Consider the following 57,026-nt stretch of genomic DNA (forward strand, 5'->3'; position numbering starts at 1 on the left):
GCCCTGTGCCCTGTGCCCTGTGCCCTGTGCCCTGTGCCCTGTGCCCTGTGCCCTGTGCCCTGTGCCCTGTGCCCTGTGCCCTGTGCCCTGTGCCCTGTGCCCGGAGTCCGGTGCCCGGAGTCCGGTGCCCGGTGCCCGGAGTCCGGAGCCCAGACCGGCCGCCTCCTCAGTCAGGGCCGCTCCAGTCGAACGGGAAGTGCTTGCTCGACTTGCCGGAGCGTTCCCAGGTGAAGCCGAACGCGTCGGCGCGGTCGACGGTGGCCCGGCCCCACGTGGCGACCTGGCCCGGCCCCACCTCGGCGCCCGGGGCGTTGTGGACCTGGACGCGAGCGCCGTCCGGCGTGGTCGGGCCGGTGAGAGCCTCGGCGCTCGCCGTGACGCGGCCCGGGATCTCGGCTCGCCAGGTGGCAAGGTCCTCGTCGATCTCCACGACGATGGGCGCGATGTCCATGCCACGCATCTCGGGGTGGAACATCTCCCCGAACTGGGCCGGCCATCCTCCTGCCTCACCGCCGAAGACGGCCCCGAGTGCGGCCCGCTGCTCGTCGTCGGCGCGTTCGTCGAGGAAGACGGCGGCGTACGGAGCGGTGTGCGTGCCGGTCCACGGGTTGCCCTCGAAGGAGCCGAGCATCAGGACGTTGAGACCGTCGAGCCGTACGTCGCCGAAGGTGCCTTCCCGGATGTGCCAGACCAGTACGCCCTCGCAGTCGCCGTAGGTCGGGGGCTGCGCGAACGTGCAGGGGCAGGGTATGGCGCACTTGCACACATCGAACCAGTCGCCGGCCAGGTGCCAGCGTGTACCGGTGGTGGCCTGTTCTGTCATCTCGCTTCCCTCCCGCCGAGCCCGAAAGGGCTCACTCGGAGTGCGAGACCGCGTATCCCGAGCCCGCTCCCGGGTCCGGGAGGGTGGCCTCCCTTCCAGCTTGCACCTCGCGTCCCGGGTGGGAAACCGTTCCACGTCGGCAATCGCGCGCGTGGCGCCTCGGTGACGGTGCGAGAGGGGCGGGACACGGGATCACATGCCGTCCATGGACGGCATCGAGCCCTGCAGCCCCGGCAGCAGCCAGTCCTGGAACGGTGCGAGCACGGCCAGGACGACGAAGGCGACGCCCACGACGCCGGAGAGAAGCCAGCCGCGGGACCACAGCTTCTCCGCGAAGATCACCAAGGCCAGTCCGGCCATCGCCGCCACGTTCATCACGCCGAGGGGTACGAGGACGACCATCAGCCCGGCGCAGCAGCCGACGCAGTAGGCGCCGTGGTGGACGCCCACCCGCAGGTCGCGGGCCGGTCGCCGGAAGCCGGCGTAGCGCACCAGATGGCCCAGCGGGTCGCGGCAGTGCCGCAGGCAGACGTGCTTGAGCGGCCCGAGCTGGTACAGGCCCGCGAGCAGGAAGGCGATCGAGCCGATCCAGCGTCCGGCGGTCGGATGGTCGTCCACCAGGTCGCCGGTGAGGGCCAGGGCACCGTAGGCGAGCAGTCCGAAGGCCGTCCACACCAGCAGATATCCGCTCACGAACTCGATGGTGCGGGCGGCCCGAATCCAGCCGGAGGACTGCCGTCCGATGCCTCGCACCCAGGTGATGGCCACCGGTGCCATGGACGGCAGCATCATGGCCGCCATCATCGTCACCCAGAGCAGCAGGAAGAGGGGCAGTGCCATCCCCATGGTGCCGGGTTCGACCCCCATGTCCCGGGCCTGCCCGATGGTCAGCGCCCAGGCGGGGACCGCGATCAGGACGACGAGGATCCAGCCGGCCGCGAGATCCCGCGCGGGCAGCAACGTCCCGCCCGCTCCGGTCGGTGCGGGCGACCGAGAGGGTACGAACGCAGTAGCCCAGCTGCGATGCATCGGAGTCGCCTCCTGCTGCTGCTTCCAGAACAGCACAGCTGCACCTGAGACGCGACCCGCCCGGACCGCACTGAGTATAAAGGCGGTGTCCTGGAGGTGAGCGAGCCCGTTAGAAGAATGGCTCAGCGAATTCATACGCCGGCGACAAATGTAGACGGTGCCCTTGCGTGTCCGGAGGACCGGCGGGATGGCCACCAGCGGTGCCAGATGATCGAGGATGCCGTCGGCCGGCGGACTTCGAGATCCCGCCAGCGGTGCCACCTGTCGCAACGTGATATCGGTTCGCCAGTACGTCGCTGCCGACAACACACGGTCGGCCTGGAGCCGTCGCCAGGGATGGTCGCTGGAAGTCGCCGCCCCGCCGACGCCACCAGCGTGGCGAACTGTAACTCGGTCAGCCAGGATCCACTCTGGATCATCCGCTGAGATACCAGCCAACGCGCCCCCTGAGGTTCCCCCGGCGTGCGGGAGGTGCTGATCAGCTGGTCAGGGCGGGTTTACGGGGTTTCAGATTCGTTCGTTCGGCCGTTGCCTGGTTGGCGTAGTGCTTCTCCTCGAACTCGACCGGACTGAGGTAGCCGAGCCGCTTCTGGATGCGCCGGGAGTTATAGAAGCCGTCGATGTACTCGAACAGAGCGAGGTTCGCCTCGGCCCGGGTGGCGTAGACGCGGCCGCGGATGCACTCCGTCTTGATGATCATCCACAGGTTCTCCGCGAGAGCGTTGTCGTAGCTGTCCCCGACCGAGCCCATGGATGCTTCAACGCCCGCTCGCAGCAGTCGGGTTGTGAGCTTCACGGATGTGTATTGACAGCCGTGATCCGCATGGTGGATCAGCTTGCCCGGTTCGACTTCCCGGCTCGCGAGCGCGTACTCGAGGGTGGTCAGGACCAGGTCGGCGTCCGCGCGGGCGGAGGTCTCCCCGGTCCGGGTGATGGCCGTGTTCCAGGTAGAAGCGCCCCGCGTCAGTGATCTCCGCCTGCCACTTCCCATCCTGCTTGGGCATGGTGATCAGGCGCCGCTCCTTGAGCGCGCGGGGCGGTGAGAGCGAACTCGGGGCTGTCCGACGTGACGGGGTCGGATCAGCCTCTGATGCGGGTGAGGAGTGCGAGCTGCCGGTCATTTGACGGAGACCATCGGTGCATGTCGATCGTCGTACCGTCTGGTGTCTCCTCGGCACAAGCCGTGGGGTGACTCTTGCGGAGCGCACGGCGCACTCGAAGGCGGAACATCTCGCTGGGGAGCCGCTCCCCGAAGTCGGCTCCCAAAATGTGTCCGCAACGCAAATCAGGGCCGTTGCTGATCTCTCAGCACCGGCCCTGACCTGGTGTTTCAGCTGTCGGGGTGGCGGGATTTGAACCCACGACCTCTTCGTCCCGAACGAAGCGCGCTGCCAAGCTGCGCTACACCCCGATGTCGCTGCTGTCGCGGCGACGACGTTTACTTTAGCCCACCGGTGGCTAGAGACGAAATCCGGTTTTGCCGCGCTGGCGGACGGGGTTCGGGCGGGCGTGGTCGAGGCCCACGAGGAGCACGGCCAGGGCGTAGAAGGAGAGGCCCAGGAGGAGGGCGTTGCCGAGAACGCGCTTGAAGCCGTCCTGGCCGACGTCCAGGAAGGGGTAGAGGTAGCGGTCGGGGGTGCCCGGGAGGAGCAGCTCGCCCCGGGTGAGGCAGAAGGCCAGGTAGGCCATGGGGTAGAGGAGCCACGTGCTGGCCTGGCGGAGGCGCATGCGGCCGGGGGACGTGAGCAGGAGCCAGTCCAGTGCGGCCGCGATCGGGGTCACCGTGTTCAGCACCGCGTCGGAGAGGGCCTGCCGGCCCGTCGGGGTGGCGGCCTCGCCCGTGAGGGAGAACGGGCTCGCCGCGTTCGCCAGGAGCAGGTGGTGCACCAGGGCCGCGATGACGACGTAGAGCAGCGTCGCGCCCAGTAGGGCACCCGGCAGGGGCCGGCTCGCCGTCCATGCGCGGCGGGCCGAGAGTGCCATGACCAGCGCCAGCAGCATGTTGCTCTGGATCGCGAAGGAGCTCAGGACCCGGGACGGGTCACCGAGGAGCAGTTCGACGGTGACACCCGCGACCGCCGCGAGGGCGATCAGCAGGCGGAAGGCCGCGGCCGCGGGGCGGCGGACCGGGGAGACGACGGCTGTGGCCGGCACCGGGGCGGGCTTCAGTGCCGGCGGGGACGGTATCGCTGGGAGGTCCGGGATGTCCCGGGGGATCGGGGCGGGCATGCCCCCACGCTGGCAGAAACGGACATAGGGGGCGATGTGGGCGGGGCTGTGCGGGTTACGCACCTGGTCAGACCGACGCAGGTGGGCGGCCCGGTCGGCCCCCTCGCGTTACCTCCCCCGGACCCCGCGCCCCACCAACGTCAGCAACGTCGCCTCCGGCGGGCAGGCGAACCGTACCGGTGTGTAGCGGTTCGTGCCGCAGCCCGCCGACACGTGGAGGTACGACGTGTTGCCCTCGGCCGTGTGCGTGGACAGGCCCTTCACCCGTTTCGTGTCCAGGTCGCAGTTGGTGACCAGGGCGCCGTAGAAGGGGATGCACAGCTGGCCGCCGTGGGTGTGGCCGGCCAGGATCAGGGGGTAGGCGTCAGCCGTGAAGGCGTCCAGGGTGCGCAGGTACGGGGCGTGCACGACGCCCATCGAGAAGTCCGCCGCCTCGGACGGGCCGCCCGCCACCTGCGCGTAGCGGTCCCGCTTGATGTGCGGGTCGTCCAGGCCCGTGAGCTCCACCGAGCCGCCCTCGAGCTTGAGCTCGCCGCGCGTGTTGGTCAGGTTGAGCCAGCCCGCCGCGTCGAAACCGTCCCGCAGGTCCTCCCACGGGTTGTGCACCACGCCCTCGGCCGGCGCGTTGCCGTTGAGCCCGTGGCGGCCCTGGGCCTTCTCGAGCAGGTAGCGGGCGGGGTTGCGCAGCTTGGGGCCGTAGTAGTCGTTGGAGCCGAAGACGTACGCGCCGGGGAAGTCCATCAGGGGGCCGAGCGTGTCCAGGACCTCCGGGACGCCCTCCGGGTCGGAGAGGTTGTCGCCCGTGTTGATCACGAAGTCGGGGCGCAGGCCCGCCAGGGACCGCAGCCAGCGTTGCTTCTTGCGCTGGCCGCCGACCATGTGGATGTCGGAGACCTGGAGCACGCGCAGGGGACGCATCCCCGGGGGCAGGACCGGGACGGTGACCCGGCGCAGGCGGAACGAGCGAGCCTCGAAGCCGGCCGAGTACAGCAGTCCGGCGGCGCCAGCCGCCGCGATTCCCAGGGGTATTCCGTATCGCGCGCGCATAAGACCATCGTGTCAGACCCGGGAATGCCCGTACCGGGGCGGTGCCCCGGAATCCCCTGACGGCACCGGGCATCAGACGGCCTCCCCACAAATCGAGGGGCGCCGCTCCTCCCGCACCTGCGACAATCGACCCCATGACCACGCTCAAGTCGAAGCTGCAGGAAGACCTCAACGTTGCGATCAAGGAGCGCGACGAGCTGCGTTCCTCGACGCTCCGGCTGACGCTCGCCGCGATCACCAAGGAGGAGGTCGCGGGCAAGGAGAAGCGCGAGCTCTCCGACGACGAGGTGCAGAAGGTGATCACCCGGGAGGCGAAGAAGCGGCGCGAGGCGGCCGACGCCTTCGCGCAGGGCGGTCGTGCCGAGCAGGCCGAGCGGGAGAAGGCGGAGGGCGAGGTCCTCGCCACGTACCTGCCGCAGCAGCTGTCGGACGAGCAGCTCCAGGAGATCGTCGCCCAGGCCGTCGAGGAGGCGAAGGCGGCCGGTGCGGAGGGTCCGCGGGCCATGGGTGCGGTCATGAAGATCGTGAACCCGAAGGTGGCCGGTCAGGCCGAGGGCGGCCGCGTCGCCGCCGCGGTGAAGAAGCTGCTGGCCGGCTGATCCTCCAGCACATCTCGGTCGGACGTCGGCTGATCTTTCGCTCAGGCGATCTTTCGGTCAGGCGATCTTTCGGTCAGGTGACCTTTCGGTCAGGTGACCTTTCGGTCAGGTGACCTTTCGGTCAGGCGACCTTACAGCCAGGCGCGGGCCGACGTCTCGGTCGGACGAAACGGCCCCCTCCCACCCACGCGGGTGAGAGGGGGCCGTTTCGTCGCGTGAGGTCACGCCGCCGGCTCAGCCGAACCGGCCGCCGTTGCCGTTCCCGCCGTTGCCCTGCCCCCGGATGAAGCCCTCCGGGATGGAGAACGAGGGCGTGGGCTCGTCGCCGCCTCCGCCGTTGTTGCCCCCGACCAGACCGCCGATGAAGCCGTCGTTGCCACCGTTGCCGTTGTCGCCGTTGCCCCCGTCGTCACGGCCGCCGTCCCCGTCGCCGTCACCGCGGTCCCGGGGCTTGCTGTCGGGGATGTGGACGGAGTTGAAGTTCTCGACGGGCTTGCCCTCCAGCGCGCCGGACATCATGTCGCGCCAGATCGGACCGGGGACCTCGCCACCGAAGACCTTGCCGTACGACCGGCCGCCGATGGTGATGCCGGACATCTTCCGCTTGTGCGCCGGGTCGCCGACCCAGACCGCACCGGCCATGTTCGGCGTGTATCCCACGAACCAGGCCGCGTAGCGCTCGTCCGTCGTACCGGTCTTGCCGGCGCTGGGACGGCTGCCGAGGCCCGCCTTCGTGCCCGTACCGTCCTCGACGACGCCCTTCAGCAGCGTGTTGATCGTGTCGGCGGTGTTCTCCGACATCGCGCGCGAGCAGGTCGACTTCGGGACCTCCAGCGACGTGGTCTTGTCACCGACCCGCCGGTTGACCGACTCGATGGCGATCGGCGTGCAGTACATACCGCGCGAGGCGAAGGTCGCGTACGCGTTCGCCATGGTCAGCGGGGACATCTCCTGGGTGCCGAGGGCGATGGAGGGCACCTGCGGCATCTTGTCGCCGTCGGCCCGCACGACCCCCATCTTCTTGGCCATCGTCGTCACCGGGCAGATGCCGATGTCGCTGATCATCTGCACGTAGTAGGTGTTGACCGACTTGGCGGTTGCCTCCCGCATGTCGTACGGGCCGACCTCGGAGGAATTCTCGTTCTGGAGCTTCGCCGGGCTGTTGGGGTCGTTCATCCACCGCTTGCCGTCACAGGCCGAGACCGGGCTCGGGTACGCCATCCGGTACGGCGACGAGTACACCTTGTTCGCCGGCATGCCGTCCTCGAGGGCCGCTGCGGCCACGATCGGCTTGAACGTCGAACCGGGCTGGTAGCCCATGCCGCCGCCCATCGACTGGTCGACGGAGAGGTTGATCTGCGTCTCGTTCTTCTTGAAGCCGTACGGACGCGACTGGCCCATGGCGAGGATCTTGCCGGTGCCGGGCTGGACGATGGAGGCGGCGGTGGCCACCTCGTCGCTCTTGTAGACGTGGTCCTTGATGGAGCGCTGCGCCGCGTTCTGGGACTGCGGGTCCATCGTTGTGCGGATGGTGAGGCCGCCCTGGTTCCAGATCTTCGCGCGCTGCTCCTTGGTCTTGCCGAAGACCGGGTCGGTCAGGAAGACCTCGCGCACGTAGTCACAGAAGAAGCCCGCGCCCTTGACCGCCGTGATGCAGCCGTTCTTGGGCTTGCTGACCTTCAGGCCGAGCGGCGCCTTCATCGCGTCGGCGGCCTGCGCCCGGGAGATGTCACCGACGGCCGCCATGCGCTGCAGCACGGTGTTGCGGCGCTTGGTGGCCTCCGCCTCGTCGTTGACCGGGTCATACCGGCTGGGCGACTGGACGATGCCGGCGAGCAGGGCCGCCTGCTCCAGGCTGAGGTCCTCGGCGGACTCGGAGAAGTAGCGCTGGGCGGCGGCCTCGACGCCGTAGGCCTGCTGGCCGAAGAACGTGATGTTCAGGTAGTTCTCGAGGATCTTCTTCTTGCCCAGCTCCTCCTCGACCTGGATCGCGTACTTGAGCTCGCGGATCTTGCGGCCGATGGTCTGCTGGGTGGCCTGCGCGACCTTAGTCGGGTCGTCGCCCGCCTCCTCGATGAAGACGTTCTTCACGTACTGCTGCGTCAGCGTGGAGGCGCCCTCGGAGACTCCGCCGGTCTGCGCGTTCTTGTTGAGGGCGCGCAGGACGCCCTTCAGGTCGACCGCGCCGTGCTGGTAGAAGCGCGAGTCCTCGATCGCGACGATCGCCTTCTGCATGTACGGCGAGATGTCCTTGAGGGGGACCACCGTGCGGTCGCGCGAGTAGACCGTGGCGATCTGGCCGCCGTCGGCGTCGAGGATCGTGGTGCGCTGACTCAGCGGCGGGGTCTTCATGTTGGCCGGGAGCTCGTCGAAGCTCTCGACCGATCCCTTGGCCGCCAGTCCCAGTGCGCCCACCGCGGGCAGCGCGATGCCGGCCAGCACGGCTCCCGCGAGGACACTGACACCGAGGAACTTGGCGGCCTGCTGCGTGGGAGACAGACCACCGCCCGAGCGCTTGTTTGGCATGAGGGCAGCCTACGTTCTCATTCGCCGGACAGGCGTATAGGCCTTGGCCTAAGCTGCTCTCAACTGTCACAGCAGTGAGGTCACGTATCAATACGTCCGACGACCCCGAATCGTTCCGGGTGTTCCCCAACTTTTTTGATGGGGCCGTGTCCGAATCCGCCTTGTGTGTCATACGGCGTCCCATGTGACGCAACTGAACTGTTCCGGTTTGCCGGGAAGGTTACGTATGTCGCCAGCTCACTCCCCCGGGTGATCTGCCGCTTACCCATAGTCCGTTCGGGCCATTCAAGATTGGGCCCGAAGGGGGTGTTGCGCTGTGCCCACCTTCCGTAACGTCCTCAACTGGCGGCGGTGAATATGCCGCTGCCGCCGTGGGGGAGCCTCGATTCGGGAGAGGACGGCGCCGGTATGGGCTGGGTAGTCGACTGGAGTGCGCAGGCGGCCTGCCGCACTACCGATCCGGACGAACTGTTCGTTCAAGGAGCAGCGCAGAACAGGGCCAAGGCGGTGTGCACCGGATGCCCGGTGCGCACGGAGTGCCTGGCCGACGCGCTCGACAACCGCGTCGAGTTCGGCGTGTGGGGAGGCATGACGGAGCGGGAGCGCCGCGCACTGCTGCGCAGGCGTCCCACTGTGACCTCCTGGCGCCGGCTGCTGGAGACGGCGCGCACGGAGTACGAGCGGGGGTGCGGTGTTCTGCCCCTCGACGACGACGAGATCTACGAGAACTACGCGGCGGTGAGCTGAGGAGCCCCTCCCTCCGGGGAGCCTCCCAGGTCCAGGTTCGAGGGCCCTCTCCGGGCCCTTCGCCATCACCTACGGGTTCTTCGCCCTTCGTCACGAGCCCTGCGCCCTCGCCGGGTTGCCCTCCGGGCACGCGCCTCAGGCACGCGCCTCAGGCGGCTCCGGCTGGTCGGCAGGGCCGGGCAGCTCGCGTTCGTCGGCCGCGAGGCGGTCGCCGATGTCGCGCAGTCCCGCGAGGTCGTGCACGTCGCCGGGCAGCGCGGCCACTTCCGTCACGGCCACCTCGGGGTGGAGCGCGGTGAAGCGGTCACGCGTGCGCTGCTCACGGGAGAGCAACTGCATGCGATCGGCGTGCAGCCTCAGCAGGCCTGCGGTGAGCTGGTCGACGGACCGCTCGGGGTCGTCGGCGTGCTCAGAGTCCGTGGTGTGCTCGGTGTCCTCGGCATGCTCGGCGTCTTCGGTGGGGGAGCCACCCTCGGGAGCCGATGCCAGGGCCTGATCTGGTGTTCCGGACGTGGGAGAGTCTGAACTGTCGTGTGCGTCGGGAGAGTTACGAAGACTTGCTTTCCCGCCCTCCTGATCCACAATGCGGGGCTCTTCAAGATTTTCCGCGGCGGCGAGCGCCCGCTCGGCCGACAGCCGGTCGGCGCCGCTGCCGTGCACCCGGTTGAGCACGAGACCGGCGAGCGGCATGTCCTCCGCGGCCAGCCGCTCCACGAAGTACGCGGCCTCGCGCAGCGCGTCCCGCTCCGGGGCCGCCACCACGAGGAACGCCGTGCCCGGCGCCTGGAGCAGCTTGTACGTCGCGTCGGCGCGCGTGCGGAAACCGCCGAAGGTGGTGTCCATCGCGGACACGAACGTCTGGACGTCCTTGAGGAGCTGACCGCCGAGCAGCTTGCCGAGGGTGCCGGTCATCATCGACATCCCGGCGTTCAGGAACTTCATCCCGGCGCGGCCGCCCAGCTTCGCCGGTGCCGTCAGCAGCCGGATCAGCCGGCCGTCCAGGAACGACCCGAGCCGCTTGGGCGCGTCCAGGAAGTCCAGCGCCGAACGGGAGGGCGGGGTGTCGACGACGATCAGGTCCCACTCGTCCCGGGCGCGCAGCTGCCCGAGCTTCTCCATCGCCATGTACTCCTGCGTGCCCGCGAAGCCCGCAGAGAGCGACTGGTAGAAGGGGTTGCCCAGGATGGCGGCCGCCCGCTCGCCGTCCGCGTGCGCCTCGACGATCTCGTCGAAGGTGCGCTTCATGTCGAGCATCATCGCGTGCAGCTCGCCGCCCGCGGAGTCGTCGATGCCCTTCACCCGGCGCGGAGTGTTGTCGAGGGAGTCGATGCCCATGGACTGGGCCAGCCGGCGGGCCGGGTCGATGGTCAGGACGACCACCTTGCGGCCCCGCTCGGCCGCGCGCAGGCCCAGGGCCGCCGCGGTGGTGGTCTTGCCGACCCCGCCCGAGCCGCAGCAGACCACGATCCGGGTCTTCGGGTTCTCCAGCAGCGGATCGACGTCGAGCAGGCGCGCGGGGGCGAGGTGCCGGCGGGCCGGGTCGTGGGTGTGGGCCGGGTCCGAGCGACTCATGACATCCCCTGCTTCCGACTCATGACGGGCCTTGCCTGTCTGTCGCGGCTCGTGACGCGTGCTGCTCGCGTGCCGTGTCCGTGTCGGCTCGTGACGCGTGCCGCGCGCGTGCCGTGTCCGTGTCGGCTCGTGACGCGTGCTGCTCGCGTGCCGTGTCCGTGTCGGCTCGTGACGCGTGCTGCTCGCGTGCCCTGTCCGCTCCGGCTCATGACACGCCCTGCTCGCGCAGCTCACGGGCCAGCTCGTACAGCCCCGCCAGATCCATGCCCTCTGCGAACAGCGGCAGTTCGTGCAGCGGCAGGCCCAGTTCGGTCAGGACCGCCCGCTGCTCGTGCTCCAGCGTGTACCGCTCGGCGTACTCCTCGGCCTGCGTGAGCAGCGGGTCCACCAGCCGCTCGGCGTGCCCTCCGCGCCGCGCCCCGCCGAGCCCCGCGGACGACAGGGACCGCGCGACCGTGGAACGCGCGACCGTCCGTACGAGTTCCAGGTCCGTCTCGTCCAACACCTCCGGCCGGACCATGTTCACGATGATCCGCCCCACCGGCAGCCGCGCCGAACGCAGCTCGGCGATGCCGTCCACGGTCTCCTGGACGGGCATTTCCTCCAGCAGCGTCACCAGGTGCACGGCCGTCTCCGGCGACTTCAGCACCCGCATCACGGCCTGCGCCTGATTGTGTATCGGGCCGATCTTGGCGAGGCCCGCGACCTCGTCGTTCACGTTCAGGAAGCGGGTGATCCGCCCGGTCGGCGGGGCGTCCATGACGACGTAGTCGTACGCGAACCGCCCGCTGCGCTCCTTGCGGCGCACCGCCTCGCACGCCTTGCCGGTCAGGAGGACGTCCCTGAGGCCGGGCGCGATGGTGGTGGCGAAGTCGATCGCGCCGAGCTTCTTCAGGGCCCGTCCGGCGCTGCCCAGCTTGTAGAACATCTGGAGGTAGTCCAGAAGGGCCAGTTCGGGGTCGATGGCGAGGGCATACACCTCCCCGCCCCCGGGTGCTATCGCGATCTTCCGTTCCTCATAAGGCAGCGCTTCCGTTTCGAAGAGCTGCGCGATGCCCTGACGGCCCTCGACCTCGACGAGAAGCGTCCGCTTCCCCTCCGTGGCCAGGGCCAGCGCTAGGGCCGCGGCCACCGTGGTCTTGCCGGTACCGCCCTTGCCGCTGACGACCTGGAGCCTGCTCACGTATTCGAGCCTAACCAGTCCGGGCCCGTGCTACGCGGGAGGCTGTGGATAACCGGTGCGGTGGTGGGCCGCGTGGCCCCCGCCCGCCAGGGGCTAGAGTCGGCCGCATGACCAAGTGGGAATACTCGACTGTGCCGCTGCTCGTCCACGCCACGAAGCAGATTCTGGACACCTGGGGCGAGGACGGCTGGGAGCTCGTCCAGGTCGTGCCCGGGCCGAACAACCCCGAGCAGCTCGTGGCCTACCTGAAGCGGGAGAAGCAGTAGTGGGCGCCGTCGAGGCGAAGCTGGCCGAGCTCGGCCTGAGCCTGCCCGCGGTGGTCCCGCCGCTCGCCGCGTACCAGCCGGCCGTGCAGTCCGGACCGTACGTCTACACCGCCGGGCAGCTCCCGATGGTGGACGGCAAGCTTCCGGTCACCGGCAAGGTCGGCGCGGAGGTCACCCCGGAGGAGGCCAAGGAGCTGGCACGCACGTGTGCGCTGAACGCCCTGGCCGCCGTGAAGTCCGTCGCCGGTGACCTGGACCGCATCGCGCGCGTGGTGAAGGTCGTCGGCTTCGTCGCCTCGGCCTCCGACTTCACGGGCCAGCCCGCGGTGCTGAACGGCGCGAGTGAGCTGCTCGGCGAGGTCCTCGGCGACAAGGGCGTGCACGCGCGCAGCGCCGTGGGCGTCGCGGTGCTGCCGCTGGACGCCCCGGTCGAGGTCGAGATCCAGGTGGAGCTCGCGTAGCACCCGGCCGCGCACCCCGTACCCCGCCCTCTTCGGTGGCCCCAGCTGCGGATTCGTCCCCGGGGCCACTCGAACATCCGCCCGTCACGGGATAGCCTCGCGCCCATGGCGAACGGTCAGTGGTACCCCCCGGAGTGGCCGGACCGCATCCGCGCACTCGCGGCCGGCACCCTCACCCCGGTGACCCCGAAGCGCGCGGCCACCGTCATGCTCCTGAAGGACACGGGCAGCGGCCCCGCCGTCCACATGCTGCGCAGACGCGCCTCCATGGCCTTCGCCGGAGGCGCGTACGCGTATCCGGGCGGCGGTGTCGACCCGCGCGACGACGACCATCACGTCCGCTGGGCGGGCCCCACGCGCGCGTGGTGGGCCGATCGGCTCGGCGTCGACGAGACGGCGGCCCAGGCGATCGTCTGCGCGGCCGTGCGGGAGACGTACGAGGAGGCGGGCGTGCTGCTCGCCGGACCGGCGGCCGACTCGGTCGTCGGTGACACCACGGGCGCCGACTGGGAGGCCGACCGGGCCGCCCTGGTCGCCCGGGACCTGTCCTTCGCGGAGTTCCTGGACCGGCGCGGCCTCGTCCTGCGCTCCGACCTGCTCGGCGCCTGGACCCGCTGGATCACCCCGGAGTTCGAGGCCCGCCGCTACGACACCTGGTTCTTCGTGGCCGCGCTCCCCGAGGGGCAGCGCACCCGCAACGCCTCCACGGAGGCCGACCGCACGGTGTGGATCACGCCGGGCGAGGCGGCAGCCGGGTACGACAAGGGCGAGATGCTGATGATGCCGCCGACGATCGCGACCCTGCGCCAGCTGACGGCGTACGAGACGGCCGCCGGGGCGCTCGACGCCGCCCCGGGGCGTGACCTCACGCCCGTCCTGGCCACCGCCCGTCTGGTGGACGGGGAGCTCGTGCTCTCCTGGCCGGGCCACGACGAGTTCACCAAGCACATCCCGACCGGTGGAGCCACCGCATGACGGACGCAAGCGCCCTTCCCGGCCAGCCCCGCGGCGGGGTCCTCTCGGGGCCCGCCACCGCGCGGGCCGTCAACGTCCTGGCCCCCAACGCGTCGGCGATGACCCTGGACGGCACGAACACCTGGATCGTCTCCGAGCCCGACTCGGACCTGGCCGTGGTGATCGACCCGGGGCCGCTGGACGACGAGCACCTGCGCCGGGTTATCGCCACCGCCGAACAGGCCGGCCGGCGCGTCGCCCTCACCCTGCTGACCCACGGCCACCCCGACCACGCGGAGGGCGCCGCCCGCTTCGCCGAGCTGACCGGCACACGCGTGCGTGCCCTCGACCCGGCACTGCGGCTGGGCGACGAGGGCCTGGCCGCCGGAGACGTGATCACGACCGGCGGGCTGGAACTGCGCGTCGTGCCCACCCCCGGCCACACCGCCGACTCCCTCTCCTTCCACCTCCCGGCCGACCGTGCGGTCCTCACCGGCGACACGATCCTCGGTCGCGGCACGACGGTCGTGGCCCACCCCGACGGCCGCCTCGGCGACTACCTGGACTCCCTGCGCCGCCTGCGCTCGCTCACGGTCGACGACGGCGTCCACACCGTCCTGCCGGGCCACGGCCCGGTCCTGGAGGACGCCCAGGGCGTCGTCGAGTACTACCTCGCCCACCGCGCCACCCGCCTCGCCCAGGTCGAGACGGCCGTCGAGGACGGCCACCGCACCCCCGCGCAGGTCGTCGCCCATGTCTACGCCGACGTGGACCGCTCCCTGTGGCCCGCGGCGGAGCTGTCGGTACGGGCCCAGCTGGACTACCTGGAGGAGCACGGGCTCATCTGACCGTGCGCGGCCATGACGTCGGGCCCCGTCTCGTGAGGAGACGGGGCCCGACGACGTACGGGCGGGTGTGTGCGTCAGCGCGAGCGCTTCGCGAGGCGCTCCACGTCCAGGAGGATCACCGCGCGGGCCTCCAGGCGCAGCCAGCCGCGCTGGGCGAAGTCCGCGAGGGCCTTGTTGACCGTCTCGCGGGACGCGCCGACGAGTTGGGCCAGCTCCTCCTGCGTGAGGTCGTGCACGACGTGGATGCCCTCCTCGGACTGCACACCGAACCGGCGCGACAGGTCGAGCAGGGCGCGGGCGACACGGCCCGGGACGTCCGAGAAGACGAGGTCGGACATCGCGTCGTTGGTCTTGCGCAACCGGCGCGCGACGGCGCGCAGGAGCGCCGTGGCCACCTCCGGGCGGGCGTTCAGCCAGGGCTGGAGGTCGCCGTGGCCGAGGCCGAGCAGCTTGACCTCGGTCAGTGCCGTGGCGGTCGCGGTGCGCGGGCCCGGGTCGAACAGCGAGAGCTCACCGATGAGCTCGCCGGGGCCGACCACGGCCAGCATGTTCTCGCGCCCGTCGGGGGACGTGCGGTGGAGCTTCACCTTGCCCTCCGTGACCACGTACAGGCGGTCACCGGGGTCGCCCTCATGGAACAGCGAGTCACCGCGGGCGAGGGTCACCTCACTCATGGAGGCGCGGAGCTCCGCGGCCTGCTCGTCATCGAGCGCCGCGAAGAGCGGATTGCGCCGCAGAACGTCGTCCACGAGTTCTCTCCTATTCGACCTGCTCAGGGGATCTTGCTCCCCCGTGTACCGAGGGACCGTGGTGCCCATTTTGCCGGGCGGTCCAAACAGTGTGATCTGTCACAAGGATGCCGCACACGTGTCCCGGGGTACGCGGCAGGGGTCCAATTGGGCGCCGATCTTCAGGGGCCGGGGCGGATGTCGGTGCCGGGCCTTAGGCTGGCCGGGTGTCCAAATCGCCGGTGAGAGCACAGGCCGAGGGGGCTGCGCGGGTGGTTGTACGTCGCGATTCCGCTGTGGGCGAACAGAGCCCCGATGGCGGCAGGAAAACGGCGAAAGAGAGCAAGACGGAAGCGGTGAAGAAGGCGGCTTCCGCGAAGAGGACGGCCTCCGCGAGGGGGGCCGGGGCTGCGAAGAGGACGGCCTCCGCGAGGGGGGCCGGGGCTGCGAAGAAGGCCGCCTCTGCGAAGAAGGCGGTCTCCGCGAAGGGCGCCGCGTCTACCGAGGAGACGGCGTCCGCGAAGAAGGCCGCGTCCGCCAAGAAGGCCGCGTCCAAGACCTCTGCCGCCAAGGAGGCCTCGAAGGGTGCCGCCGTGAAGAAGGCGCCCGCCGCCAAGAAGGTCGCGGTCGCGCCCAAGAAGGCCACCGCCCGTCTCAAGGGCGCCGCCCCCGCCAAGGCCGTCGTCCACCCGCCGGGCGACGAGTCGCCCACCGCCCTGGTCCGCCGGGCCCGCCGGATCAACCGTGAGCTCGCCGAAGTGTTTCCGTACGCGCACCCCGAGCTGGACTTCGAGAATCCCTTCCAACTGGTCGTCGCCACGGTCCTGTCCGCCCAGACGACCGACCTGCGCGTCAATCAGACGACACCCGCCCTCTTCGCCAAGTACCCGACCCCGGAGGACTTGGCCGCGGCCAACCCCGAGGAGGTGGAGGAGATCCTCCGCCCGTGCGGCTTCTTCCGGGCCAAGACGAAGTCGGTCATAGGGCTGTCGAAGGCCTTGGTGGAGGACTTCGGGGGCGAGGTGCCCGGCCGGCTGGAGGACCTGGTCAAGCTGCCCGGCGTCGGCCGCAAGACCGCGTTCGTCGTGCTCGGCAACGCCTTCGGCCGCCCCGGCATCACCGTCGACACGCACTTCCAGCGCCTGGTGCGCCGCTGGCGGTGGACCGGCGAGACCGACCCGGACAAGATCGAGGCCGCCATCGGCGCGCTCTTCCCGAAGAGCGACTGGACGGATCTGTCGCACCACGTCATCTGGCACGGCCGCCGCATCTGCCACGCCCGCAAGCCCGCGTGCGGCGCCTGCCCGATCGCCCCGCTCTGCCCGGCCTACGGCGAGGGCGAGACCGACCCGGAGAAGGCGAAGAAGCTCCTCAAGTACGAGAAGGGCGGCTTCCCCGGGCAGCGTCTGAAGCCCCCGCAGGCCTACCTGGACGCGGGCGGCAAACCGGCGCCGCCGCTGGGGGCCGGATGAGCTGCCCGAGGCGCCCGCAGTTCCCGACGCGCCGCCCGAGCGGCCCGGCGTGCGACGCGAAGAGCCCCACGCGCCATCCGAAGAACCCCGCGCGCCACCCGAAGAGCTCCACACGCCGTTGGAAGAGTCCCACGCGCCGCCCGAGCGGCCCGGCGTGCGGCGCGAAGAGCCCCACGCGCCATCCGAAGAACCCCGCGCGCCACCCGAAGAGCTCCACACGCCGTTGGAAGAGCCCCACGCGCCGCCCGTTCTGGGAATCCCGGGCGTTCGCGGAACGATCTCGGGCCCGCCGTGCGTTGGATGCGGCAGGACGACGGGGGTGGCGATGACGCGTGCGAGCGACACACAGGGCGGCCCGGTGGCGCTGAGCAAGGACGGGCTGCCCGGCTGGCTGGACCCGGTGGTGCACGCCGTGGAGACCGTCCGGCCGAGGCAGCTGAGCCGGTTCCTGCCCCCGGAGGACGGGGCGGGGCGGCAGTCCGCCGTGCTGGTCCTGTTCGGTGAAGGGGCGCACGGCCCTGAACTGCTGCTCATGGAGCGCGCGAGCTCCCTGCGCTCGCACGCCGGCCAGCCCTCCTTCCCGGGCGGCGCCCTCGACCCGGAGGACGGCGACCCGCACGGCGACGGCCCGCTGCGGGCCGCCCTGCGCGAGGCGGAGGAGGAGACCGGCCTCGACCCGTCCGGCGTCCAGCTCTTCGGCGTCCTGCCCCGGCTCTACATCCCGGTCAGCGGCTTCGTCGTCACACCCGTGCTGGGCTGGTGGCGCGAGCCCAGCCCCGTCGGCGTGGTCGATCCGAACGAGACCGCCCGGGTCTTCACCGTCCCCGTGGTGGATCTCACGGATCCCGCAAACAGAGCGACCACCATCCACCCCAGCGGTCACCGAGGTCCGGCATTTCTGGTCGAATCCGCCCTTGTCTGGGGTTTCACGGCCGGAATCATCGACCGGCTGCTGCACTTCGCGGGCTGGGAGCGGCCCTGGGACCGGGAGAAGCAGGTCCCGCTCGACCGGCGCGCATGACAGGGTGGCCTCCGTGAACGTGCTGGACATCTTGTTGCTGGTCGCCGCCGTGTGGTTCGCGGTCGTGGGGTACCGCCAGGGGTTCGTCGTCGGCATCCTGTCGGTGATCGGCTTCCTGGGCGGTGGCCTCGTCGCGGTCTACGTGCTGCCCGTCATCTGGGACGCGCTGACGGACAACGCGGAGGTGAGCACGACCGCCGCCGTCGTCGCGGTCGTCGTCGTCATCGTCTGCGCCTCCGTCGGTCAGGCCCTCACCACCCACCTCGGCAACAAGCTTCGCCGGCACATCACCTGGTCCCCGGCCCGGGCCCTCGACGCCACCGGCGGCGCCCTGGTCAACGTCGTGGCGATGCTCCTGGTCGCCTGGCTGATCGGCTCGGCCCTCGCGGGCACCACACTGCCGACGCTCGGCAAGGAGGTCCGCAACTCCAAGGTGCTGCTGGGCGTCTCGCAGGCCCTGCCGGACCAGGCCGCCACCTGGTTCGCGGACTTCTCCTCCGTCCTCGCACAGAACGGCTTCCCGCAGGTCTTCAGCCCCTTCTCGAACGAGCCGATCACCGACGTCCAGCCGCCCGACCCGGCGCTGGCGAACAGTCCCGTGGCGAACCGCGCCCAGCGCTCCATCGTCAAGGTCATGGGCACGGCCCCGAGCTGCGGCAAGGTCCTGGAGGGCACCGGCTTCGTCTTCTCCGACCGCCGCGTGATGACCAACGCGCACGTGGTGGGCGGAGTCGACGAGCCGACCGTGCAGATAGGCGGCGAGGGCAGGAAGTACGACGCCAAGGTCGTGCTCTACGACTGGCGGCGCGACATCGCCGTCCTCGACGTGCCCGATCTCAAGGCGCCCGTCCTGCGGTTCACCGAGAACGACGCGAGCAGCGGCGACGGCGCGATCGTCGCGGGCTTCCCGGAGAACGGGGCGTACGACGTGCGGGCCGCCCGCGTGCGCGGTCGCATCACCGCCAACGGCCCGGACATCTACCACCGCGGCACGGTCCGCCGCGACGTCTACTCCCTCTTCGCGAACGTCCGCCAGGGCAACTCCGGCGGCCCGCTGCTCACCCCCGACGGCAAGGTCTACGGCGTCGTCTTCGCCAAGTCGCTCGACGACGCGGAGACGGGATACGCCCTGACCGTGGACGAGATCCGGGATGACATCACCAAGGGTCGTACCGCCACCCAGCAGGTGGGCAGCGACAGCTGCGCCCTGTAGGGCTCGGGCCGCTCCAGGCGCGGCCGGGGAGCGGCAGGTGGCGGGGTGTCACTCGCGCGAGTGATGCCTCAGTCGCGAGTGTGGCGCAGTCGTACGGACACCCAGCGGGCCCGGCGGCGGAGGATACGCGGAATCCCCACCCGGGGGTCCGCGGTCGCCATCTGCGGTGCGCCGCTTCGCCGGTGGGGGTTCGCACCGCCCGCCGAGCGGCGATTGCGGGTTGCGTCACTGTAGTCGTGCGTCCAGCCCATACCCCGACGTGTGCCCCCGCCCCATGGTCGATAACCGCTCCCGGGGCGTCCAATTGGCCTATGCGCCGGGCAATTGGCCGTTCGTCAGACAACCGTTCACGTGCCGGTGACCGGGCGGGGCCGGCCGGTCACCGGTCGGGTTCGGGATCCCGCAGCCAGTTGATGAGTTCCGAGGAGAAGGCGACCGGGTCCTCCTCGTGCGGGAAGTGGCCGAGTCCGTCGAACAGGCGCCAGCGGTAGGGGGCTTCGACGTACTCGCCGGACCCGGCCGCGCTGCGCGTGCGCATCACGGGATCGAGCGAGCCGTGCAGATGCAGGGTCGGCACGCGCACGGGCCGCTTCATCCGCCGGTTGAACTGGATACCGTCCGGGCGGGCCAGGGAGCGCACCATCCAGCGGTACGGCTCGACCGCGCAGTGCGCCGCGGAGGGGATGCACATGGCGCGGCGGTACGCCTGCAGCGCCTCGTCCTCGGGCGGGCGCGGCCCGGACCACTCCTGGATCAGCTCCGCGACGAGGGCCCCGTCGTCGGCGGTGAGCTGCCGCTCCGGGATCCAGGGCCGCTGGAATCCCCAGATGTGTGAACCGGCGCGGCTCTGCTTGACGTCCCTCAGCATGGCCGAGCGCCAGCGCCGCGGGTGCGGCATGGACGAGACCGCCAGCCGCCGCACCAGCTTGGGGCGCATCGCGGCGGCCGTCCACGCGAGGTATCCGCCGAGGTCGTGGCCGACCAGCGCGGCGTCGGGCTCGCCGAGGGAGCGGATGACGCCGGTGACGTCGAGCGCGAGGTTGGCGGGGTCGTAGCCGCGCGGTGTGCGGTCGCTGCCGCCGACGCCCCGCAGGTCCATGGCGACGGCCCGGAAGCCGGCGTCGGCGAGCGCCACCAGCTGGTGCCGCCAGGTCCACCAGAACTGAGGGAAGCCGTGCAGCAGCAGGACCAGCGGCCCGTCCCCCAGTTCGGCGATGTGGAAGCGGGCGCCGTTGGCGGCGACGTCGCGATGGCTCACCTCGCGCCCGCCGGGAACGTCGAGGAGGACAGCCGAAGCCGGTTGTGCGGGGGGATTGGCGGGGTCTGTCATGACGACGAGCGTGCCACAGCCTCGATGGCCTCGGGGACCCGGTCCTGCGGGAGCTCCGGCCGCGGATGCGGCTTGGCCGTCTGCAGCACGACCGCGGTCTCCTTCATCGACGCGGCGACCTTCTGCGGGCCCTTGCTCTTCTTGGCCTTCTTCGCGAAGATCACGCCGACCAGCGCGAGGACGCCCGCGACCAGCACGTTCGCCGCGAACGACAGCAGGAAGCAGACCGCGAGGTTCCAGTCGCTCCAGGTGCGGATGCCGTATGCCAGCGCGAAGTTCAGCATCGGCAGCGAGAAGATCAGCACCGCGCCGGCCGCCGAGAAGGCGCCGCCGCTCGTGGCGCCGCGCTTCACGTCCTGCTTGAGCTGCGCCTTCGCCAGCGCGATCTCGTCGTGCACCAGCGCCGACATTTCCGCCGTCGCCGAGGCGAACAGCTGGCCGATGCTGCGTTCGGCGCCGACCGGGCTGCCGTCGGGTGCGCTCATCGCGGTCTCCCTCTTCTGCGTACGGTCCGATGTCGCGTCTTCCGTCTGACTCGTGCGCAGTCGTCCGACTGCGCACGGCATGACCGCGTACGGTCCCGTCTTTTGTACCGTCTCGTCAGATCATGCCGGACGGTGGTGGTCCTCGCCTGCCCCGCCCGTTACTTCGGCAAGCCCGTGGCGCGCGGCTGCCTTCTCCTGGGCGATCCTCCGGTGTTCCGCGGCCTTGCCCTCGTAGAGCGCGGCGAGCCGCAGGTGGTACGCCGGGTCGTCCTCCTCGTAGACGTCCGGGATGCCGTCCGCGTCCTCGTCGCGCTCCTCGTCCTCGCACATACGGCGGTACTTGGCGTTCCGGACCTTCAGCAGGACCGTCGCGAGTGTCGCGGCGATGAGCGAGCCCAGCAGGACGGCGGCCTTCACCTCGTTCGTCATCGTCTGGTCGCCTTCGAAGGCGAGTTCGCCGATGAGCAGCGACACGGTGAAGCCGATGCCGGCGAGACTCGCCACCGCCAACACGTCCGCCCAGGCGAGGTCGTCGCTGAGCGACGCCCGGGTGAAGCGGGCCGCCAGCCATGTCCCGCCGAAGATGCCGAGCACCTTGCCGACGACGAGCCCGAGGACGACACCGAGGGTCTCCGGCCTGGTGAACACGTCGGCGAGTGCCCCGCCGGAGATGGCGACACCGGCGCTGAAGAGGGCGAACAGCGGCACGGCGAGTCCCGCCGACAAGGGCCGCACGAGGTGCTCGATGCGCTCGCCGGGGGAGTGGTCCTCGCCCTCGTGGCGGTGGCAGCGCAGCATCAGGCCCATGGCGACACCGGCGATGGTGGCGTGGATGCCGCTGTTGTACATCAGCGCCCAGACGACGAGGGCGAGCGGCACGTACACGTACCAGCCGCGCACGCCGCCCCGCAGCAGCAGCCAGAAGAGCACCAGACCGGCGACGGCGCCGCCGAGCGCGGCGAAGTTCAGGTCGGCGGTGAAGAACACCGCGATGATCAGGATCGCGAAGAGGTCGTCGACCACGGCGAGGGTGAGCAGGAAGGCCCGCAGCGCGCTCGGCAGGGACGTGCCGATGACCGCGAGCACGGCGAGCGCGAAGGCGATGTCGGTGGCGGTGGGCACGGCCCAGCCGGCCAGGGAGCCCCCGCCGGCCACGGCGGTGACGGTGTAGACGAGCGCTGGTACGGCCATGCCGCACAGGGCGGCAACGACCGGGAGCGCGGCGGCCTTCGGATCACGCAGGTCGCCCGCGACGAGCTCGCGCTTGAGCTCGATCCCGGCGACGAAGAAGAAGATCGCCAGCAGTCCGTCGGCGGCCCAGTGCGCGATCGACAGGTTCAGGCCCAGGGCGGCGGGGCCCAGGTGGAAGTGGGAGACGCTCTCGTAGCTGTCCTGCAGCGCGGGGATGTTGGCCCAGAGCAGCGCGGTGACCGCGGCGGCGAGCAGCAGCACTCCACCGACGGTCTCGGTGCGCAGCGCGTCCGCCACGTAGTTCCGCTCGGGCAGCGACAGCCGGCCGAGGACCTTGCGGGTGGTGGTGGAGCGGGGCGCGGTCACGGGGGGAACCTCCGGGGTCGGGGCGGGCAGGACGGAACACTTGCCGACCAGACTTCCCGGCGCACCATGGAGCACTTGTTTTGCTTAGTTTAGGTAAACGTACGGCTGTGCGCATCCGGCGGCCCTCGCCGCGGGGACGCACTGACGGAGGGCACCCGGTGATCGGGTGCCCTCCGCCGGTTTCGTCATGCCGGTGCCGCGATCAGTCCTCGCTGGGCGCGGCGGGCAGCTTGGCCTGGATGAGGTCCATGACCGTGGAGTCCGTCAGCGTGGTGACGTCACCCAGCTGACGGTTCTCGGCGACGTCCCGCAGCAGCCGCCGCATGATCTTGCCGGAGCGGGTCTTGGGCAGCTCGGCCACCGGCAGGATCCGCTTGGGCTTGGCGATCGGGCCGAGGGCGCCGCCGACGTGGGCGCGCAGCTCGTCGACGAGCGTCTCGGTCTCGGCCGCCGTGCCGCGCAGGATCACGAACGCGACGATCGCCTGCCCGGTCGTCTCGTCCGCCGCGCCGACCACGGCCGCCTCGGCGACCGAGGGGTGGGAGACCAGCGCGGACTCCACCTCGGTGGTGGAGATGTTGTGGCCCGAGACGAGCATGACGTCGTCGACCCGGCCGAGCAGCCAGATGTCGCCGTCGTCGTCCTTCTTGGCGCCGTCACCGGCGAAGTACTTGCCCTCGAAGCGCGACCAGTACGTGTCGATGAAGCGCTGGTCGTCGCCCCAGATGGTGCGCAGCATCGACGGCCACGGCTCGGTCAGCACCAGGTAGCCGCCCCCGCCGTCCGGCACCTCGTTCGCCTCGTCGTCGACGACCGTCGCGCAGATGCCGGGCAGCGGCGTCTGCGCGGAGCCGGGCTTGGTGTCGGTCACACCCGGCAGCGGAGTGATCATCATCGAGCCGGTCTCGGTCTGCCACCAGGTGTCGACGACCGGGGTGCGGTCGCCGCCGATGTTGTTGCGGTACCAGACCCACGCCTCGGGGTTGATCGGCTCGCCCACCGAGCCCAGCACCCGCAGGCTGGACAGATCGAACTTGGCGGGGATGTCGTCGCCCCACTTCATGAACGTCCGGATCGCGGTCGGCGCGGTGTAGAGGATCGTCACGCCGTACTTCTGCACGATCTCCCAGAAGCGGCCCTGGTGCGGGGTGTCGGGCGTGCCCTCGTACATGACCTGCGTCGCGCCGTTCGCCAGCGGCCCGTAGACGATGTACGAGTGGCCGGTGACCCAGCCGACGTCGGCGGTGCACCAGTAGACGTCGGTCTCCGGCTTGAGGTCGAAGACGGCGTGGTGCGTGTAGGCGGTCTGTGTGAGGTAGCCGCCGGAGGTGTGCAGGATGCCCTTCGGCTTACCCGTGGTTCCCGAGGTGTACAGGATGAACAGCGGGTGCTCCGCGTCGAACGCCTGCGGGGTGTGCTCCGCGCTCTGGCGGCCCACCACGTCGTGCCACCACACGTCGCGGCCCTCGGTGAAGGCGACCTCCTGGCCCGTGCGGCGCACGACCAGGACGTGTTCGACGATGCCCGCCTTCTCGACGGCCTCGTCCACGGCCGGCTTGAGCGCGGACGGCTTGCCGCGCCGGTAGCCGCCGTCGGAGGTGATGATCACGCGCGCGTCGGCGTCCTGGATGCGGGTGGCGAGCGCGTCCGAGGAGAAGCCGCCGAAGACGACCGAGTGGGCGGCGCCGATCCGGGCGCAGGCCAGCATCGCGATCGCCGTCTCGGGGATCATCGGCATGTAGACGGCGACCCGGTCGCCCGCCTGGACTCCCAGCTCCAGCAGGGCGTTGGCGGCCTTGGAGACCTCGTCCTTGAGCTCGGCGTAGGTGATCGCGCGGCTGTCGCCCGGCTCGCCCTCGAAGTGGATGGCGACCCGGTCGCCGAGCCCGGCCTCCACATGGCGGTCGACGCAGTTGTAGGCGACGTTGAGCTCGCCGTCCTTGAACCATTTGGCGAACGGCGGGTTCGACCAGTCGAGCGTCTCGGTGGGCTCCTTGGCCCAGGTCAGCCGACGGGCCTGCTCGGCCCAGAAGCCGAGCCTGTCAGCCTTGGCCTGTTCATACGCCTCCGCGGTGACGTTGGCGTTCGCGGCCAGGTCGGCGGGGGGCGCAAAGCGTCGCTCCTCCTTCAGAAGGTTGGCCAGGCTTTCATTGCTCACGGCATCTGCCTTTCCCAGGGTGTCCGTTGTGTCCCAGGCCACAGCTCATCAGACCCGGGGGTGCGATGACAAGGGTCGACCGCCGATTGGTTTAGACCTGTCGGGCGGTGCTGTGGGGGACCGGGTCATCCGTACCCACGGACGCCGACCAGGGAAGGTTCAGTGCCTGTGCCGCCGGTCACCCTGCTCGGGGTCAGACGGGCCACAGGGTGTGCCCCCGCTGTCGATCGGGGGCACACCCTCCTCCGGCGCGGGGCGAGTCGCCTCAGGCGCGGGGCGGGACGCACAGCACCAGAGGCGAGTCGCCTCAGGCGCGGGGGACGCACCGCACCAGGCGTCGGCTCACGCCGACAGATCCGGCTCCCGCACGCGGTCGAAGACGCCGCCGGTCTCCGTGCCGGTGAGCAGGTACGCCTGGGCCTCGCCCACGTGGAAGTACATCCCGTGCAGCTCAAGGGCGCCCTCGTCGAGAGCCCGGGCCACCGAGTCGTGGGCACGAAGGTGCTCCAACTGCTGGACCACGTTCGTCAGGCAGAGCTGCTCGACCGCGTCCTCGGGGGACCGCCCGGCCAGCCTGCCCCAGGACAGGCGGTCGTCGGCCATGCGCTCCAGGCTCGGCAGCCCGTGCCGCAGCCACCGCTTCAGCGGGGTCCGGGCGCCGCCCGGCTCGGAGTTGAGCAGGGCCTGCATGGCGCCGCATCCCGAGTGTCCGCACACCGTGATGGACCGCACCCGGAGCACATCCACGGCGTACTCGATCGCCGCCGCCACCGAGTCGTCGCCGCTCTCCTCGCCCGGGCGCGGGACGAGGTTGCCCACGTTGCGCACGACGAACAGGTCGCCCGGACCACTGGAGGTGATCATCGATGTGACCAGCCGGGAGTCGGCGCAGGTCAGGAAGAGCTGCGAGGGCCGCTGCCCCTCTCTCGCCAGCCGGGCCAGCTCGGTGCGCACCAGGGGTGCGGTGTTGCGCTGGAACGCGCTGATGCCACGCGCCAGTTCGTGCCCGCTGGCTCCGCCGGTACCCGTCGGGTCCGGCTCGGAGCGGTCCGACCCGTCCGGGTTCTTCCCGGCAGGAGGCACGGACTGGGGGCCGTCGCACTGGTGGTTGCGCCAGGGTGTCCAGGGCCGGCAGCGGCAGTCGCCGGAGGCCTGGGGCTCGGAGATGCGGGTGCCGGGATGCCGGCCGGTGATCTCCACGGTGCCGCCCTGCGCGGTGTGCGTCCTCTGCCAGTCCTGCAACGTCTCGTACGCCGCGTGGTCCATGAACGACCCGTCCAGCTCGACGGCGGTGTCGGCGCCGTGGGGCACGAGATGCAGGGCCCGGCTGAGCCGTGGCACCGCGAGGAACGTCAACTGTCCTCTGACGTGGATGTGATGGACTCCTTCCCTCTCGTCGTGCGTGATGCGGGTGCGGGTGAGGCGGTGCAGGGCGACGCCGACGGCCATGGCGATGCCGAGCGCCACGCCCTCCAGGACGCCGAGGGAGACCACGCCGAGGGTGGTGACGGCGTAGACCCACACTTCGCGGTGGCGGGTCACCGTGCGGATGTGGTTCAGGGACACCATCTGGATGCCGACGGCCATCACCAGGGCGGCGAGCGAGGCGAGCGGGATGAACTCCAGGATCGGGACCATCAGCAGCGCGGCGATCACTACGAGAACGCCGTGCAGCATCGTGGAGTTCCGGCTGACGGCGCCCGCGTGCACATTCGCCGAACTCCGCACGGCGACACCGGCGATGGGCAGTCCGCCGAGCGAGCCGGAGACGATGTTGGCGGCGCCCTGCCCGAGCAGTTCGCGGTCGAGGTTCGAGCGCCTGACACGGGGCGACAAGCCGGGGCGGACGGCCACCAGCTTGTCCACGGCGACCGCGCCGAGCAGCGACTGCACGCTGCACACCAGCGTGGTGGTGAGCACGGCGGCGACCAGGCCGAGCACGGGGCCCTCGGGCAGCCCGGCCAAGGCGTGGTTGCTCCAGGACGGCAGGTCGACCTTGGGCAGCCGGAGCCCGGCGAGGGCGGCGGCCGCGGTGGCTCCGGCGACGGCGACGAGCGCGGCCGGGACCTTGCGCAGCAGGCGTCCGGCCCGGCCGGGCAGTCTCGGCCAGAGCAGCAGCAGCGCCAGGGTCAGCACGCTCACCGACACGGCCGCGGGGCGCATGTGCGCCAACTGGGCGGGCAGCGCGCGGAGGTTGTCCGGTACGGAACTCTGGGGTGTGCCGCCGAGCACGATGTGCAGCTGGGCGACGGCGATGGTGACGCCGATCCCGGCGAGCATGCCGTGCACGATGGCGGGGCTGACGGCGAGGGCGCCACGGGCCACGCGCAGGCAGCCCAGGCCGAGTTGGGCGAGGCCGGCGAGGACGGTGATGGCGCAGGTCGTCCGCCAGCCGTAGCGCTGGATGAGGTCGGCGGTGACGACGGTGAGCCCGGCGGCCGGACCGCTCACCTGGAGCGGGGAGCCGCCGAGCCGCCCGGCGACCAGGCCGCCCACGGCGGCGGCGACGAGGCCGGCCTGGAGCGGGGCGCCGGTGGCGAGGGCGATGCCCAGGGACAGGGGCAGGGCGATCAGGAAGACCGCGATCGAGGCCGACACATCGGCACCCGCGATCCTGAATCGGCGGGGTCCGGTGGGCGGCGGACTGTGGGGCGGATGGGTGCGTTCGGTGCGGCTCGGATCGGCGGCGCGTGTGGGGACGCAGGCTGACATGGTTTCCCGTCTCCTCCGGGGCTGCGCGGTCGCGTAACTGGGGGGTCCCGCTCGGGGCGGGATTCGGTCGCGGCGGTCACGGCGTAAATCGGCGGGATGAATCAACGCTCGGTAAACAGATCGTAATGCAGAGTAAAGGGCGAGCATGGATTTTACGGGCAAATGGGCTAATGGATCACTCTGAAGGATGAAGTAGTTATTTGATCGGCTTGTCGTATCAATTCCTTCTCGAACTCGTGCGAATTTGGCGGCGCTGTCCGCACCCGAGAGAAGGAAGAAGGTGGGCGGAACATGACCGCCACCCACAGGATCGCCGCGAGTTCCGTGATCGCCGCGGTCTGCGCCGCATCGCTCGCCGGTTGCGCGACCGGCACCCCCCGGCAAGAGACCCCCGACCCGCAGAAGCCGACACCGGCACAGGCGCCGAAGAGTGCCGTTCGGCTGATCGGAGACGGCTCCACCGCCTACACCGGCGCCCAGCCGCACCTGCCCAGGCCGGAACGCCTGCGGCCTGGGCAGAAGCCCCCGCAGTTCGTCGTCTTCTCCTGGGACGGCGCGGGCGAGGACAGCCAGAAGCTGTTCTCCCACTTCCGCAAGGTCGCCAAGAAGAACAACGCGACCATGACGTACTTCCTGAGCGGCGTGTACATGCTGCCGGATGAGAAGCGCGACCGGTACCGGCCGCCGCAGCACTCCCCGGGCCGCTCCGACATCGGCTTCAACGACCGCCGCGGCATCGCCGCCACCGCGAAGCAGCTGCGCCTGGCGTGGCTGGAGGGCAACGAGATCGGTACCCACTTCAACGGCCACTTCTGCGGCAGCGGCGGAGGTGTCGGCGAGTGGTCCGTCCAGGACTGGAAGGACGAGATCTCCCAGGCCAAGCAGTTCGTGAAGACCTGGAAGACCAACACCGGCCTGACGGGCGCGGCCCCCCTGCCCTTCGACTACGACAAGGAGCTCATCGGCGCCCGCACGCCGTGCCTCGAGGGCCAGCGCAACTTCATGAGGGCGGCCCGCGACCTGGGCTTCCGCTATGACACCAGCGGCGTGAACGATCAGGTCTGGCCGAAGAAGAAGCAGGGCCTGTGGGACGTGTCCATGCAGCTCGTGCCGTTCCCCGGCCACTCCTTCGAGCAGCTGACCATGGACTACAACTTCATGGTCAACCAGTCGGGCACCAAGACCCAGGGCAACCCCGCCATGCACGACTTCTGGGGCGACCAGATGCGCGACGGCCTGCTGCAGGGCTTCTCACGGGCCTACAACGGCAACCGCGCGCCCCTGATCATCGGCAACCACTTCGAGTCCTGGAACGGCGGCACCTACATGAGGGCCGTCGAGGAGGTCATCGAGACGGTGTGCACCAAGGAGGAGGTGCGCTGCGTCTCGTTCCGGCAGCTCGTGGACTGGCTGGACGCACAGGACCCGAAGACGCTGGAGAAGCTGCGCACCCTGCAGGTGGGCCAGGCGCCCCAGGCAGGCTGGGCGTCCTTCCTGTCGGACCGGCCCGCCCCGGCACCCAAGGGCGTGCCCGGTCCTCCGGCGGCCAAGGGGGTCCCGGGCGCTCCGGCGGCCAAGGAGTAGTCCTCCGGGCGGACGTGGCCGGCCGCACGCGCGTGAAGGCCGGGCGCACGCGCGCGTGAAGAAGGCCACTCCGCCGCGGAGCGGGGCCCCGGGGTGCGTAGGGTCGTACTCATGAGTACAGCAGGCGCGAGCGCCGATCCCCTCGCGGCCCTGGGGGCGCTGCCCGGAGTGGCCGATTCCGTGGAGTCCGTACGCAAGGCCGTCGACCGGGTCTACGGGCACCGGGTCATGCGGCGGCGCAGCAACGCGATCACCTCCGAGGCCGCTCTGCGCGGCGCCCGCGGCTCGGCCGCGCTGTCCGGCGCGGACTGGGCCCTGGAGGAGGTGCGCCGGCGCACGGACTTCAGCGGCGACGACGAGGCCCGCACCGTGGGGGCCGCCCTGCGGCTCACCGCGGAGGCGGGCCAGCTGCTGTCGATCTGGCGGCAGTCGCCCCTGCGGGTGCTGGCCCGGCTGCACCTGGTGGCGGCCGCGGACAAGGCCGACCAGGTGGGACGGCCCCGCAAGGAGGGCGAGCCGGTCGGCGAGCCGCTCGTCGCGCTGCCGCTGCCGAGCGCCTCCGAGACGCACGGCAGGCTGGACGGACTGGCCGGGCTGATCATCGCGGGCGGCTCCGCACCGGCGCTGGTGACGGCCGCCGTCGTGCACGGCGAACTCCTCGCGCTGCGTCCCTTCACGTCCCACAACGGCCTCATCGCACGCACGGCGGAGCGTATTGTCCTCATCGGCAGCGGCCTGGACCCGAAGTCGGTCTGCGCGGCCGAGGTCGGCCACGCGGAGCTGGGGCGTGAGGCCTACCTGGAGGCCCTCGGCGGGTACGTCTCCGGTACCCCGGAGGGCGTGGCAGCCTGGATCGCCCACTGCGGCAGGGCCGTCGAGCTGGGTGCTCGCGAGTCGATGGCGGTGTGCGAGGCGCTGCAGCGCGGGGCGGCCTGACATCGCGGGCGGTCCATCGCGGTGCGGCGGCGTGACAGGGCACGGCAGGAGACGCGGCCGGAACATTGATGCGGCGGTACGAGTTCTCGTACCGCCGCTGGCATGAGCATCGGGTTACCAAGCGTCCTCGATATATGCCCATCAGGTCGGGAGCTTTGCCCGCCACCTGGTGCGGCTGGCCCGTATTCGACGGGTCGACGTCGCGTGGGTGCCCGGTGTTCATGCTCGGTCCGTGGGGCCAAATGCGTTAAAAGGTGATCCTCTCGGATGTCCTTGGTCTCGCGGGCCGTGAGTCCTTTGTACTCCTGCCCCGAAGCAAGCGGAAGTCCAGGCTGCACTTCTTTACTTTTGGGTTCCCATAGGACCTGGCATCGCCACAGGTCAAGCGACCGTGGCCCGGCGCCTGTTCGCGTACCAGACGAGTCCCGCGGTGGCCGCGGCGGCGCCTATCGCCGCGACCGCCACGAGCGCCGGGCGCGGCGGGACGGAGAACGCGGGAATGCGCTGCTTCAGCCGCACCGGGCGGTGGAAGTCCAGGATCGGCCACCCGCGCGCGAGGGCCTCGCGGCGCAGCGCCCGGTCCGGGTTCACGGCATGCGGATGCCCGACGGACTCCAGCATCGGCACATCGGTCGCCGAGTCGCTGTAGGCGTAGCAGCGGCTGAGGTCGTACCCCTCGGACTCGGCCAGCTCCCTGACGGCCTCGGCCTTGGTCGGGCCGTACGCGTAGTACTCCACTTCGCCGGTGAAGCAGCCGTCGTCGCCCACGACCATGCGGGTGGCGACCACGCGGTCCGCACCCAGCAGTTCGCCGATCGGCTCGACCACCTCGGCACCCGAGGTGGACACGATCACGACGTCGCGGCCGGCGGTGTGGTGCTCCTCGATGAGGGAGGCGGCCTCGTCGTAGATGATCGGGTCGATCAGGTCGTGCAGCGTCTCGGCGACGATCTCCTTGACCTGCTGCACGTTCCAGCCCCGGCACAGGGCGGACAGATATGCGCGCATGCGCTCCATCTGGTCGTGGTCGGCGCCGCCGGCCAGGAAGACGAACTGGGCATATGCGGTGCGCAAGACGGCCCTGCGGTTGATCAGACCGCCTTGGTAGAACGACTTGCTGAACGTGAGCGTGCTCGACTTCGCAATGACCGTCTTGTCCAGGTCAAAGAAGGCGGCTGTGCGGGGCATCGAGTGGTTTTCCACGCCCCAGAGCATAGGGGCAGCCCATTCGGCGTAAGGTGGGGCCTGTGGGTTTGCCTGAGAAGGCTCTCGGGTACACCATGGAAGTCACGGATCGTTCGCGACCGTGCTAACCCGGCCCGACTCCTCCCCCCCCGAGTCGGCCGTGGGGACGACCCCCGCTCTCCCCCCCGGCGGGGGTCGTCGCATGTCCGGGTGGGTTTTCATATCCTGCGCGCGGCTTGAAAGCCGCTTCGAATGCTGCGTGTCGAAGCGTTTGTCATGCACCTGACCTGTCACGGTCGGTAGTTGCCGGGCTGCTCTGTGGGGGTCGCGCAGAGGGCCTGAGCCGCTCACCGGTATGAGTGACGACGATATTCACAACCCCCGGGACGTCCACAGTTATCCACCAAGATCCACACGATTTCGGGGATCGCTGCACCGTGATTTCAACGCGTCCCGCTCGCGGCGAGTTCATGGCCGGTTCCGAGTACCGGGGGGCGTTTGGCCGGTTTCTGTCGGCCGTTCACGGGGAGGCCGCTTGTCGGTTCTTCCCACGTTTGGGAATCGCGGGGCCGCAGGGGCCGCGCGAGCCATGCAGCGAAGGGGGATGGAAAGCGTGGCCGGAACCGTCACACACGATCCGCCGTCCGCCGCCGGAGGGCGGCAGGGCGGACCGCTGATCGTCACCGAGGACAGCGAACTCCTCGACGACCTGCTGCGCTTGTGCGCGGCGGCGGGCGCCACACCCGAGGTGCACCACGGAGTGCCGGAGCGCAGAGGCAGCTGGGAGGCCGCGCCGCTCGTTCTGGTCGGCGACGACGCCGCGCGGCGGGTGCGCGGGGCTGTGCGCAGAAGGGGAGTCGTGCTCGTCGGCCGGGACCAGGACGACTCCGGGGTGTGGCGGCGTGCCGTCGAGATCGGCGCCGAGCACGTCCTGATGCTGCCCGACGGCGAGCAGTGGCTGGTCGACCGGATCGCCGATGTGGCCGAGGGTGTCGGCCGGCCCGCCCTCACGGTGGGCGTCATCGGCGGCCGAGGCGGTGCCGGAGCGTCCACGCTCGCGTGCGCCCTCGCCGTCACCTCCGCGCGGGAGGGACTGCGCACGCTCCTCGTGGACGCCGATCCGCTGGGCGGGGGACTCGATGTCCTCCTCGGGGGTGAGACGGCCGAAGGGCTGCGCTGGCCCGCGTTCGCCTCCTCGCGCGGACGGGTCGGCGGGGGAGCCCTGGAGGAGTCGCTGCCCGAGCTGCATTCGCTGCGGGTGCTCAGCTGGGACCGCGGCGACCGGATCGCGGTCCCGCCGCAGGCGGTGCGCGCGGTGCTCGCGGCGGCCCGGCGCCGCGGCGGCACGGTCGTGGTCGACCTGCCGCGCCGGATCGACGACGGCGTCGCCGAGGTGCTCACCCAGCTGGACGTGGGCGTGCTGGTGGTGCCGGCCGAGCTGCGGGCCGTCGCGGCCGCGGGGCGGGTGGCCTCCGCGGTCGGCATGGTCCTGCGGGATCTGCGGGTGGCGGTCCGCGGCCCCTACCCGCCGGGGCTCGACGACCGTGAGGTCGCGCGGCTGCTCGGACTGCCCCTGGTCGGCGAAGTGCCCGACGAGCCGGGGCTGTCGCGCCCGGACGCGGGCACGGCGCCACCGGGTGCCGCCCCGCGCGGACCGCTCGCCCGGTTCTGCGAGGGGTTCTGGGAGCGGGCGCTCGTCGAGGCGGGTGCGGCATGAGCACCCTGGCCGGACTCGAAGGGGCGGCGCTGCTCGACGGGGTGCGGCGGTGGCTGGCGGAGAGCGGGGCCGAGCCGACCCCCGCGCGCGTGGCGCAGGCCCTGCGGGACCAGGGGCGGGTCCTCGGGGACGCCGAAGTCCTGGGCGCTGCCGCGCAGTTGCGGTCCGAGTTGATCGGCAGCGGACCGCTGGAGCCGCTCCTGGCCGATCCGTCGGTGACGGACGTGCTGGTGTCGGCCCCGGACCGGGTCTGGGTGGACCGGGGCGGCGGACTGGAGCTGACGTCGGTGCGGTTCGCGGACGCGGCGGCCGTACGGCGGCTCGCCCAGCGCCTCGCCGCGGTCGCCGGACGGCGGCTGGACGACGCCCGACCCTGGGCCGACGCCCGGCTGCCCGACGGAACCCGGCTGCACGCCGTGCTGCCACCGGTGGCGGTGGGCTGCGCCTGCCTGTCGCTGCGGGTGGTACGGCCGCGAGCCTTCACCCTCGGTGAGCTGGTCAGGGCCGGCACGGTGCCGCCGGGCGGGGACCGCATACTGCGCGCCCTGCTCGACGCTCGACTGTCCTTCCTGGTCAGCGGCGGTACCGGCACCGGGAAGACCACGCTGCTGAGTGCCCTGCTCGGGCTGGTGGGGCCGGACGAGCGGATCGTCCTCGCCGAGGACTCGGCGGAGCTGCGGCCCGACCATCCCCATGTCGTGCGGCTGGAGACCAGACCCGCCAACCAGGAGGGTGCGGGCCTCGTCACCCTCGAGGACCTGGTGCGCCAGGCGCTGCGGATGCGGCCGGACCGGTTGGTCGTGGGTGAGGTGCGCGGGCCCGAAGTGGTGCATCTGCTGGCCGCGTTGAACACCGGTCACGAGGGCGGCTGCGGGACCGTCCACGCCAACGCCGCCGCCGACGTGCCGGCCCGGCTGGAAGCGCTCGGCACGGCTGCCGGGCTCGACCGGGCCGCGCTGCACAGCCAGTTGGCGGCCGCCCTCTCCGTGGTGCTGCACCTGGTGCGCGACCGGGCCGGGCGGCGGCGGATCGCGGAGGTGCACGTGCTGGAGCGGGACCCGTCGGGCCTCGTGCGCACGGTGCCGGCGCTGCGGTGGGGAGCGGAGGCGTTCGCGCGAGAGCGGGGGTGGGAGCGGCTACGGGGGCTGCTTCGGGGCGAGGCGAGTGGGCCGGGTGACGTTGTGGTGGAGAGGGCGAGGCATGACGGGGTGCTTGAGGTCGCCGGGTGTGGCCGCGGTGGTGGCGAGGCCCGGCGGGGTGCTTCAGGTGTCGAGGGGTGTGGCCGTGGTGGAGAGGGCGAGTCATGACGGGGGTGTCTGAGATGTCGATGGGTGCGGCCGTGGCGTGCATGGGGGCGGCTGTCTGGCTGCTGGGTGAGCGTGAGGAGGCGGCGCGGCGGGCGCGGTTGCTGCTCGCGGACGGGGCAGCCGTCGGGAGCGGACCGCCCGGGTGGCGGCGGATGACCGGTGGGCTGCGGCGTGTCCGTGGGCGGCCGCGGGCCGAGTGGTGGTCACCGGTGGCCGGGCTGGTGCTGGCGATGCTCGGTGCGTCGGTGCTGCCGGCCGTCCTCGGGGCGGCCGGGGTGCCGCTGCTGCGACGGACCCGGCTGGCCGGCGAGGTGCGGCGGGACCGAGAGCGCCGGGCCGACGCGGTGATCGCGCTGTGCGGGGCGCTCGCCGGTGAGGTCCGGGCCGGGCGCCAGCCGGGTGAGGGGCTGCTGCGGGCAGCGCGGGACTGCGGCGGGCTCGCGGACGCGCGGGCGAAGGTGCTTGCGGCGGCGCGGTTCGGCGGTGACGTGCCGGAGGCGCTGGCCACGGCGGCGCGGCAACCGGGCGCCGAGGGGCTACGGGGACTCGCGGCGTGCTGGCGGGTGGCCGTGGACCAGGGCGCGGGGCTCGCGGCCGGGCTCGACCGGCTCGCTGCCGCCCTGCGTGCGGAACGGGACCAACGGTCCGACTTGCGCGCCCAGTTGGCGGGCGCCCGGGCCACGGCGGTGATGCTCGCGGGATTGCCGGCCCTGGGGCTCCTCATCGGTACCGCCCTCGGGGCCGATCCCCTCCACGTCCTGCTGCACACCGGGGCGGGACTGGGCTGTCTGGCGGCCGGCGGGGCGCTGGAGGGCCTGGGGCTGTGGTGGGTGCAGCGGATCGTGCGCGGCGCGGAGACGGCGGCATGAGCGGAGAAGCCGTCCACAGGCTGGGGGTGAGTGTGGGGATCGTGCTGGCCTGCGGATGGCTGGTGCGGTGGCTGCTGGAGGTGCGGCGCCGCAGGAGGATGCGCCGGCGGCTGACGGAGCTGTCGGGGGTACGGGAAGCGACGGCCCCTGCCCTGAGCCCGGCCGTGCGGGGGCTCGCGCGGACGTGGCTGGCCCCGGTGGGCGTGGCGTGCGCCGGATGGGCGCTGGTCGGAGGCCTCGCCGGGGTCGCTGTGGGGCTGGCCGGTGCGGTGGCGGTGTGGCGGTGGCGGCTGAGGCAGGAGACGGCCGGCGCGGACCCGGGGGCACCCGACCTCGCTGAGGCGGCACGGCAACTGCCCCTCGCCGCCGACCTGCTGGCGGCTTGCATCGCGGCGGGCGCCGGCCCGGTGATCGCGGCGCAGGCGGTGGGTGAGGCCCTGGGCGGCCCTGTCGGCGACGCCCTCGCCCGGGGTGCGGCGGAGGTGCGGCTGGGCGGCGAACCGGGCACGGCCTGGCGGAGGTTGGGCGCCGTCGCGGGCGCCGGAGGTCTCGCCCGGCTGCTCGAACGGGCCGATGTGTCCGGGCTGCCCGCGGCGGTGCCGGTCGCGCGGCTCGCGGCGGAGGCCCGGGCCGACTGGGGCCGCGCCGCGACGGCCAGGGCCCGACGGGCGGGCGTGATGGTGAGCGCGCCGGTGGGGCTGTGCTTCCTGCCTGCGTTCATCGCGGTCGGCGTGCTGCCCGTGGTGATCGGACTCGCGGGCGGGGTGCTCGGAAGGGGTGGTGGGTGAGGCGGCGACGGACCGGAAGCAGTGAGCGACAGCCAGCAGAAGTACGGAAGTTCGGACTCTTTCCTACGGGGGTTGAGATGTATCAGGCGGTACGGGCACGACTGCGTGCCCTGGTGTGCGGGATGCGGGCGGCGCGGAGGGACGCGGGGATGGTCACCTCCGAGTACGCGATGGGAATCGTCGCGGCGGTGGCGTTCGCGGTGGTGCTCTACAAGGTCGTCACGAGCGGCCCGGTCAGCGCGGAACTCCAGAACATCGTGAAGGAGGCCCTCAATGCGCGGATGTGAGCGGGGCGCGGACCGGGGGTTCGTCACGGCGGAGTCGGCCGTGGTGCTGCCCGTGCTGGTGATGTTCGCGATGGCGCTGGTGTGGGGGCTGCTGGTCGTGGCCGCGCAGATCCAGTGTGTGGACGCGGCGCGGACGGGCGCGCGTGCGGCGGCCCGCCAGGACTCGCCCGGAGCGGTCGTGGAACTGACCCGCGAGGCGGCGCCCCCCGGCGCGAAGGTGACCGTCAGCCGGGGCGCGGAGCACGTCCGGGTGACCGTCGTGGCCGAGCCGCCGGTGCTGCGCGGTCTGTCCTTCGCCGTGCGCGAGGAGGCCGTGGCGTCGGTGGAGGAGGCGGTGGGCACGTGAGACGGGGCCGGGGATGTGCCGGTGTTAGGGGCGCCGGTTCGGACCAGGGGTCCGCCACCGTGTGGAGCGTGGGGGCGATCGCCGTTCTGTGTGTGGTGTTCGGGGTCGTCCTGGCGCTCGGGCAGGCTGTCGTCATCCGGCATCGGGCGGCGGGCGGTGCGGATCTCGCGGCGCTCGCCGCGGCGGACCACTGGGCCGACGGCGGTTCGGCGGCCTGCGCCCGGGCCGGCCGGGTGGCCCGGGCCCAGGGCGTGCGGCTCGTGCGGTGCGAGGTCGCCGGGGAGATCTCGGACGTGACGGCGGCCTCGGGACGGGGGCCGTTCACGGCGGAGGTCAGGGCGAGGGCGGGGCCTGCGGCGGCTCAGCCGGATCCACGGTCGGCCACTCAGATGCCTCGTCCGCCGCCTCCTTCTCTTCCGGAGCGCCCTCCTCCTCCCTCGGATCACGCTCCTTCGCTCCCGGAGCGCCCTCCTCCTCCGGATCACCCTCCTTCTCCTCCGGAGCCCCCTCCAGCAGCACCGTGAGGAGCCGTACGGCCCCCCTCTTGTGCAGCGGGTCGTTGCCGTTGCCGCACTTGGGGGACTGGATGCAGGACGGGCAGCCGGCGTCGCACTCGCAGGAGGCGATGGCCTGGCGGGTGGCGGTCAGCCAGGTGCGGGCGGTGTGGAAGGCGCGCTCCGCGAAGCCCGCGCCGCCCGGATGGCCGTCGTAGACGAAGACCGTGGGCAGGAGCGTGTCGGGGTGGAGCGGGATCGACACGCCGCCGATGTCCCAGCGGTCGCAGGTCGCGAAGAGGGGCAGCAGGCCGATCGAAGCGTGCTCGGCGGCGTGCAGGGAGCCGCCGAGGATCTCCGGGTTGATCCGGGCCCGGTCCAGCTGGTCCTCGGTGACGGTCCACCACACGGCGCGGGTGCGCAGTGTACGGGGAGGGAGGTCGAGTTTGGTCTCGCCGAGCACTTCACCGGTGATGAGCCGTCTGCGGAGGAAGGAGACGACCTGGTTCGTCACCTCGACGGAGCCGTAGCAGAGGCGGCCGTCGCCCCACGGGATCTCGACGTCCGTCTCCAGGACGGAGATCGACGTCGTGTCGCGGGCGACCGTGGAGTACGGCGGGGCGGCCTCCTCGACGAGGGCGACGGAGTCCTCCAGGTCCAGCGACCGCACCAGGTACGTGCGGCCCTGGTGGAGGTGGACGGCCCCCTCGTGCACAGTCGAGTGCGCGGCGCCGGCGTCGACCGTGCCGAGCAGCCGGCCCGTGCCGGTCTCGACGACCTGGACCGGGCGTCCGCCCTCACCGCGGATGTCCGTCAGGTCGGCGGCGCGCTCGCGGCGGGTCCAGTGCCAGGCCTTCGTGCGGCGGCGCAGCAGCTTCGCGGCCTCCAGCTGGGGCAGGAGGCCCTCGCTGGCCGGGCCGAACAGGGCGAGGTCCTCGTCCGTCAGAGGCAGCTCCGCGGCGGCCGCGCACAGGTGCGGGGCCAGCACGTAGGGGTTGTCCGGGTCGAGGACGGTCGATTCGACGGGCTGGTCGAACAGGGCCTCGGGGTGGTGGACGAGGAAGGTGTCCAGCGGGTCGTCGCGGGCGACCAGGACGGCCAGTGCCCCCTGCCCGGACCGTCCGGCCCGGCCCGCCTGCTGCCACAGGGAGGCCCGCGTGCCCGGGTAGCCGGCGATGACGACCGCGTCGAGGCCGGAGATGTCGATGCCGAGCTCGAGGGCGTTCGTCGCGGCGAGGCCCAGCAATTCACCCGAATGGAGGGCTTGTTCGAGAGCGCGGCGTTCTTCGGGGAGATAGCCGCCCCGGTACGCCGCGACACGCCGGGCCAGCGACCGGTCGATCTCGCCCAGCCGTTCCTGGGAGATGACCGAGATCAGCTCGGCGCCACGCCGGGAACGGACGAAGGCGACCGAGCGCACGCCCTGCACGGTGAGGTCGGTCAGCAGGTCGGCGGCCTCGGCAGTGGCGGTACGGCGGACGGGGGCGCCCTTCTCGCCGTGCAGCTCGGTCAGCGGCGGCTCCCAGAGGGCGAACACCAGTTCACCGCGGGGGGAGGCGTCGTCGGCCACTTCCAGCACCGGCATGCCGGTGAGGCGGCGGGCGGCCACGGAGGGCTCGGCGGCGGTCGCGGAGGCCAGCAGGAACACCGGCGACGCGCCGTAGCGGGCACACAGCCGGCGCAACCGGCGCAGCACCTGGGCGACGTGCGAGCCGAAGACGCCGCGGTAGGTGTGGCACTCGTCGATGACGACGTACTTCAGCGACTTCAGGAAGGAGGACCAGCGGGGGTGGGACGGCAGGATGCCGCGGTGCAGCATGTCCGGGTTGGTCAGCACGTAGTTGGCGTACTGACGGATCCACTCGCGTTCCTCGAACGGAGTATCGCCGTCGTACACGGCTGGGCGCACGGAATTGCCCAGCGGATGTGAAAGTTCCTTCACGGAGCGGCACTGGTCCGCCGCGAGAGCCTTGGTGGGAGCCAGGTAGAGGGTGGTCGCGCCGCGGCCGTTCGGGGCCTCCGAGCCCTCCAGAAGGGTGGAGAAGACCGGCACGAGGTAGGCCAGGGACTTGCCGGAGGCCGTGCCGGTGGCGACGACGACCGACTCGCCGTCCAGGGCGTGCTCGGCCGCGCGTGCCTGGTGGGCCCAGGGATGTTCGATGCCCGCGGCTCGCACGGCCGCGACGACCTCCGCGCGGATCCGGTCCGGCCAGACGGCATGCCGACCCTCACGCGGGGGCAAGTGCTCCGTATGAGTAATGCGAGAGGCCCTGCTGGGGCCGGACGCGAGCCGGTCCAGGACCGCGCCCGGCGCGGGTCGGGAGGCGGGGTCCGTCGGGGTTCGATCGGATCGGTGATTCTTGGCCATCGGCACCGAGTGTGTCACTGGCGTGACGGACAATGGAGCCAAGGCGTCGTGCACGCCTGCCGGTAAGTGATTGAATGCCATCGCGGCTGGCGAAGCGTCCAGGGGCTGAAGCCGAATGCCCTTAGGGCGACCGCTCGATAGCAAGGTGCTGGAGGATCCGTGGACCTGTCCCTGTCGACCGAAACCATGGGCGATCGCACGATCGTCAGGGTCGGTGGCGAAATCGACGTATATACCGCGCCCAAGCTGCGCGAGCAGTTGGTCGAGCTGGTGAACGACGGCAGTTTCCACCTTGTCGTCGACATGGAGGGCGTGGACTTCCTCGACTCCACCGGGCTCGGCGTACTGGTCGGCGGCCTGAAGCGCGTGCGAGCCCATGAGGGCTCCCTGCGCCTGGTCTGCAACCAGGAGCGCATTCTGAAGATCTTCCGTATCACCGGCCTCACCAAGGTGTTCCCGATTCACACCTCGGTCGAGGAAGCGGTTGCGGCCACCGACTGACACCGGTCCCGGGCCCCGTGCCCGGGCCGGCCGTCGTTCGGCAGAAGTGAAGACCGAGGGGGCCCGGGCTTTCGGCGGCCCGGAGCCTCTCGACCGCACGCCCGTAGTTGCGAGGGGGATGCATGGCCACCGTTGAGCTCCGCTTCAGCGCGCTGCCCGAGCATGTCAGGACCGCCCGGCTGGTGGCGGCAGCGGTGGCGCGCAGGGCCGGAGTGGACGAGGCCGTCCTCGACGAGGTCAGGCTCGCCGTCGGCGAGGCGTGCACCCGAGCCGTCGGACTGCATCAGATCGGCGGGATCTCGGCACCGGTGAAGGTGCTGCTGATCGAGGAGGAGAAGCAGTTCTCCATCGAGGTCGGTGACGAGGCCCCGCACGCGGTCTCCGGCGAGCGCGCTCCCGGGGCCGGACCCGGCGACGCCGACGGTGAGGCCGACGAGGACGAAATGGGCCTCGCGGTCATCAGCGGACTCGTCGACGACGTCGAGGTCAGCGCGGGAGAACACGGCGGGCTGATCAAGATGACCTGGCCGACCACGCCGCCGCCGACGATCCTGGTCTGACCCCGCCACCGCGCACACCGTTCCTTCGAAGGGCCCCACCCGTGGGGCCCTTCGTCATGTGCGGGTGTCAGTGCCCGCCTTTACAGTAGGTCCTGTGCCGTTCATCGCGTGAATTCGTTCACGATCATTCGCGCGCCCTCCGGCAGCCTCAGAATGCTTTCAGGGCATTACTTCGGACGGCCAATTCCGTTTATCGCGCTCTGTTTTGATCAGGTTCCGGTACCTACAATCCCGTCCACATCTTGAGCTCAGCCCAAGCGTCAAGGAGGACGAATGGCGGGGCTTTCCCTCTCACAACAGTCGGGCCATCCCACAGACCTCGCAGCCGCCGTACTGACCGATGGCAACCGCGTCCTCATCGTGGTCATCGCGGTCGTCGCACTGGCGGCCCTGGTGCTCGCGGGGGTCCTGGTGCGCCAGGTACTCGCGGCCGGCGAGGGCACCGACAGCATGAAGGAGATCGCGGCAGCGGTCCAGGAAGGCGCGAACGCCTATCTGGCCCGTCAGCTGCGCACGCTCGGCGTATTCGCCGTGGTCGTGTTCTTCCTGCTCATGCTGCTGCCCGCGGACGACTGGAGTCAGCGTGCCGGACGGTCGGTGTTCTTTCTGATCGGAGCGGCGTTCTCGGCGGCCACCGGCTATATCGGCATGTGGCTCGCCGTACGCAGCAATGTGCGTGTCGCCGCGGCGGCGCGTGAAGCCACTCCGGCTCAAGGCGAGCCGGAAAAGGATCTGACCACGGTCTCGCACAAGGCGATGAAGATCGCTTTCCGTACGGGCGGTGTGGTCGGCATGTTCACGGTGGGCCTCGGCCTGCTCGGCGCCTCGTGTGTGGTGCTGGTGTACGCGGCCGACGCGCCGAAGGTGCTCGAGGGCTTCGGCCTCGGGGCCGCGCTGATCGCGATGTTCATGCGAGTCGGCGGCGGCATCTTCACCAAGGCCGCCGACGTCGGCGCCGACCTGGTCGGCAAGGTCGAACAGGGCATTCCGGAGGACGACCCGCGCAATGCCGCGACCATCGCCGACAACGTGGGCGACAACGTCGGCGACTGCGCGGGCATGGCGGCCGACCTCTTCGAGTCGTACGCCGTGACCCTGGTCGCCGCGCTGATCCTCGGCTCGGCGGCCTTCGGCGACGCCGGACTCGGCTTCCCGCTGCTCGTGCCGGCGATCGGGGTGATCACCGCCATGATCGGCATCTTCGCGGTGGCGCCCCGGCGCGCCGACCGCAGCGGCATGAGCGCCATCAACCGCGGGTTCTTCATCTCCGCGGTGATCTCGCTGGTGCTGGTGGCGGTGGCCGTCTTCGTCTACCTGCCGGGCAAGTACTCCGAGCTCGACGGGGTCACCGACGCCGCGATCCTGGGCAAGGACGGCGACCCGCGGGTCCTCGCGCTCGTCGCGGTGGCCATCGGCATCGTGCTCGCCGCCCTCATCCAGCAACTGACCGGCTACTTCACCGAGACCACCCGCCGACCCGTCAGGGACATCGGCAAGACCTCGCTCACCGGCCCGGCCACCGTCGTCCTGGCCGGTATCTCCGTCGGTCTCGAATCCGCCGTCTACACCGCCCTGTTGATCGGTCTCGGTGTGTACGGGGCGTTCCTGCTCGGCGGCACGTCGATCATGCTGGCGCTGTTCGCGGTGGCGCTGGCCGGCACCGGCCTGCTCACCACGGTCGGTGTGATCGTCGCGATGGACACCTTCGGGCCCGTCTCCGACAACGCGCAGGGCATCGCGGAGATGTCCGGTGACGTCGAGGGCGCGGGCGCGCAGGTGCTCACCAACCTGGACGCGGTCGGCAACACCACGAAGGCGATCACCAAGGGCATCGCGATCGCCACGGCCGTGCTGGCGGCGGCGGCGCTGTTCGGGTCGTACCGCGACGCGATCTTCACCGGCGCACGGGACGTGGGCGAGAAACTCAGCGGGGACGGCGCCCCGATGAGCCTGATGATGGACATCTCGCAGCCCAACAACCTCGTGGGTCTCATCGCCGGCGCGGCGGTCGTCTTCCTCTTCTCGGGGCTGGCGATCAACGCCGTGTCGCGGTCTGCGGGTTCCGTGGTCTACGAGGTGCGGCGGCAGTTCCGTGAGAAACCCGGGATCATGGACTTCAGCGAGAAACCGGAGTACGGCAAGGTCGTCGACATCTGCACCAAGGACGCCCTGCGCGAGCTCGCCACGCCCGGTCTGCTGGCCGTGATGGCGCCCATCTTCATCGGGTTCACGCTCGGTGTCGGCCCGCTCGGGGCGTTCCTGGCGGGCGCGATCGGCGCGGGCACCCTGATGGCGGTGTTCCTCGCCAACTCCGGTGGCGCCTGGGACAACGCCAAGAAACTCGTCGAGGACGGCCACCACGGCGGCAAGGGCAGCGAGGCGCACGCGGCGACCGTGATCGGAGACACGGTCGGCGACCCCTTCAAGGACACCGCGGGGCCCGCGATCAACCCGCTGCTGAAGGTCATGAACCTGGTCTCGCTGCTCATCGCACCCGCGGTGATCAAGTTTTCCTACGGTCCCGACAAGAGCATCGGAGTGCGCATTCTGGTCGCCGTCCTCGCGTTCCTCGTGATCGCCGGGGCGGTGTACGTGTCAAAGCGGCGCGGAATCGCGATGGGTGACGAGAACAACGCCGGATCGGAGCCCAAGTCGGCCGATCCGGCGGTGGTTTCGTAGGGAGGATTCCGGGCCCCGTTTCAAGGTGCGGGCGGGCGGCGCGCGTTGGCGCGTCGTCCGCCCGCGCTGTGTGGGTACACGCTCACGCGTGAGCCTTCTCTCGCTTGGTGTAAAAGGTTACAAAACGGTCTTAATGGACTCCCGGCGTGCGGGTGCCGTGCATCTGGCGTGTATGTTCCGGGGCCGAGAGCCATGGAAGGGACCAAACCGGTGAACAAGAAGCTCGCGGCCGCACTGTCCGGCGGTGCGGCACTGGTACTGGCGCTGTCGGGCTGCGGCGGCGACGACGGCAACGACAAGCTGGACTCCTGGGCCAAGCAGGTCTGTGACGCCGTACAGCCGCAGGCCAAGAAGATCGAGTCGGCCAATGCGGCGATCCAGAAGGAGACCTCGGACAACAGCACGCCCGAGGACGTCCAGAAGACCGACGCACAGGCCTTCCAGGACATGTCCGACGCCTACAAGGCGATCGGGACGGCCGTGAACAAGGCCGGGGCCCCGGACGTCGAGAACGGCGAGAAGAAGCAGCAGGACGCGGTCAAGGAGCTCAACGCGATCTCCGCTTCGTACGCCTCCCTGAAGAAGCAGGTCGACGGTCTGGACACCAAGGACCAGGGCAAGTTCGCCGACGGTCTGAAGGACATCGCCACCGAGCTGGACAAGCTGAGCCAGAGCGGCAACGACGCCCTCAAGAACCTGGAGGAGGGCGAGGTCGGCCAGGCGATGGCCCAGCAGTCCAGCTGCAAGGCGGCCACGGCGCCGGCGGGGACCACGCAGAGCTGAGGCCCAGGACGGCGGGCAGTGCGGTGACGCCGGCGTGACGGCTGAGTCGTAGGTGACCGCCGGTGTCTGATGTGCCGTACGGCGGGACCGTGTGTAGTGCGGGTGCGGCGCGAGGGCGTGCCGTACGGCGGGACCGTGTGTAGTGCGGGTGCGGCGCGAGGGCGTGCCGTACGGCGGGAGCGCGTGCCGTACGGCGGGAGCGCGTGCCGTGCGGCAGGAATGCGAGTCGTCCCCTCGCGGGGGCAGGTGCGGCACCCGCACCGGCGGCCACAATGGGGGGCGTGAGTAACGCCAGCCAGTCACCCCTGCCCCCGCTGCCCGCCTCCGACCGTCCCGATGTCGCCGCCCGGCTCCGGGACGCCCTGCTCGCGGCCTCCTTCACCGCCGACGGACTGCTTGAACTGCTCGGCGCCCCCGCGTACGCGGCACTGGCCCGGAGCGAGACCGTGCCCGCGCTCCGGGCGACCCGCGGGGACACACCGCTGGAGATGCTCGTCCGGCTGTTCCTGCTCCAGCAGCCCGTGCCGCACGCGCGCGTGGCGGAGGTCCTGCCCGTGGACGCCTGCCTGGAGAGCGGCTGGCTGACCCGGGCCGGCGCGGACGAACTCGCCGCCGCCGCGGACGTCCGGCCCTACGGTGGGCCCGGCGGCGAGGACTGGTTCATCGTGTCCGACCTCGGCTGCGCGGTCGGCGGCGCCGGCGGGATCGGCCGACGTGAGGAAGGGGTCGTCCTCGGAGTCGGCGGAGCCTCCACGACCCTCGCCGGCATCACCGTCCGTACGCCCGTCGGTGCGGCGCTCGACCTCGGCACGGGCTCCGGCATCCAGGCCCTGCACGCCGCGCAGCACGCCACGCGCGTGGTGGCCACCGACCTCAACCCGCGCGCCCTGCACATCACCGCGCTCACGCTGGCGCTGTCCGGCACCTCGGCCGTCGAACGACGCGAGGGCTCCCTCTTCGACCCGGTCCGCGGCGACGAGACCTTCGACCTGATCGTGTCCAACCCGCCCTTCGTCATCTCTCCCGGCGCCCGGCTCACCTACCGCGACGGCGGGATGGGCGGGGACGATCTGTGCCGCACGCTCGTTCAGGAGGCAGGGGAGCGGCTGAACGAGGGCGGGTTCGCGCAGTTCCTCGCCAACTGGCAGCACGTGGAAGGGGAGGACTGGCAGGACAGGCTCAGGTCATGGGTGCCCCGGAGCTGCGACGCGTGGATCGTGCAGCGCGAGGTGCAGGACGTCAATCAGTACGCCGAGCTGTGGCTGCGTGACGCCGGCGACCATCAGGGCGACACGGCGGAGTACCAGGCGCGGTACGACGCATGGCTCGACGAGTTCGAGGCGCGCAAGGTGAAGGCCGTCGGCTTCGGCTGGATCACCCTGCGCAGGACGAGCGCCGCCGTGCCCTCGCTCACGGTGGAGGAGTGGCCGCACCCGGTCGAGCAGCCGCTCGGCGACACGATCCGGGCCCACTTCGACTGCCTCGACCACCTGCGCGACCAAGACGACGCCGCCCTGCTCGAAGGACACTTCCGGCTCGCCGCCGAGATCGTGCAGGAGCAGGTCGGGCTGCCCGGCGCGGAGGATCCCGAGCACGTCGTGCTGCGCCAGAACCGCGGCATGCGCCGGGCGACCCGGGTGGACACCGTCGGCGCGGGATTCGCGGGCGTCTGCGACGGCACGATGAGCGCGGGCCGCATCCTCGACGCCATCGCCCAGCTGATCGGCGAGGACCCGGTCATGCTGCGCGACCGCACCCCGGCCCAGATCCGGCTGCTGGTCGAGCAGGGGTTCCTGGAGCCGGTCCGCTGAAGGGACTGAACTGAAAGAATGGACTGCCGGGGCTGAAGTGACTGAAGGCACCGCCAAGGGGCGGTCCCCCGGGGTCGTGGAGGAGACTCGCCAACAAATTCGAGTCGATTTGAACACCTCGTCCGAAACGGGTCACGAGGAACCGGACGCTCTTGATCCACCGCCGTGTCGCCCCTGCGTTCACCTCGGGTTCGCCTGCCCGCCGCCCGCGCGTGTCAGCCTCCCGTGGCTGGGGAGGCGCGGACAGGGGAAGAGGGGCACGGCGGGTCATGGAGAGCGAACCGGCGATCTTCGCGGGAGCGGTGTTCTCCCTGTTCGGAGGCGCACTGCTGGCGTGGACCGTGACCTGCGTGCGCGGGCAGCGGCCCATCGCCGTGGGTGTGAGGCCTGTCGCATCGGCGACCCTCGCCGGCGTGGTCTCGGTGCTCGCGCTGGCGCTCGGAACGTGGTGCTTCACGCGCCTGTGAGGCGGGCTCCGGCGACGCAGCCGCCGGTAACCGGGGGGTAGCGCTCCGCACAGGGGCCGCCCCGCTCCCGGTACTCCGGGCGGCAGGATTGGTGGTAGTCGGGTTACCGTTCGAGTGGCCGTTGCGGGCTTTTCCCGTTTGACACGGGGGCGGGATGTACCGTCACACTCCGCAGCGTCACCACGTACCCAGCCCCGGTAAGCGACTCCGGGGAGGCCCCAGCGTCGACCGGAGAGAAGAGCGAAGTTGTCCCCGACCAGCGAGACCGCAGAGGGCGGCCGCCGACTCGTCATCGTCGAGTCGCCCGCCAAGGCGAAGACGATCAAGGGCTATCTCGGCCCCGGATACATCGTCGAGGCGAGCGTCGGGCACATCCGCGACCTTCCCAACGGCGCCGCCGAGGTGCCCGAGAAGTACACCGGTGAGGTCCGCCGCCTCGGTGTGGACGTCGAACACGACTTCCAGCCGATCTATGTGGTCAACGCCGACAAGAAGGCGCAGGTCAAGAAGCTCAAGGACCTGCTCAAGGAGTCCGACGAACTCTTCCTCGCCACCGATGAGGACCGCGAGGGCGAGGCCATCGCCTGGCACCTCCAGGAGGTGCTCAAGCCCAAGGTCCCGGTCAAGCGGATGGTCTTCCACGAGATCACCAAGGCCGCGATCCAGGCCGCCGTCGCCAACCCGCGCCAGCTCAACCAGAAGCTCGTCGACGCCCAGGAGACCCGCCGTATCCTCGACCGCCTCTATGGCTACGAGGTCTCGCCGGTGCTGTGGAAGAAGGTCATGCCGCGGCTGTCCGCGGGCCGTGTCCAGTCCGTCGCCACCCGACTCGTGGTGGAGCGGGAACGCGAGCGCATCGCCTTTCGTTCGGCTGAGTACTGGGACCTGACGGGCACCTTCGCGACCGGCCGCGCCGGAGACTCGTCGGACCCGTCGTCGCTGGTCGCGCGCCTGCAGACCGTCGACGGCAGGCGGGTCGCGCAGGGCCGCGACTTCGACTCCCTGGGGCAACTGAAGAGCGCGAACACCCTCCACCTCGACGAGGCGAACGCCCGAGCCCTGGCCGCCGCCCTGGAGCAGACGCGGTTCGCCGTCCGCTCGGTCGAGTCCAAGCCGTACCGCCGCTCGCCGTACGCCCCGTTCCGTACGACGACGATGCAGCAGGAGGCCAGCCGCAAGCTCGGCTTCGGTGCGAAGGCCACCATGCAGGTCGCGCAGAAGCTGTACGAGAACGGCTACATCACCTATATGCGTACGGACTCCACGACCCTGAGCGACACGGCGGTCGCCGCCGCCCGCGCCCAGGTCACGCAGCTGTACGGCGCCGATTACCTGCCGCCGCAGCCGAGGACGTACGCCGGGAAGGTCAAGAACGCGCAGGAGGCCCACGAGGCGATCCGCCCCTCGGGTGATCGTTTCCGCACTCCCGCCGAGACCGGGCTGACCGGTGACCAGTTCAAGCTGTACGAGCTGATCTGGAAGCGGACCGTCGCCTCCCAGATGAAGGACGCGACCGGCAACAGCGTCACGGTGAAGATCGGCGGCACGGCGGCCGACGGCCGGGACGTCGAGTTCAGCGCGTCCGGCAAGACGATCACCTTCCACGGCTTCCTGAAGGCCTACGTCGAGGGTGCCGACGACCCGAACGCCGAGCTGGACGACCGCGAGCGCCGGCTGCCCCAGGTTTCCGAGGGCGACGCCCTGAGCGCCCAGGAGATCACGGTCGACGGGCACGCCACCAAGCCCCCGGCCCGCTACACCGAGGCCTCCCTGGTCAAGGAGCTGGAAGAGCGCGAGATCGGCCGCCCGTCGACGTACGCGTCGATCATCGGCACGATCCTCGACCGCGGCTACGTGTTCAAGAAGGGCACGGCCCTGGTGCCGTCCTTCCTGTCCTTCGCCGTGGTCAACCTCCTGGAGAAGCACTTCGGGCGGCTCGTCGACTACGACTTCACCGCCAAGATGGAGGACGACCTCGACCGCATCGCCCGCGGTGAGGCGCAGTCCGTGCCGTGGCTGAAGCGGTTCTACTTCGGCGAGGGCACCGCCAGCGGTGGCGCGGCCGACGCCGGCAACGGCGACGGGGACCACCTCGGCGGCCTCAAGGAGCTGGTGACGGACCTGGGCGCGATCGACGCCCGCGAGGTGTCGTCGTTCCCGGTGGCCAACGACATCGTGCTGCGGGTCGGCCGCTACGGGCCGTACATCGAGCGCGGCGAGAAGGACACCGAGCAGCACCAGCGCGCCGACATCCCCGACGACCTGGCGCCCGACGAGCTGACCGTCGACCTCGCGGAGGAGCTGCTCGCCAAGCCGAGCGGCGACTACGAGCTGGGCACGGACCCGGCCACCGGCCACACGATCGTGGCCAAGGACGGCCGCTACGGCCCGTACGTGACGGAGGTCCTCCCCGAGGGCACCCCGAGGACGGGCAAGAACGCGGTCAAGCCGCGCACGGCGTCCCTGTTCAAGACGATGTCCCTCGACACGGTGACCCTCGACGAGGCCCTCAAGCTGATGTCGCTGCCGCGTGTCGTCGGCGCCGACGCCGAGGGCCAGGAGATCACCGCTCAGAACGGCCGCTACGGCCCGTACCTGAAGAAGGGCACGGACTCGCGCTCACTCCAGGCCGAGGAGCAGCTCTTCACGATCACGCTGGAAGAGGCGCTGGCGATCTACGCCCAGCCCAAGCAGCGTGGCCGGGCCGCGGCCAAGCCGCCGCTGAAGGAGCTGGGCACCGACCCGGTCAGCGAGAAGCCCGTCGTGGTCAAGGACGGCCGCTTCGGCCCGTACGTCACCGACGGTGAGACCAACGCGACCCTGCGCTCCGGCGACAGCGTCGAGGAGATCACCCCGGAGCGCGGTTTCGAGCTGCTCGCCGAGAAGCGCGCCAAGGGGCCGGCGAAGAAGACCGCGAAGAAGGCGGCCAAGAAGGCGCCGGCCAAGAAGGCGACGACGGCGAAGAAGACCGCGGCGAAGAAGACCACGACCGCGAAGAAGACGACGGCGAAGAAGACCACCGCCAAGAAGACGGCCGCCAAGACGGCGACCGCCGCCAAGTCCACGGAGGACTGAGGTCGTTCGAGCCCTGTTCGGAACCCGGACCATCGCGTCCGGTTCTTCGCCCAGGGTTCGGAAAGCGAACGCCCCGGCAACACTTCGGTGTCGGGGCGTGCGCATGCCAGGCCGCGCCCCCCAGGGTGTCGGTGGCTCCCGATAGGCTGAACGCATGACGCGAGCCGACCACCCAACGGCCCCTCAGCCCGCCCCCGACGACGCCCTGGTCGCGGACTCCCGCGAGCGTGCCGTCCGCGCCCTGCTGCGACGACCGCAGCTGAAGCGGTTGTGGAGCGCACAGCTCGTGGGCGGCGTGGGGGACACCCTCGCCCTACTCGTACTGGTCGTCCTGGCACTTCAGGCGGCCGTCGCCGAGGGCTCCTTCGGGGGCGGCTACCGAGGCGTGGCGTTCGCAGTGGCGACCGTTTTCGGGGTGCGCATCCTCGCGACGCTCCTGTTCGGCGCCGTTCTGCTCGGCCCGCTCACCGCACTCACCTCGCAGGACGGCCCGCTCGACCGGCGCTGGACCATGGTGGGCGCCGACGGTCTGCGCGCCGTTCTGCTCATCGTCGCGCCCCTGTGGATCGACTGGACGCCGGAGAGCGCACTGGCCGTCCTCCTCGTCACGGCCTTCGTCGCCGGGGTCGCCGAGCGGTTCTGGACGGTGTGCCGTGAGAGCGCCGCGCCCGCGCTGCTCCCCGCCCCGCCGCCGGAGGGGGCGACGGTCCGGCCGCTGCCCGACCACATGGACGCACTGCGCCGGCTGTCGCTGCGCACCGGCTTCGTGGCGATCCCCCTCGCCGCCGTCGCGCTGGTCGTCGCGTCCCTGTTCAACAACCTGCTGGGCGCCGGCATCGACTGGTTCGGCCAGCATCAGGCGGCCCTCGCCTCCTACGTGGCCGCCGGGCTGTTCGCCGCGTCCCTGTCCGTGCTGACCTTCCTGGAGCTGCCCGGTACGCGCACGCCGCGCGCGCGGTCGCCGCTCGAGGGGCTGCGCCGCCCGAAGACCGGCACCGGCTCCGACAAGGGCCGCACCGGCGCGATGCCGCTGCTGGTCCTGTCCTGCGCCGCCGTCGCCGCGGCGGTGTCGGCCGCCGTCGCCGTGGCCGTGCTGCACGCCAAGGACCTGGGCGGCGGCCCGGTGCTCTACGGCCTGTTCGTGGCCGCGCTGACCGGCGGTGTCGTCGTCGGCATCCGTACGGCGCCCGCCCTGGTGCCCGCCCTGTCGCGCCGCCGGCTGCTCGCGCTGACCATCGCCTTCACCGGTGTCGCCCTGCTGGCCGCCGGGCTGATCCCGGACGTCACCACCGTGCTGCTGATCCTCGCGCTGGCCGGTGTCGGCGCGGGCCTGTCCGCCAACATCGGGCACACCCTCCTCGACCAGGAGACCGAGGAGTACCGGCGCCCCCGCACGACGGAGCACCTGCACGCGGTCGTCCGGGTCTGCGTGGCGCTCGGCGCGCTCATCGCCCCGCTGGTCGCGGCGGCGATCGGGCCACACCGGCTGGAGAGCGGCAAGTTCGTCTTCGCACACGGCGGCGCGGCCTTCACGCTGATGCTGGCCGGTGCCCTGCTGCTGCCGGCCGCCGCGCTGGTGCTGGCCAAGGTCGACGACCGTTCCGGGGTGCCGCTGCGGCAGGACCTGAAGGACGCGCTGCTCGGCGGTGACGACCCCGAGCAGGGGGCCTCGGCCTCCGGCTTCTTCATCGCCCTGGAGGGCGGCGACGGCGCCGGCAAGTCCACGCAGGCCGAGGCGCTCGCCGAGTGGATCCGCGCCAAGGGCCACGAGGTCGTGCTGACGCGCGAGCCCGGTGCGACGCCGGTGGGCAAGCGGCTGCGGTCGATCCTGCTGGACGTGTCGAGCGCGGGACTGTCGCACCGCGCGGAGGCGCTGCTGTACGCGGCCGACCGGGCCGAGCACATCGACACCGTCGTACGGCCCGCCCTGGAGCGTGGCGCGGTCGTCATCTCCGACCGGTACATCGACTCCTCCGTCGCCTACCAGGGCGCCGGCCGCGACCTGTCGCCGACCGAGATCGCCCGGATCAACCGCTGGGCGACGAACGGGCTCGTGCCGCATCTGACCGTGCTGCTGGACGTCGCGCCGGAGACCGCGCGCGAGCGGTTCACCGAGGCTCCGGACCGGCTGGAGTCGGAGCCCGCCGAGTTCCACGCGCGCGTGCGGGCCGGTTTCCTCACCCTGGCCGCCGCCGACGCCGGGCGGTACCTGGTGGTCGACGCCGGCCAGGAGCCCGAGGCCGTCACGACGGTCATCCGGCACCGGCTCGACCAGGTGCTGCCGCTGTCCGAGGCCGAGATCAAGGCCCAGGAGGAGGCGCGGAAGAAGGCCGAGGAGGAAGCCCGCCGCAAGGCCGAGGAAGAGGCCGCCCGCAAGGCCGAGGAGGAGCGCCTGGAGCGTGAGCGCCAGGAGCAGCTCGCCAAGCTGCGTGCCGAGGAGGAGGAGCGCAAGCGCCGCGAGCTGGAGGAGGCGCAGCGCCGCGAGGCGGAACGGCAGGCGGAGGAGGCCCGGCGCCGGGCCGAGGAAGCGCAGCGGAAGGCCGAGGAGGAGCGGGCCCGGTTCCTCGCGGAGGAGAAGGCCCGCGCCGAGGAGGAGGCCCGCCGCAAGGCGGAGGACGAGCGGCGCCGCAAGCAGGCCGAGGAGGAGGCGCGACTGCGAGCCGAGGCCGAGGCGCTCCGCCTGGACAAGCAGCGCAAGGCCGAGGCGGCACTGCTGCGGGCCGAGGAGGCCCGGCGGCTCGCCGAGGCGGCGGCGGCCGCGGCCGAGGCCGGTCCGAAGAACACCGCTCCGAAGAACACCGCTCAGAGGAGCACCGCTCCGAAGGGCACCGCGGGTTCCGCGACCGGCCAGGACGCGGCGACCGTGCCCACGCCGGTGGTGACACCGGGGGGTGCGGGGGACGACACGACCGTGCTGCGCCCGGTGCGGGACGACGAGCAGGGTCCGGGCCGGGCCGCCTCCGCCGGGTCGGAGGCCGAGGTGACGGCCGAGCTGCCGAAGCCGCCGGTTCCGCCTCGCGCCGGGGACGAGACCGAGGTGCTGCCTCAGGTGCCCGACCGGGACGCTCCCGGTGCGGCCGACGAGACGGCGGTGCTGCCTCCGGTCCGGCAGGCGGACGCCGAGGAGACGGCGGTGCTGCCTCCGGTCCGGCAGGCGGACGCCGAGGAGACGGCCGTCCTCCCGCCGGTGCGCGGCGACGAACCGGCTGACCGGGTTCCGCCCGGGTACTTCCGTAAGGACGCCCCGGCCCCCCGTCCCGACGGCACCGAGGACCGTACGCGGGAGATGCCCCAGGTCGATGCCGACGGGGCGCCGCGCCGCCGCCGGTCCGACTGGGCCGAGGAGACGCCGCTGGACGACCTGCCCTCGCTGGCGGACGAGCTGCTCGGGCCGCACGACGAGGAGCCGGACGAAGGACGCGGCCGCCGCGGCAGGGGTGGCCGGGGGCGCTGACGCCTCCGGCGGACCGTCCGTGGGAGCCAGGACTCGGGGCTCCCGCGGACCGTGAGGTCGGACGGGGCGGCAGGCGGTGACTCCGAGGTGGGGTCAGCGGCAGGCGTTGTCAGTGGTCGCCCCCACAATGGATCTCGCAACGCAACGCGGAACGTGACGGAAGGGCGGCGTGACCCATGACCGTGTGGGACGACCTCGTCGGGCAGGAGCGGGTGAGCGAGCAGCTGGCCGCTGCCGCCCGGGACGCCGACGCCCTGGTCACTGCTGCCGTCACCGGCACCCCGCCGCCCGAGGCGTCGAAGATGACGCACGCGTGGCTGTTCACGGGCCCGCCCGGAGCCGGGCGCAACCAGGCGGCCCGCGCGTTCGCGGCGGCGCTGCAGTGCGTCAGCCCCGATCGCGCCCTCGGCGGCTCCCCGGGCTGCGGCTTCTGCGACGGCTGCCACACGGCACTGATCGGCACACACGCCGACGTCACCTCCGTCGCCGCCGTCGGCAGTCAGATCCTCGCCGAGGACATGCGCGACACCGTCCGCAAGTCGTTCACCTCGCCGGCGACCGGCCGCTGGCAGATCATCCTCGTCGAGGACGCCGAGCGGCTGAACGAGAAGTCGGCCAACGCCGTCCTCAAGGCCGTGGAGGAGCCCGCCCCCCGCACGGTCTGGCTGCTGTGCGCCCCCTCCATCGAGGACGTCCTGCCGACCATCCGCTCCCGCTGCCGCCACCTGAACCTGAGCACGCCGAGGGTCGACGCCATCGCCGACATGCTCGTCCGCCGCGAGGGCATCGAGCCGGACGTCGCCGCCGCGGCGGCCCGCGCGACCCAGGGCCACGTCGAGAGGGCACGCCGCCTGGCCACCGACCCGGCCGCGCGCGAACGCCGTGCCGCCGTGCTCAGACTGCCGCTGCGCGTCGAGGACATCGGCGGTGCGCTCAAGGCGGCCCAGGAGCTGGTCGACGCGGCCGCCGAGGACGCAAAGCAGCTCGCGGAGGAGACGGACTCCAAGGAGACCGAGGAGCTGAAGGCCGCTCTCGGCGCCGCCCAGGGCGGCCGCATGCCCCGGGGCACGGCGGGCGTGATGAAGGACCTGGAGGACAAGCAGAAGCGCCGCAGAACGCGCACGCAGCGTGACAGCCTCGATGTGGCCCTGACCGACCTCACGGCCTTCTACCGCGACGTCCTCGCCCTCCAGCTCGGCTCGCGCGTGGCCATCGCCAACGCGGACGCCGAGGACGCCCTGGAGCGCCTCGCCCGCGGCAGCTCCCCGGAGTCCACGCTCCGCCGCATCGAGGCGATCGCCGCCTGCCGCGACGCCCTCGACCGCAATGTGGCGCCGCTGCTCGCGGTGGAGGCGATGACGATGGCGCTGAGAGCGGGCTGAGGAAACGGCCGGCTGATCCCGGCCGCCCCGCGTCGAAAGGGCCCGCTCTGGTGGCCCAGCACGCGCGGGCCGACTCGGGCGGCCGGGCACCCGGCGGTGCGGCTCTGACGGCCCGGCACCCTGCGGTGCGGCTCTGACGGCCCAGCACGCGCGGGCCGACTCGGGCGGCCGGGCACCCGGCGGTGCGGCTCTGACGGCCCGGCACCCTGCGGTGCGGCCCTGACGGCCCGGCACCCTGCGGTGCGGCCCTGACGGCCCCGTACCGAACGGGCCGAGTCAGGTGACGCCGGGTTGACGCCGTAACTCGTACGAGGCGCGACACGCACGCACGGCACCCATTCCGTCGCCCAGAGTTACGCTCGCTGGATGTACACACGGCGCACCCCCCGTTCCGCCTCCGGCTCCGGTGGTCTCCACCGCAGGACACGAAACCGGGCCAAAACCGCGGCCGGTCTGCTCGTCATGGCCGCGCTGCTCGTCTCCGCCTGCTCCTCCGGGAGCGCGACGACGTCAGCCGCCTCAGCGGCGGCGGAGGCGGCGCTGGTCGAGCTGCCGCAGGCCACGCCCGCGGCGCTGACGTCGTACTACGGTCAGAAGCCGGCCTGGCGCGGTTGCGGTGTCCCCGGCTTCGAGTGCGCCACCCTCAAGGCGCCGCTCGACTACGCCGAGCCGTCCTCCGGCGACATCCGGCTCGCCCTCACCCGCAAGAAGGCCACCGGCCCCGGCAAACGGCTGGGCTCGCTGCTCGTGAACCCGGGCGGGCCGGGTGGCTCGGCGATCGGCTACGTACAGGCGTACGCGGGCATCGGCTACCCGGCCGAGGTACGGGCCCGCTACGACATGGTCGCGGTCGACCCGCGCGGCGTGGCCCGCAGCGAGCCCGTCAAGTGTCTGGACGGGCTGGACATGGACACGTACACGCAGACGGACGCCACCCCCGACGACGGCAAGGAGACGGACGGGCTGGTCGCGGCGTACCGGATGTTCGCCGAGGGCTGCGGGGCGGACGCGCCTCGGCTGCTGCGCCACGTGTCCACCGTGGAGGCGGCCCGGGACATGGACATCGTGCGGGCGGTACTCGGCGACGAGAAGCTGAACTACGTCGGGGCCTCTTACGGCACGTTCCTCGGGGCGACGTACGCCGGACTCTTCCCCAACCGGGCGGGGCGGCTGGTGCTGGACGGCGCGATGGACCCGTCGCTGCCGGCCCGGCGGCTGAACCTCGAACAGACGGCGGGTTTCGAGACGGCGTTCCGGTCGTTCGCGAAGGACTGCGCCCGGCAGACCGACTGCCCGCTGGGCGGCAAGGGCACCTCGCCCGAGCGGGTCGGGGAGAACCTCAAGGCGTTCTTCGCGAAGCTGGACACGCGGCCCGTCCCCACCGGCGACGCCGACGGCCGCAGGCTCACCGAGTCGCTCGCCACGACCGGCGTGATCGCGGCCATGTACGACGAGGGCTCCTGGGAGCAGCTGCGCGAGGCGCTGACCTCCGCGATGAAGGAGAACGACGGCTCCGGACTCCTCGTCCTGTCCGACGGCTACTACGAGCGGGACGCCGACGGCGCCTACAGCAACCTGATGTTCGCCAACGCGGCGGTGAACTGCCTGGACCTGCCGGCCTCCTTCGACACCCCCGATGAGGTGAGCAGGGCCCTGCCCGAGTTCGAGAAGGCGTCGCCGGTCTTCGGCAAGGGCCTCGCCTGGGCCGCCCTGAACTGCGCGTACTGGCCGGTGCGGGCCACGGGTGAGCCGCACCGCATCGAGGCGAAGGGCGCCGCGCCCATCGTCGTGGTCGGCACGACCCGCGACCCCGCGACGCCGTACCGCTGGGCGAAGGCCCTGGCCGGCCAGCTCTCCTCGGCGCGCCTGCTGACCTACGAGGGCGACGGCCACACGGCCTACGGCCGGGGCAGCTCCTGCATCGACCGGACGATCAACGCCTACCTTCTCCGCGGCACCCCTCCCACGGACGGAAAGCGCTGTTCATAGCCCTGCTCCCAGCCCCGGAAGGCCCGCCTCCAGGGCTGGTGCGGAGCACCCTCCGAAACTGTGTAGACTTACCGTCGTTGCTGATCGCACCATAGTGCGGACAGCGCGCCGCCTTAGCTCAGATGGCCAGAGCAACGCACTCGTAATGCGTAGGTCTCGGGTTCGAATCCCGAAGGCGGCTCCATGGTGAACCCCAGGTCAGGATTCTGACCTGGGGTTTCTTGTTTTCGTTGACCTTGGAATTCGGGCAGGTCGGACACTTGTGGTCTGTGCATCGTGATGTGTGGGTCAGAGGTTTGGTTTCTGTGACGAGAACTCAGATCTAAGCCTCTGGACTGGCCTTTTGTTTTCCGGAGCGGCTGGCTCCGCCTCGTGACAGGGGTCTCCGGTGGACAAGCGGTGGACAGCTGTGCGGCGGGGGTGCAGTCCCGCTCAGATTCCGACGAGGACGGCTGGCCTTTTGGCTCATGGCGGCAGCGCTATCCGTGGTCCGTCGCTCTCATAGGTCTCCGACAAGAGTGGCGGCTCCAACCGCAGCCGATCCAGATGCCGAGGTGAAGGTCGTACGGCCGTACATCGCCGACGAGCACTTTCGTGCTCGCTTCCGCCGCGAGGTGGAGGCCGCGCGGCAGGCAGGCGGTTTCTGGACCGCCCCCGTGATCGACGTCGGCCCGGACGCCGTCACCCCGTGGGTCGCCAGCCGGTACATGCCCGCTCCCCATCGCGGCTCGCTCGTTACCCGCGATGGGGCGCTGGCGGACGCGGCCTGGGGTCCGGGCCGACCGAGGCGGGTGTCCTTCTTCGGGGGCAGGTGCGGGGAGAAGTTGTCCGGCTCGGGCGTGGCCAAGCGTCGTTGGCGTGGTGCCGCGGTAGCGGAGCTTGCGGTTGCCGAATGGCGTCCTCGGTGGGACGTGACCTCTGGGGCCGCCGTACCTGCCATCGGCCAGTGCTCACAGCTCAGTGCCGCCAACTGTGCGGAGCAGGGAAGCCGTGCTGCCGCTCCCAGCGACGCCATCTGGCCTTGCCATGGCTGGGACCGATCGGAGTGGAGGCGGGTTGAGCAGCCGCGCGGGCGAGGAGGATCGCGGTGATGGCCGCGACCTCCTCGGGCTCGGCATGGCCTTTCTCGACGCGCAAGGTGGGGGCGCTCATGGCTAGGTCCCTTCGTGTGTCACTGCGGGGGGTTGCCGTGCTTGCGGGACGGCAGGTCGGCGTGCTTGGTCTGGAGCATCGCCAGCGAGCGGATGAGGACCTCACGGGTCTGCGCCGGGTCGATCACGTCGCCCACCAGGCCGCGTTCGGCGGCGTAGTAGGGGTGCATCAGCTCGGCCCTGTACTCCTTGACCATCTTCTGGCGCATCGCCTCGGGGTCCTCGGCCTCGGCGATCTGGCGGCGGAAGATGATGTTGGCGGCGCCCTCGGCGCCCATCACGGCGATCTCGTTGGTCGGCCAGGCGTAGGTGAGGTCGGCGCCGATGGACTGG

Annotated in this window: 46 protein-coding genes, 2 tRNA genes and 2 pseudogenes (1 of these 50 cut by a window edge); 29 read left to right on the plus strand and 21 right to left on the minus strand. The window is 71.3% G+C overall.

Annotated features, from left to right (window positions below; all coding sequences use genetic code 11):
* Window positions 1-166: 166 nt before the first annotated feature.
* The 7 genes and pseudogenes from HDC93_RS20445 to HDC93_RS20470 all read right to left on the minus strand — a co-directional run bounded on the left by HDC93_RS20445 (window position 167) and on the right by HDC93_RS20470 (window position 5,128).
* A complete protein-coding gene (locus HDC93_RS20445; protein WP_185012323.1) occupies window positions 167-823 on the minus strand; it encodes a DUF1326 domain-containing protein in 657 nt (218 codons plus the stop codon).
* 192 nt (window positions 824-1,015) lie between these two features.
* On the minus strand, window positions 1,016-1,852 hold the full coding sequence (locus tag HDC93_RS20450; protein ID WP_185012324.1) for a DUF2182 domain-containing protein: 837 nt from the start codon (window positions 1,850-1,852) through the stop codon (window positions 1,016-1,018).
* Window positions 1,853-1,999: 147 nt separating this feature from the next.
* Window positions 2,000-2,290, minus strand: a pseudogene (locus HDC93_RS39705) (IS5/IS1182 family transposase); the annotation flags it as partial.
* Between the two features lie 40 nt (window positions 2,291-2,330).
* Window positions 2,331-2,843, minus strand: a complete 513-nt coding sequence (locus tag HDC93_RS38600) for an IS3 family transposase (protein ID WP_185012325.1) — start codon at window positions 2,841-2,843, stop codon at window positions 2,331-2,333.
* Between the two features lie 346 nt (window positions 2,844-3,189).
* A tRNA-Pro gene (locus HDC93_RS20460) sits at window positions 3,190-3,263 on the minus strand.
* Between the two features lie 47 nt (window positions 3,264-3,310).
* Window positions 3,311-4,081, minus strand: coding sequence for a Pr6Pr family membrane protein (locus HDC93_RS20465; RefSeq protein WP_185012326.1), 771 nt, complete (start codon window positions 4,079-4,081; stop codon window positions 3,311-3,313).
* 108 nt (window positions 4,082-4,189) lie between these two features.
* A complete protein-coding gene (locus tag HDC93_RS20470) occupies window positions 4,190-5,128 on the minus strand; it encodes a metallophosphoesterase (protein WP_185012327.1) in 939 nt (312 codons plus the stop codon).
* Window positions 5,129-5,262: 134 nt separating this feature from the next.
* Here HDC93_RS20470 and HDC93_RS20475 point away from each other — a divergent pair, with 134 nt between their 5' ends.
* Window positions 5,263-5,727 carry a GatB/YqeY domain-containing protein gene (locus HDC93_RS20475; RefSeq protein ID WP_031105819.1) on the plus strand — a complete coding sequence of 155 codons (465 nt, stop codon included), beginning with the start codon at window positions 5,263-5,265 and terminating at the stop codon, window positions 5,725-5,727.
* A gap of 234 nt (window positions 5,728-5,961) precedes the next feature.
* Here HDC93_RS20475 and HDC93_RS20480 read toward each other — a convergent pair whose 3' ends face one another.
* The gene (locus HDC93_RS20480; RefSeq protein ID WP_185012328.1) at window positions 5,962-8,253 is read right to left on the minus strand and encodes a transglycosylase domain-containing protein; all 2,292 of its coding nucleotides are present in this window, start codon (window positions 8,251-8,253) and stop codon (window positions 5,962-5,964) included.
* 408 nt (window positions 8,254-8,661) lie between these two features.
* Here HDC93_RS20480 and wblA point away from each other — a divergent pair, with 408 nt between their 5' ends.
* Complete coding sequence (wblA, locus tag HDC93_RS20485; RefSeq protein ID WP_030846174.1) at window positions 8,662-9,000, plus strand: transcriptional regulator WblA; 339 nt, start codon at window positions 8,662-8,664, stop codon at window positions 8,998-9,000.
* 135 nt (window positions 9,001-9,135) lie between these two features.
* On the opposite strand, the gene HDC93_RS20490 is transcribed toward wblA, so the two are convergent.
* Together HDC93_RS20490 and HDC93_RS20495 are read right to left on the minus strand one after the other, a co-directional pair.
* Window positions 9,136-10,572 (minus strand): ArsA family ATPase, encoded by a 1,437-nt coding sequence (locus tag HDC93_RS20490; RefSeq protein WP_185012329.1) that lies wholly within the window; start codon window positions 10,570-10,572, stop codon window positions 9,136-9,138.
* A 205-nt stretch (window positions 10,573-10,777) separates the two neighbouring features.
* Window positions 10,778-11,755, minus strand: a complete 978-nt coding sequence (locus HDC93_RS20495; RefSeq protein ID WP_185012330.1) for an ArsA-related P-loop ATPase — start codon at window positions 11,753-11,755, stop codon at window positions 10,778-10,780.
* Between the two features lie 107 nt (window positions 11,756-11,862).
* On the opposite strand from HDC93_RS20495, the gene HDC93_RS20500 reads away from it, so the two are divergent.
* From HDC93_RS20500 to HDC93_RS20515, 4 genes are all read left to right on the plus strand, one after another.
* Window positions 11,863-12,021, plus strand: coding sequence for a DUF4177 domain-containing protein (locus HDC93_RS20500; RefSeq protein ID WP_097218487.1), 159 nt, complete (start codon window positions 11,863-11,865; stop codon window positions 12,019-12,021).
* Window positions 12,021-12,482 carry a RidA family protein gene (locus tag HDC93_RS20505; RefSeq protein WP_030846166.1) on the plus strand — a complete coding sequence of 154 codons (462 nt, stop codon included), beginning with the start codon at window positions 12,021-12,023 and terminating at the stop codon, window positions 12,480-12,482. Before HDC93_RS20500 ends, HDC93_RS20505 begins: the two co-directional genes overlap by 1 nt.
* Before the next feature lie 105 nt (window positions 12,483-12,587).
* Window positions 12,588-13,457: an NUDIX hydrolase gene (locus HDC93_RS20510; RefSeq protein WP_185012331.1), complete on the plus strand. Its 870-nt coding sequence runs from the start codon at window positions 12,588-12,590 to the stop codon at window positions 13,455-13,457.
* Window positions 13,454-14,284 (plus strand): MBL fold metallo-hydrolase, encoded by an 831-nt coding sequence (locus HDC93_RS20515; protein WP_185012332.1) that lies wholly within the window; start codon window positions 13,454-13,456, stop codon window positions 14,282-14,284. The genes HDC93_RS20510 and HDC93_RS20515 overlap by 4 nt, the downstream gene beginning before the upstream one ends.
* A gap of 74 nt (window positions 14,285-14,358) precedes the next feature.
* Here HDC93_RS20515 and HDC93_RS20520 read toward each other — a convergent pair whose 3' ends face one another.
* On the minus strand, window positions 14,359-15,033 hold the full coding sequence (locus HDC93_RS20520) for a Crp/Fnr family transcriptional regulator (protein WP_010031945.1): 675 nt from the start codon (window positions 15,031-15,033) through the stop codon (window positions 14,359-14,361).
* 335 nt (window positions 15,034-15,368) lie between these two features.
* Here HDC93_RS20520 and nth point away from each other — a divergent pair, with 335 nt between their 5' ends.
* From nth to HDC93_RS20535, 3 genes are all read left to right on the plus strand, one after another.
* On the plus strand, window positions 15,369-16,484 hold the full coding sequence (nth, locus tag HDC93_RS20525) for an endonuclease III (RefSeq protein ID WP_185012333.1): 1,116 nt from the start codon (window positions 15,369-15,371) through the stop codon (window positions 16,482-16,484).
* 325 nt (window positions 16,485-16,809) lie between these two features.
* Window positions 16,810-17,505: a CoA pyrophosphatase gene (locus HDC93_RS20530; protein ID WP_185012334.1), complete on the plus strand. Its 696-nt coding sequence runs from the start codon at window positions 16,810-16,812 to the stop codon at window positions 17,503-17,505.
* Between the two features lie 13 nt (window positions 17,506-17,518).
* A complete protein-coding gene (locus HDC93_RS20535) occupies window positions 17,519-18,718 on the plus strand; it encodes a MarP family serine protease (RefSeq protein ID WP_185012335.1) in 1,200 nt (399 codons plus the stop codon).
* Between the two features lie 68 nt (window positions 18,719-18,786).
* Here HDC93_RS20535 and HDC93_RS38605 read toward each other — a convergent pair whose 3' ends face one another.
* The 6 genes from HDC93_RS38605 to HDC93_RS20560 all read right to left on the minus strand — a co-directional run bounded on the left by HDC93_RS38605 (window position 18,787) and on the right by HDC93_RS20560 (window position 26,960).
* Window positions 18,787-18,969, minus strand: a complete 183-nt coding sequence (locus tag HDC93_RS38605; RefSeq protein WP_078885154.1) for a hypothetical protein — start codon at window positions 18,967-18,969, stop codon at window positions 18,787-18,789.
* A gap of 128 nt (window positions 18,970-19,097) precedes the next feature.
* Window positions 19,098-20,048 (minus strand): alpha/beta fold hydrolase, encoded by a 951-nt coding sequence (locus HDC93_RS20540; protein WP_185012336.1) that lies wholly within the window; start codon window positions 20,046-20,048, stop codon window positions 19,098-19,100.
* Window positions 20,045-20,533: a phage holin family protein gene (locus HDC93_RS20545; RefSeq protein ID WP_185012337.1), complete on the minus strand. Its 489-nt coding sequence runs from the start codon at window positions 20,531-20,533 to the stop codon at window positions 20,045-20,047. The genes HDC93_RS20540 and HDC93_RS20545 overlap by 4 nt, the downstream gene beginning before the upstream one ends.
* Window positions 20,534-20,653: 120 nt before the next feature.
* Window positions 20,654-22,090, minus strand: a complete 1,437-nt coding sequence (gene nhaA / locus HDC93_RS20550) for a Na+/H+ antiporter NhaA (RefSeq protein WP_185012338.1) — start codon at window positions 22,088-22,090, stop codon at window positions 20,654-20,656.
* 202 nt (window positions 22,091-22,292) lie between these two features.
* Window positions 22,293-24,248 (minus strand): acetate--CoA ligase, encoded by a 1,956-nt coding sequence (gene acs, locus HDC93_RS20555; protein ID WP_185012339.1) that lies wholly within the window; start codon window positions 24,246-24,248, stop codon window positions 22,293-22,295.
* Between the two features lie 342 nt (window positions 24,249-24,590).
* The gene (locus HDC93_RS20560) at window positions 24,591-26,960 is read right to left on the minus strand and encodes a bifunctional SulP family inorganic anion transporter/carbonic anhydrase (protein WP_185012340.1); all 2,370 of its coding nucleotides are present in this window, start codon (window positions 26,958-26,960) and stop codon (window positions 24,591-24,593) included.
* Window positions 26,961-27,251: 291 nt separating this feature from the next.
* Here HDC93_RS20560 and HDC93_RS20565 point away from each other — a divergent pair, with 291 nt between their 5' ends.
* Together HDC93_RS20565 and HDC93_RS20570 are read left to right on the plus strand one after the other, a co-directional pair.
* A complete protein-coding gene (locus HDC93_RS20565) occupies window positions 27,252-28,544 on the plus strand; it encodes a hypothetical protein (RefSeq protein WP_185012341.1) in 1,293 nt (430 codons plus the stop codon).
* A 111-nt stretch (window positions 28,545-28,655) separates the two neighbouring features.
* Window positions 28,656-29,480 carry an oxidoreductase gene (locus HDC93_RS20570; protein WP_185012342.1) on the plus strand — a complete coding sequence of 275 codons (825 nt, stop codon included), beginning with the start codon at window positions 28,656-28,658 and terminating at the stop codon, window positions 29,478-29,480.
* A 381-nt stretch (window positions 29,481-29,861) separates the two neighbouring features.
* On the opposite strand, the gene HDC93_RS20575 is transcribed toward HDC93_RS20570, so the two are convergent.
* On the minus strand, window positions 29,862-30,695 hold the full coding sequence (locus HDC93_RS20575) for an HAD family phosphatase (protein WP_097218513.1): 834 nt from the start codon (window positions 30,693-30,695) through the stop codon (window positions 29,862-29,864).
* Between the two features lie 574 nt (window positions 30,696-31,269).
* On the opposite strand from HDC93_RS20575, the gene ssd reads away from it, so the two are divergent.
* The 7 genes and pseudogenes from ssd to HDC93_RS20610 form a co-directional block, all read left to right on the plus strand.
* Window positions 31,270-32,382: a septum site-determining protein Ssd gene (gene ssd / locus HDC93_RS20580; RefSeq protein ID WP_185012343.1), complete on the plus strand. Its 1,113-nt coding sequence runs from the start codon at window positions 31,270-31,272 to the stop codon at window positions 32,380-32,382.
* Window positions 32,379-33,689: a TadA family conjugal transfer-associated ATPase gene (locus HDC93_RS20585; protein WP_185012344.1), complete on the plus strand. Its 1,311-nt coding sequence runs from the start codon at window positions 32,379-32,381 to the stop codon at window positions 33,687-33,689. Before ssd ends, HDC93_RS20585 begins: the two co-directional genes overlap by 4 nt.
* On the plus strand, window positions 33,686-34,558 hold the full coding sequence (locus HDC93_RS20590; RefSeq protein WP_185012345.1) for a type II secretion system F family protein: 873 nt from the start codon (window positions 33,686-33,688) through the stop codon (window positions 34,556-34,558). Before HDC93_RS20585 ends, HDC93_RS20590 begins: the two co-directional genes overlap by 4 nt.
* Window positions 34,555-35,346, plus strand: coding sequence for a type II secretion system F family protein (locus HDC93_RS20595; protein ID WP_185012346.1), 792 nt, complete (start codon window positions 34,555-34,557; stop codon window positions 35,344-35,346). The genes HDC93_RS20590 and HDC93_RS20595 overlap by 4 nt, the downstream gene beginning before the upstream one ends.
* Window positions 35,347-35,423: 77 nt before the next feature.
* Window positions 35,424-35,633, plus strand: a complete 210-nt coding sequence (locus HDC93_RS20600; RefSeq protein ID WP_078899406.1) for a DUF4244 domain-containing protein — start codon at window positions 35,424-35,426, stop codon at window positions 35,631-35,633.
* Window positions 35,620-35,979 (plus strand): TadE family type IV pilus minor pilin, encoded by a 360-nt coding sequence (locus tag HDC93_RS20605; RefSeq protein WP_031103557.1) that lies wholly within the window; start codon window positions 35,620-35,622, stop codon window positions 35,977-35,979. Before HDC93_RS20600 ends, HDC93_RS20605 begins: the two co-directional genes overlap by 14 nt.
* Window positions 35,976-36,380, plus strand: a pseudogene (locus HDC93_RS20610) (Rv3654c family TadE-like protein); the annotation flags it as partial. The gene HDC93_RS20605 and the pseudogene HDC93_RS20610, both read left to right, overlap by 4 nt.
* On the opposite strand, the gene HDC93_RS20615 reads toward HDC93_RS20610, so the two are convergent.
* On the minus strand, window positions 36,313-38,922 hold the full coding sequence (locus HDC93_RS20615; protein ID WP_260419673.1) for a DEAD/DEAH box helicase: 2,610 nt from the start codon (window positions 38,920-38,922) through the stop codon (window positions 36,313-36,315). The pseudogene HDC93_RS20610 and the gene HDC93_RS20615 sit on opposite strands and share 68 nt — an antisense overlap.
* Window positions 38,923-39,000: 78 nt before the next feature.
* Here HDC93_RS20615 and bldG point away from each other — a divergent pair, with 78 nt between their 5' ends.
* The 11 genes from bldG to HDC93_RS20670 all read left to right on the plus strand — a co-directional run bounded on the left by bldG (window position 39,001) and on the right by HDC93_RS20670 (window position 55,726).
* The gene (gene bldG / locus HDC93_RS20620; protein WP_003991900.1) at window positions 39,001-39,342 is read left to right on the plus strand and encodes an anti-sigma factor antagonist BldG; all 342 of its coding nucleotides are present in this window, start codon (window positions 39,001-39,003) and stop codon (window positions 39,340-39,342) included.
* A gap of 122 nt (window positions 39,343-39,464) precedes the next feature.
* The gene (locus tag HDC93_RS20625; protein WP_185012347.1) at window positions 39,465-39,902 is read left to right on the plus strand and encodes an ATP-binding protein; all 438 of its coding nucleotides are present in this window, start codon (window positions 39,465-39,467) and stop codon (window positions 39,900-39,902) included.
* 273 nt (window positions 39,903-40,175) lie between these two features.
* Window positions 40,176-42,581, plus strand: coding sequence for a sodium-translocating pyrophosphatase (locus HDC93_RS20630; RefSeq protein WP_185012348.1), 2,406 nt, complete (start codon window positions 40,176-40,178; stop codon window positions 42,579-42,581).
* A gap of 192 nt (window positions 42,582-42,773) precedes the next feature.
* Window positions 42,774-43,364: a small secreted protein gene (locus HDC93_RS20635; protein ID WP_185012349.1), complete on the plus strand. Its 591-nt coding sequence runs from the start codon at window positions 42,774-42,776 to the stop codon at window positions 43,362-43,364.
* Between the two features lie 272 nt (window positions 43,365-43,636).
* A complete protein-coding gene (locus tag HDC93_RS20640) occupies window positions 43,637-45,175 on the plus strand; it encodes a methyltransferase (protein ID WP_185012350.1) in 1,539 nt (512 codons plus the stop codon).
* Between the two features lie 269 nt (window positions 45,176-45,444).
* Window positions 45,445-45,642, plus strand: coding sequence for a hypothetical protein (locus HDC93_RS20645; protein WP_185012351.1), 198 nt, complete (start codon window positions 45,445-45,447; stop codon window positions 45,640-45,642).
* A gap of 246 nt (window positions 45,643-45,888) precedes the next feature.
* Complete coding sequence (topA, locus tag HDC93_RS20650) at window positions 45,889-48,717, plus strand: type I DNA topoisomerase (RefSeq protein WP_185012352.1); 2,829 nt, start codon at window positions 45,889-45,891, stop codon at window positions 48,715-48,717.
* A 154-nt stretch (window positions 48,718-48,871) separates the two neighbouring features.
* Entirely contained in the window at window positions 48,872-52,171 is a 3,300-nt protein-coding gene (gene tmk, locus HDC93_RS20655; RefSeq protein ID WP_185012353.1) for a dTMP kinase, read from the plus strand.
* Between the two features lie 176 nt (window positions 52,172-52,347).
* On the plus strand, window positions 52,348-53,553 hold the full coding sequence (locus tag HDC93_RS20660) for a DNA polymerase III subunit delta' (protein ID WP_185012354.1): 1,206 nt from the start codon (window positions 52,348-52,350) through the stop codon (window positions 53,551-53,553).
* Window positions 53,554-53,919: 366 nt separating this feature from the next.
* Window positions 53,920-55,542, plus strand: coding sequence for an alpha/beta hydrolase (locus HDC93_RS20665; RefSeq protein ID WP_185012355.1), 1,623 nt, complete (start codon window positions 53,920-53,922; stop codon window positions 55,540-55,542).
* A 107-nt stretch (window positions 55,543-55,649) separates the two neighbouring features.
* Window positions 55,650-55,726, plus strand: a tRNA-Thr gene (locus tag HDC93_RS20670).
* 773 nt (window positions 55,727-56,499) lie between these two features.
* On the opposite strand, the gene HDC93_RS20675 is transcribed toward HDC93_RS20670, so the two are convergent.
* On the minus strand, window positions 56,500-56,694 hold the full coding sequence (locus HDC93_RS20675) for an acyl-CoA carboxylase subunit epsilon (protein ID WP_185012356.1): 195 nt from the start codon (window positions 56,692-56,694) through the stop codon (window positions 56,500-56,502).
* Window positions 56,695-56,713: 19 nt separating this feature from the next.
* Window positions 56,714-57,026 carry the final stretch of an acyl-CoA carboxylase subunit beta gene (locus HDC93_RS20680; RefSeq protein WP_185012357.1) on the minus strand. 1,259 nt of this gene lie beyond the right edge of the window, so 313 of the gene's 1,572 nt are visible here — the last part of the coding sequence; the start codon falls outside the window, past its right edge; it ends in the stop codon at window positions 56,714-56,716.

Origin of the sequence: Streptomyces sp. AK010, from assembly GCF_014207295.1 — a bacterium.
Taxonomy (GTDB): domain Bacteria; phylum Actinomycetota; class Actinomycetes; order Streptomycetales; family Streptomycetaceae; genus Streptomyces; species Streptomyces massasporeus.

Bases quoted from the DNA above. Each gene is read 5' to 3' on its own strand.
- HDC93_RS20445 (WP_185012323.1), bottom strand. From the start codon at position 823: ATGACAGAACAGGCCACCACCGGTACACGCTGGCACCTGGCCGGCGAC.
- HDC93_RS20450 (WP_185012324.1), bottom strand. From the start codon at position 1,852: ATGCATCGCAGCTGGGCTACTGCGTTCGTACCCTCTCGGTCGCCCGCA.
- HDC93_RS38600 (WP_185012325.1), bottom strand. From the start codon at position 2,843: ATGGGAAGTGGCAGGCGGAGATCACTGACGCGGGGCGCTTCTACCTGG.
- HDC93_RS20465 (WP_185012326.1), bottom strand. From the start codon at position 4,081: ATGCCCGCCCCGATCCCCCGGGACATCCCGGACCTCCCAGCGATACCG.
- HDC93_RS20470 (WP_185012327.1), bottom strand. From the start codon at position 5,128: ATGCGCGCGCGATACGGAATACCCCTGGGAATCGCGGCGGCTGGCGCC.
- HDC93_RS20475 (WP_031105819.1), top strand. From the start codon at position 5,263: ATGACCACGCTCAAGTCGAAGCTGCAGGAAGACCTCAACGTTGCGATC.
- HDC93_RS20480 (WP_185012328.1), bottom strand. From the start codon at position 8,253: ATGCCAAACAAGCGCTCGGGCGGTGGTCTGTCTCCCACGCAGCAGGCC.
- wblA (WP_030846174.1), top strand. From the start codon at position 8,662: ATGGGCTGGGTAGTCGACTGGAGTGCGCAGGCGGCCTGCCGCACTACC.
- HDC93_RS20490 (WP_185012329.1), bottom strand. From the start codon at position 10,572: ATGAGTCGCTCGGACCCGGCCCACACCCACGACCCGGCCCGCCGGCAC.
- HDC93_RS20500 (WP_097218487.1), top strand. From the start codon at position 11,863: ATGACCAAGTGGGAATACTCGACTGTGCCGCTGCTCGTCCACGCCACG.
- HDC93_RS20510 (WP_185012331.1), top strand. From the start codon at position 12,588: ATGGCGAACGGTCAGTGGTACCCCCCGGAGTGGCCGGACCGCATCCGC.
- HDC93_RS20515 (WP_185012332.1), top strand. From the start codon at position 13,454: ATGACGGACGCAAGCGCCCTTCCCGGCCAGCCCCGCGGCGGGGTCCTC.
- HDC93_RS20530 (WP_185012334.1), top strand. From the start codon at position 16,810: ATGACGCGTGCGAGCGACACACAGGGCGGCCCGGTGGCGCTGAGCAAG.
- HDC93_RS38605 (WP_078885154.1), bottom strand. From the start codon at position 18,969: ATGGGCTGGACGCACGACTACAGTGACGCAACCCGCAATCGCCGCTCG.
- HDC93_RS20540 (WP_185012336.1), bottom strand. From the start codon at position 20,048: ATGACAGACCCCGCCAATCCCCCCGCACAACCGGCTTCGGCTGTCCTC.
- HDC93_RS20545 (WP_185012337.1), bottom strand. From the start codon at position 20,533: ATGAGCGCACCCGACGGCAGCCCGGTCGGCGCCGAACGCAGCATCGGC.
- HDC93_RS20560 (WP_185012340.1), bottom strand. From the start codon at position 26,960: ATGTCAGCCTGCGTCCCCACACGCGCCGCCGATCCGAGCCGCACCGAA.
- HDC93_RS20565 (WP_185012341.1), top strand. From the start codon at position 27,252: ATGACCGCCACCCACAGGATCGCCGCGAGTTCCGTGATCGCCGCGGTC.
- HDC93_RS20570 (WP_185012342.1), top strand. From the start codon at position 28,656: ATGAGTACAGCAGGCGCGAGCGCCGATCCCCTCGCGGCCCTGGGGGCG.
- HDC93_RS20575 (WP_097218513.1), bottom strand. From the start codon at position 30,695: ATGCTCTGGGGCGTGGAAAACCACTCGATGCCCCGCACAGCCGCCTTC.
- ssd (WP_185012343.1), top strand. From the start codon at position 31,270: ATGGAAAGCGTGGCCGGAACCGTCACACACGATCCGCCGTCCGCCGCC.
- HDC93_RS20585 (WP_185012344.1), top strand. From the start codon at position 32,379: ATGAGCACCCTGGCCGGACTCGAAGGGGCGGCGCTGCTCGACGGGGTG.
- HDC93_RS20590 (WP_185012345.1), top strand. From the start codon at position 33,686: ATGACGGGGGTGTCTGAGATGTCGATGGGTGCGGCCGTGGCGTGCATG.
- HDC93_RS20595 (WP_185012346.1), top strand. From the start codon at position 34,555: ATGAGCGGAGAAGCCGTCCACAGGCTGGGGGTGAGTGTGGGGATCGTG.
- HDC93_RS20600 (WP_078899406.1), top strand. From the start codon at position 35,424: ATGTATCAGGCGGTACGGGCACGACTGCGTGCCCTGGTGTGCGGGATG.
- HDC93_RS20605 (WP_031103557.1), top strand. From the start codon at position 35,620: ATGCGCGGATGTGAGCGGGGCGCGGACCGGGGGTTCGTCACGGCGGAG.
- HDC93_RS20615 (WP_260419673.1), bottom strand. From the start codon at position 38,922: ATGGCATTCAATCACTTACCGGCAGGCGTGCACGACGCCTTGGCTCCA.
- HDC93_RS20625 (WP_185012347.1), top strand. From the start codon at position 39,465: ATGGCCACCGTTGAGCTCCGCTTCAGCGCGCTGCCCGAGCATGTCAGG.
- HDC93_RS20630 (WP_185012348.1), top strand. From the start codon at position 40,176: ATGGCGGGGCTTTCCCTCTCACAACAGTCGGGCCATCCCACAGACCTC.
- HDC93_RS20635 (WP_185012349.1), top strand. From the start codon at position 42,774: ATGGAAGGGACCAAACCGGTGAACAAGAAGCTCGCGGCCGCACTGTCC.
- HDC93_RS20640 (WP_185012350.1), top strand. From the start codon at position 43,637: ATGGGGGGCGTGAGTAACGCCAGCCAGTCACCCCTGCCCCCGCTGCCC.
- HDC93_RS20645 (WP_185012351.1), top strand. From the start codon at position 45,445: ATGGAGAGCGAACCGGCGATCTTCGCGGGAGCGGTGTTCTCCCTGTTC.
- tmk (WP_185012353.1), top strand. From the start codon at position 48,872: ATGACGCGAGCCGACCACCCAACGGCCCCTCAGCCCGCCCCCGACGAC.
- HDC93_RS20660 (WP_185012354.1), top strand. From the start codon at position 52,348: ATGACCGTGTGGGACGACCTCGTCGGGCAGGAGCGGGTGAGCGAGCAG.
- HDC93_RS20665 (WP_185012355.1), top strand. From the start codon at position 53,920: ATGTACACACGGCGCACCCCCCGTTCCGCCTCCGGCTCCGGTGGTCTC.
- HDC93_RS20675 (WP_185012356.1), bottom strand. From the start codon at position 56,694: ATGAGCGCCCCCACCTTGCGCGTCGAGAAAGGCCATGCCGAGCCCGAG.